The organism is Microbacterium sp. K35, assembly GCF_004794375.1.
GTDB classification, from domain to species: Bacteria; Actinomycetota; Actinomycetes; order Actinomycetales; family Microbacteriaceae; genus Microbacterium; species Microbacterium sufflavum.
The window spans coordinates 1-55,354 of record NZ_SSDM01000306.1; the positions used below are offsets into that span (position 1 = coordinate 1).

A 55,354-nucleotide genomic window follows, 5' to 3' on the forward strand; every position below is an offset into this window, starting at 1 on the left:
GCCCGGCGCGCTGGCGCAGATACGTCGCGCTGGGCGACTCGCTGACGGAGGGCCTGTGCGACCCGGGCGCGGATGGGGCGCTGCGGGGCTGGGCCGACCGACTGGCGCTGCTGCTCGCGGCGCGGGGCGGGTTGCACTACGCCAACCTCGCCATCCGGTCGAAGCGCGTGCAGGACGTCTGTGGGGAGCAGCTCGAGCGCGCGCTGGAGCTCCGACCCGACCTGGTCTCGATCCTCGTGGGCGCGAACGACCTCGTGAAGTACCGTGCCCCCGTGCCGACGCTCGCGGCACAGGTCGAGGGCGCGATCGTGCGACTGCGCGCCGGCGGCGCCGAGGTCGTGCTGGTGACGCCCTTCCTTCCCGGACGACGCGCGGCAGCCCTGTACGCGCGACGCTTCGCAGCTTTCGCGACCGCGCTCGCCGGGGTGGCCGCGCGGACCGGCGCCATCCTGATCGACACCGACCTGCATCCCGCGCTCGCGGAGCGACCGCACTGGGGGGAGGATCTCGTGCACCTCAGCAGTCGCGGGCACCGGTTCCTCGCCTATCGCGTCGGCGAGGTGCTCGGGGTGCCCCACGCCGAGGCCCTCGGCGCGCTCGACGCCGTGCTGCACGAGCACGAGTCGATCGGAGCCGGTGCGTGGTGGCGGCGGTACGCGCTGCCGTGGGTGTGGCGTCGCCTGCACGGGAGGGCCGCGGGTGACGGCCGCCGCGCCAAGCACGACGACTACGTCTACCTCGGTCGCTCGTCCGTCGAGCGCGGCGCACCGGTGGGCTGAGCGCGGGGGTGGCGCTCAGCGACGACCCATGCCGCGGTACGTCCAACCGGCCGCACGCCACGCCGCGGCGTCGAGGCAGTTGCGGCCGTCGACCACGACTCGTCCGCGCACGAGCGACCCCGCATGCGCGGGGGAGAGCGCCCGCCGGTACTCGTCCCACTCCGTCACGACCACCACGGCGTCGGCTCCGCGGAGGGCCTCGTCCCGGTCGCTCGTGTATCCCAGCTGCGGGTGCAGGGCCCTGGCGTTGTCGATCGCCGCGGGGTCGGTGACCACGACGTCGGCGCCGAGGCCGCGCAGGCGCACGGCGACATCGAGCGCAGGGGAGTCGCGCACGTCGTCGCTGAAGGGTTTGAACGCGGCACCGAGCACCGCGATCCGGCGGCCGAACACCCGTCCGGCGAGGGCGTCGACCACGAGCTGCACCGCGCGGTCTCTGCGGCGGAGGTTGATCGCGTCCACCTCGTGCAGGAAGCCCACGGCCTCGCGCCGACCGAGCTCCTCCGCGCGCGCCGCGAACGCCCGGATGTCCTTGGGCAGGCAGCCGCCGCCGAATCCGATGCCGGAGCCGAGGTAGCGTGGCCCGATGCGCGTGTCGTGGCCGAGCGCCTCCGCGAGCAGGGCGATGTCGGCGTCCGCGGCCTCGGCGATCTCGGCCATGGCATTGATGAACGAGATCTTGGTGGCGAGGAAGGCGTTGGCCGCTCCCTTCACCAGCTCGGCGGTGGCGAGGTCGGTCGCGAGGAAGGGGGTTCCCGCCTCGATCGCGGCACGGTACACGTCGCGCAGGACCGCGACGGCGCGCTCGCCCGCTGCCCCGCTGTCCGCCCCCACCACGATCCGATCGGGGGTCAGGGTGTCGTGCACGGCCCAGCCCTCCCGGAGGAACTCGGGGTTCCACGCCAGCGTCGCTCCGCGGTCGTGCACGAGTCCGGCGAGACGCGCGGCGGTGCCGACGGGAACCGTGGACTTGCCCGCCACCACGTCGCCGGGGCGCAGGTGAGGGAGCAGCGCGTCGACGGCGGCGTCCACGAAGCGCAGGTCAGCGGCCGGGCCGTGCGGCTGCTGCGGCGTGCCGACGGCGAGGAAGTGCACGGTCGCGCCTGCCGCGTCCTCGATGCGGGTGCCGAAGCGGAGGCGCCCTGCCGCCCGACCCGACGCGAGGAGGTCGTCCAACTGCGGCTCGAAGAACGGGGCCTGCCCGCGGGAGAGCGCAGCCACGCGGCCCTCGTCGACGTCGACGCCGATCACCTCGTGTCCGAGCGATGCCATGGCCGCGGCGTGCACGGCCCCGAGGTACCCGCATCCGATCACTGACATGCGCATGACCCCAGCAGAGCCGACGCCCTGGACGCACGGTCGACGGGAGGGTGAACACACCATGACCGGCGGGTGTCGACACTTTCGACGGCGAGAGCACGCGGGATCCGAGGACGTCGCTGGTAGGGTGGATCCGGTTGACTGCGGTCGACTGTACAACTTCACATCGACTCATGGAGCGATCGGCGGAGAAGCTGGTCCCCTGTGGTGGGTTCCTCGGCGCGGTCGTCGGGTGGCTTTCTACTGGTGGCCAGCGCAGGCGAGACTCGGGGAATCCCCGCGCGCCCGAACCCCACCGCATCCGCTCCTTCATGAACACCTCGCGCGTCACACGGGCCCGCGAGGCTAAACAAAGAAGGAGAGACCTCTTGGAAGGTCCTGAAATCACCGCCACCGAGGCCGTTCTCGACAACGGCCGCTTCGGCACCCGCACCATCCGCTTCGAGACCGGCCGCCTCGCGCAGCAGGCTCAGGGCGCTGTCGCCGCCTACCTCGACGGCGAGACCATGCTCCTCTCGGCCACCAGCGCGGGCAAGCACCCGCGCGAGGGCTTCGACTTCTTCCCGCTGACGGTCGACGTCGAGGAGCGGTCCTACGCCGCCGGCAAGATCCCCGGCTCGTTCTTCCGTCGTGAGGGTCGTCCCTCCACGGAGGCGATCCTGGTCTGCCGTCTGATCGACCGTCCGCTGCGTCCGTCGTTCGTCGACGGCCTGCGCAACGAGGTCCAGATCGTCATCACGGTCCTCTCGATCGCGCCGGGCGAGTTCTACGACGCGCTGGCGATCAACGCCGCGTCCGCGTCGACCCAGATCTCGGGCCTGCCGTTCTCCGGCCCCGTCGCCGGTGTGCGCCTCGCGTTCATCCCCGGCCACGGCGAGCACGCCGACCAGTGGGTCGCGTTCCCGACGGCCGAGCAGGTGTCGGAGGCCGTGTTTGACCTGATCGTTGCCGGTCGCGTTGTCACCAAGGCCGACGGCTCCGAAGACGTCGCGATCATGATGGTCGAGGCCGAGGCGACCGAGGGCAGCTGGAACCTGATCAAGGCGGGCGCCACCAAGCCCGACGAGAGCGTCGTGGCCCAGGGCCTCGAGGCCTCGAAGCCGTTCATCGCCCAGCTCGTGAAGGCACAGGCCGAGCTCGCCGCCACGGCGTCGAAGGAGCCGGGCGTCTACCCGGTCTTCCCGGCCTACAGCGATGAGGTCTACGACTTCGTGTCCGAGCGCGCGTTCGCCGAGCTGAGCGACGTCTACCAGATCGCCGACAAGACCGAGCGCCAGAACGCCGACGACGCCATCAAGGAGCGCGTCAAGGCCGAGCTCATCGAGGCCACCGAGGCGGGCTCGCTCCCGGCCGCGGCCCCGCTGGAGTTCTCCGCCGCGTACAAGTCGGTCACGAAGAAGATCGTCCGCGGGCGCATCCTCACCGAGGGCACCCGCATCGACGGCCGCGGGCTGGCGGACATCCGCCCGCTCGACGCCGAGGTGCAGGTCATCCCGCGCGTGCACGGCTCTGCGATCTTCCAGCGCGGCGAGACCCAGATCATGGGTGTCACCACGCTGAACATGCTCAAGATGGAGCAGCAGATCGACTCGCTGTCGCCCACGACCAGCAAGCGCTACATGCACCACTACAACTTCCCGCCCTACTCGACCGGTGAGACCGGCCGCGTGGGTTCGCCGAAGCGTCGCGAGATCGGGCACGGCTTCCTCGCCGAGCGCGCCCTCGTGCCGGTGCTGCCGAGCCGCGAGGAGTTCCCGTACGCGATCCGTCAGGTGTCCGAGGCGCTGAGCTCCAACGGCTCGACCTCGATGGGCTCCGTGTGCGCCTCGACCCTCTCGCTGCTGAACGCGGGTGTGCCGCTGCGCGCTCCCGTCGCCGGCATCGCGATGGGCCTGGTCTCCGACGAGGTGAACGGGGAGACCCGTTACGCCGCGCTGACCGACATCCTGGGTGCGGAGGACGCGCTCGGCGACATGGACTTCAAGGTCGCCGGTACGAGCGAGTTCGTCACCGCCATCCAGCTCGACACGAAGCTCGACGGCATCCCGTCGTCGGTGCTCGCCGGCGCGCTGACCCAGGCCAAGGACGCCCGTCTGACGATCCTCAACGTCCTGAACGCCGCGATCGACGCTCCCGACGAGATGGCGCCCACCGCGCCGCGCGTCATCAGCGTGCAGATCCCGGTCGACAAGATCGGTGAGCTGATCGGCCCGAAGGGCAAGACGATCAACGCGATCCAGGACGAGACCGGTGCGCAGATCTCCATCGAGGAGGACGGCACCGTCTACATCGGCGCGACCGACGGCCCCTCGGCCGAGGCCGCCCGTGCCCAGGTGAACGCGATCGCCAACCCCACCAACCCGGAGGTCGGCGAGCAGTTCCTCGGCACCGTCGTGAAGATCGCCACGTTCGGCGCCTTCATCTCGTTGCTGCCCGGCAAGGACGGCCTGCTGCACGTCACCGAGGTGCGCAAGCTCGCCGGTGGCAAGCGCGTGGAGAACGTCGAAGACGTCCTCTCGGTCGGTCAGAAGATCCTCGTCAAGATCACGAAGATCGACGACCGCGGCAAGCTCTCGCTGGAGCCCGTGCTCGACGACGCCCCGGCCGCTGAGCAGGCGCCGTCGGACGAGGCCGCGGCGGAGTAACTCCGTCCGTTCGTCTGGAGCCCGGCTCTCTCCGCGAGGAGGGGGCCGGGCTTCGTCGTCGGCGATGTGATCAAAACGTTATCGGAAGTTTCCGCGCCGTTCCCCGGATTGGTCGGGACGTCGGCTGCGGTCGCATACCCTCGAAGTACGCACCGGGGGGTGCTAGTCAGGCAGCGAGGCAGGTCGGCACGCACCGATCGATGCGGGGGTGAGAGTATGCGGTTGTTCAGCGTAGGCGCAGGAACAGCGGCTGATCGCGCCGCGCAGGAACACGAGGACCACCCGTCCGCCCCCATCCCCATCGTCGGCCCCGGCGTCGGCGAGGCCATCCGGCTCCCGCTCGGGGAGACCGGCTTCGAGACCTTCCCGCTCATGCTCGGCGCCGCCGAGTTCGGGTGGAACGTCGACCTGGAGACCAGCCACGGCATCCTGGACCGCTACGCCGAGATCGGCGGGAACGCCATCCACACGGCCGACGGCTTCTCCGGTGGTCGCAGCGAGCACATCCTCGGACAGTGGCTGCGGTCGCGAGACCAGCGGGACCGGGTCGTGTTGAGCGTCCGCATCGGCGCTCACGCGGACAACCCCGGACTCGGCTCGGTCAACCTCGTCCGCGCCGTCGAGGGATCGCTGACGCGGCTGGGCGTGGAGCGCATCGATGTGCTGTACCTCGACGCGACGCTCGATGCGACGACCAACCTGGAAGACACGCTCGCGACGGTCGAGTGGCTGATGGAGGCCGGCAAGATCGGCGCCGTCGGTGCCTACGGACTGAGCCCGGAGCGACTCGTGGAAGCGCGCATCCTGGCCTCGGCCGGATACCCCCGCATCACGGTCATCGACGCGCCGTACAACCTCGTGCGGCGTCAGCCGTTCGAGGGCGACCTGCGGCTGGTGGCCGGAGCGCAGAACCTCGCGGTCACACCCTCGCACGCTCTCGAGCACGGCTTCTTGTCGGGGCGTCACCGCAACAAGGCGCTCACCTCGCGCGGCGTGCGCGGGGAACAGCTGCGCGGCCACCTCAACCGGCGCGGCATCAAGATCCTCCGTGCACTCGACCAGGTGGCCGAGGAGCTCGGGGTGCCCGTGGCCGCGGTCTCGATCGCCTGGCTCCTGGCGCAGCGCACGGTGACCGCGCCGATCGTGAACACGTTCGCGGCCGAGCAGGTGGACGAGCTCATGCAGGGTGCGGGTGTGGCACTGTCACGGAGTCAGGTGGCCGAGCTCTCCCGCGCGGGCAACTGAACGTCGACCCACCCGTGACATAGGGTGGAGGAGAGGTCCGGCGGGAGCTGGCGATGAAGCGAGCGAGCGAGTTGTGACGCACTACATATATCTGGTCAGACACGGTGAACATCAGGATGCCGAGCACGGCCTCGCCGACGGACCCCTGTCGCCGCGCGGCCAGCGGCAGGCGGAGCTGATCGCCGACCGCCTGTCCGGGCTCCCGCTCGATGCGGTCTGGCACTCGCCGCTCCTGCGGGCGAACGAGACGGCGAGGGCGATCGCCGGACGTCTTCCGTCGGTCGATCCCGAGCCGACGGCGCTCCTGTTCGACTGCGTGCCCACGGGCATGACGGAGGAGACGCCCTCGGTGTTCGAGCCGTTCTTCGGCTCCGTCACGGAGGCGGAGATCGAAGCCGGCCGCGCGCAGATGTCCGATGCGGTCAACGAGTTCCTGGTCCGCAAGACCGGCGAGGTGCACGAGGTGCTCATCACGCACAACTTCGTGATCTCGTGGTTCGTGCGCGAGGTGCTGGCGGCGCCGGAGTGGCGCTGGATGACGTTGAACCAGTCGCACTGCGGTCTCACCGTGATCGCGCAGAAGCAGGGGCGTCCGTGGACGCTGCTCACTCACAACGACACCGGACACCTGCCCGTGGAGCTGCGCACCGGGATCCCCGACGCGCTCCTCGTGTGACGCCGCGCCTCAGCGCGCCGCGGCTGCGGTCGCTCGCCCGGCCATAGGCTGGACGCATGACCACGAAGGTAGCCCTCGTCGGCGGAACCGGAAAGCTCGGGACGATCATCGGCTCGGCGATCGCGGAGCTCGACGGCTTCGCGGTGACCCGGGTCCTCGGTTCATCGAGCGATCTGTCGGAGTTGCAGGGGGCCGACCTCGTGGTGGATGCCTCCACGCCGCAGATCAGCGTCGACGTGGTGCGCACCGCGGTGGAGCAGGGCAGCAACGTGCTGGTGGCGACGTCGGGCTGGTCGGCCGAGCGCATCGCTCTGGTGCGTCCGCTGGTCGACGCGGCGGGGACGGGTGCGGTCTTCATCCCGAACTTCTCGCTGGGATCCGTGCTCGGCTCGGCGCTGGCCGCCGCTGCGGCACCGTTCTTCGGATCGGCGGAGATCATCGAGGCGCACCGCGAGACGAAGATCGATTCGCCCAGCGGCACGGCGGTCCGCACGGCCGAGCTGATCGCCGCGGCGCGGGCAGAGCAGGGTCCGGTCAGTGCGCCGCACGCGGATCAGCGGGCCCGCGGCCAGCAGGTCGCGAGCGTCCCGATCCATTCCCTCCGCCGTCCCGGCGTGATCGCGAAGCAGGAGGTGATCCTGTCGGGCCCTGGCGAGTCGCTCACCTTGACGCACGACACCACCGACTCGGCCCTCGCGTACGCCCCGGGCATCCGGCTCGCCGTGCCGTATGCCGCGTCGGCGACCGGGGTGGTCGTCGGGCTGGAGAACATGATCGACCTCGGTCTGCGCTCGTGATGTCGCGGATCGGCGTCGGCCTGATGGCGGCGGCGCTCCTGGTCTACCTGGCGGTGGCGGTGTGGCTGGCGGTGATGTTCATCTCCGTCGGCACCCCGGTGTCGATCGGCATGGGCATCACGCTCCTCGTGCTCGCCCCGCTCGGAGCCTGGGCGCTGGTCAGGGAGATGCTGTTCGGGTTCGGGGCCGACCGGCTCGGTCGGATCCTCGATGCCGAGGGGGGCATGCCGCCCGTAGAGACCGAGCTCACGCCCAGCGGCCGCCTGGCCCGGGCGGACGCGGATCCTCTGATCGCCCGCTACACCGAGGCCGCGGCGGCCGCTCCGAGCGACTGGCGCGCCCGCTACCGTCTCGGCGTGGTGCAGGACGCCGCCGGACGACGCAAGGACGCGAGGGCGAGCATCCGCGAGGCGATCAGGCTCTTCCGCGCCTGAACCCGACGTCGGATGCCCGCCGCCTGGACGATCAGGCGAGAGTGGCCTCGAGGGTGATGTCGATCCCGGCCAGCGCCTGCGACACCGGGCAGCCGGTCTTGGCACCCTCGGCGATCTCCTGGAACGCGGCCGGGGTCAGGCCGGGCACCACGGCGTTCACGTTGAGGTGGCTGCCGGTGATGCCGACACCGGGCTTGAACGTGACGGAGGCACTGGTGTTGACGCGCTCCGGGGGCGTGCCGTTCTCGGCGAGTGCGTGCGACAGCGCCATGCTGAAGCACGAGGCGTGGGCTGCGGCGATCAGCTCCTCCGGAGTGGTGGTGGTGTCGCTGCCTTCGCTGCGGGCCTTCCAGTCGAGCGGGAAGGTGCCGAGGTGCGACGACGAGAACGCGACCGTCCCCGATCCCTCGGTGAGCGATCCGGTCCACGTGGCGGCGGCTTCACTGGTGACGGGCATGGGGGTCCTCCGGTTCTCGCGCTGCGGGGTGAGCAGCGGCGCTCGGGGCCAGCCTATCGAGCCGCCGGTCGCCGGGGAACCGGGTCAGGCGGGCCTCGTGTTCCGTCCGAGCAGGCCGGTGCGCTGGAGGACCAGGTAGAGCTGGCAGCCCAGGCAGAACGAGAACGCGGCGTTCAGGAACGCGGCGACGAAGGCCGCCGCGGTGGCGACCGGCAGCGCCCAGGGGACTCCCGTGAGGTGCAGGACGAGGCCGACACCGACCACGACCAGCCCGACCCCCTGCGCGAACCGTGGAGGTCGCGGGTCCTCCAGCTCGGAGGGTGGCGGGAGGCGCGGGCGGACGACGCTGCGGAACAGCGCACCCCATGGCGCGGTCCGCGGTGACACGACGCTCCAGAGGAAGAGCAGAGCGATCACGAGCGCGACCAGGAAGCCGGGGTCGGTCAGTCGCTCGAGGGGCGAGGCGGTGACGATCGCCCAGTCGCCCGCGGGCTCGGTCCGGTGGGTGGAGACGCCGGTCAGCGCCAGGAACGTGGCGATGAGCAGCAGGACGCTGGTGATCGTCGCGGCGAACCGTGGTCCTCGCGGGTCGATGCCGGCGGGAGCGGACATGAGACCTCCGGGTGTGGTCACGCCGCAGCGACGGCGTCAGTGAGGGCGTGCCGCTGCGGCACGCCGTGGAAACGGGCGACGACCTCGCCACTGCCGTCCACCACGAGGGTGGTCGGGGTCTGCAGCACGCGGTAGCGGCTGGCGAGGTCGGGACGCGTGGTGAGGTCGATCTCGACGTGGCGCAGTCCGTCCTGTTCCGCGGCGTAGCTGCCCAGGAGTCGACGGACCTGTGGGCACTTCGCGCACAGCTCGGTGCTGAACTGCACGAGTGTCGCGCGTTGCCCGAGTGGAGTCCCCGCGTCGGCAGGATCGAACCGGACGACTCCGGCGCGGCGCTGAGCGCCCTCGCGGTGGCGCAGCACGGCGCCCGCGACGACCGCGGCGCCGAGCAGCACCGCCACGACGGCGAGGGCGAGCACGGGCGACATGCGTCGAGACTAAGCGCGCGCGAGTCATGCGGGCCCGCATGTTTCCGCGGATGACGCCCCGGCGGCACAGCGCAGATCCGCCCTCGGGGCGAGCGGGCCGGGTATCCTGACTCCCATGAGCGCCCCCGTCCCGACCCCGTACGAAGACCTGCTCCGCGACGTCCTCGAGACGGGGACGCACAAGAGCGATCGCACCGGCACCGGGACCACCAGCGTCTTCGGCCGTCAGATCCGGTTCGACCTCTCCCAGGGCTTCCCGCTGATCACGACCAAGCGCGTGCACTTCAAGTCGATCGCCTACGAGTTGCTCTGGTTCCTCCGCGGCGACTCCAACGTCGGCTGGCTGCAGGAGAACGGCGTGACGATCTGGGACGAGTGGGCGGACGCGGAGGGTGACCTCGGACCCGTGTACGGCGTGCAATGGCGTTCGTGGCCCACCCCGGACGGGGGCAGCATCGACCAGCTGTCCGAGGTGATCGAGCAGATCCGTCGCACCCCGGACTCGCGACGCCTGATCGTGTCGGCGTGGAACCCCGCCGCCATCCCGGACATGGCTCTCGCGCCGTGTCACGCCCTGTTCCAGTTCTACGTGGCCGACGGCAAGCTCTCCTGCCAGCTGTACCAGCGCAGCGCCGACATGTTCCTCGGCGTGCCCTTCAACATCGCGTCCTATGCCCTGCTGACGATGATGATCGCGCAGCAGGTCGGGCTGGAACCGGGCGACTTCGTCTGGACGGGCGGCGACTGCCACGTGTACGACAACCACGTCGACCAGGTGCGCGAGCAGCTGACGAGGGAGCCCTTCCCGTATCCGACGCTGCGCTTCGCCCGCACCCCGGAATCGATCTTCGACTACCGCTACGAGGACTTCGTGGTGGAGGACTATCAGCACCACGCGCCGATCAGGGCGGCGGTGGCGGTATGACCTGGGTCGGGCTGATCTGGGCGCAGGCCCACGGCGGGGTGATCGGCGCCGAGGGCGGCATGCCGTGGCACGTTCCCGAAGATCTGGCGCACTTCAAGGAGATCACGCACGGAGCGCCCGTGATCATGGGGCGCAAGACCTGGGATTCGCTGCCCGAGCGGTTCCGGCCGCTCCCCGGGCGCGACAACCTCGTCGTCACGCGCCAGCAGGACTGGGCGGCGGACGGGGCCTCCCGTGCCGCGACCGTGGCCGAGGCCGTGCGCGGCCGCGACAGGGTGTGGATCATCGGAGGGGCGGAGATCTTCCGCCAGGTGATCGGCGACGCCGACAGGCTCGAGGTCACCGAGATCGACCTCGACGTCGACGGCGACGCGTTCGCGCCTCCGACGACGGGGTGGCGGCTCGTGGACGAGGGGGAGTGGCAGACCTCGCGCACGGGCGTGCGGTATCGCTTCCTGGGATACGAGCGCTGATGCCCACCGCACTCATCACGGGAGCCAGCGCCGGCCTCGGCGCGGAGTTCGCGCGTCAGCTCGCCCGACGTCGGGGAGACCTCATCCTGGTCGCCCGCTCGGCCGACGCGCTCGAGGCCCTCGCGGCGGAGCTGCGCAGCGAGTATGGCGTCGCGGTCGAGGTGCTCGTCGCCGACCTGTCGGAGGAGGAGGGCGTCTCGCGCGTCGCCGAGCGCCTGCGGGACACGTCCGATCCGGTCGATCTGCTCGTGAACAACGCCGGCTTCGGACTGCCGTTGCAGTTCGCGGACAACGACATCGACGACGAAGTGCGGCACCTGCGCGTCCACGTGGAGGCATCGATGCGCCTCATGCACGCCGCACTCCAGAGCATGCGCGGCCGCGGAGGACGCATCATCAACGTCGCGTCGGTCGCCGGGTTCATCTCCCGGTCGACATACTCGGCATGCAAGGCGTGGCTGATCGGCTTCAGCCGCTGGGCGAACGCGGAGTACGCGCGCGACGGCGTGACGGTCACGGCGCTCTGCCCCGGCTTCACGCACACGTCCTTCCACGAGCGCATGGGCCTCGCGGCGGGGCAGGAGGGGGTTCCGGGTCTCCTGTGGCTCGACGCCCCGTCGGTGGTGCGCACCGGTCTTCGCGATGCCGCCCGTGGGAAGCCCGTGTCGATCCCGTCCCTCCGCTACAAGGTCGTTGTCGCGGTCGCCCGCGTGCTCCCGCAGTCGCTGACCTCCGCCGTGGCGCGGCGCGGGCGCGTCTGACGGTCTCAGCCGAAGCGTCCGAGCCGGATGCCGGCCAGGGCGAGGGCGGCGATGGTCTCTCCATCGGTGATCCGTCCATCCGTGATCATCGCGAGGGCGTCGGCGAACGGCACCCACGAGACCGACTCGATGCCCTCCTCGGCCCGGGTGCCGGTCGCTTCGTCCACACGACGGATCGCGCGTGCCAGGAACACGTGCTCCGTCGCGACGGCGATCCCGTTGAGGGCGTTCATGGTGCCGAGCTCGGTCCAGTCGTCGGCCGTGTGACCGGTCTCCTCGAGGAACTCGCGGCGGGCGGCCACGAGCGGTTCTTCGCCGTCGGTGCCCCCCGCAGGGATCTCGAGCGACGGCCCCACGGTGTACCGGTCAAGAGTGACGAGGCAGACGCGGTCGTCGGCGTCGACCGCGACCACGAACACGGCGGGGTGCTGCATCTCGACGACGCCGTAGATCCCTCGGCCGCTCGGACCGGTGACCTGGTCCTCGCGTACGCGGATCCAGGGGTTCTCGTAGGCGAGGCGCGACGCGTGCGTGATCCATCCCATGGCGTGAGCCTAGGCGGCGCGGTCCGCGGCCGCGCCACGTGACCCGATACGCTGGTGTCATGACGCACTCGGGCAACCCTTTCGGACAGGTTCTCGTCGCGCTCGTCACTCCGATGACGGCCGACGGCGAAGTCGACTGGCCCGCCGTCGAGAAGCACATCGATGACGTGATCACCGCGGGAGCGGACGGCATCGTCGTGACGGGAACGACCGGCGAGACCTCGACCCTGACGGACCCCGAGAAGCTGAAGCTGGTCGAGGTCGGCAAGTCGGTCTCCGCCGGCCGCGCCAAGATCATCACCGGCGGTGGATCGAACGAGACCGCGCACGCGATCGAGCTCTACAAGGCCAGCGAGAAGGCCGGTGCCGACGGCATCATGATCGTCACGCCGTACTACAACAAGCCGACGCAGGCCGGTATCCTGACGCACTTCCGCCTCGTCGCGGACGCCACGGACCTTCCGGTCATCCTGTACGACATCCCCGGTCGTACGGGCGTTCCGATCAAGTACGAGACGATCCTCCGCCTCGCGAAGCACCCGAACATCCTCGCCGTGAAGGACGCCAAGGGAGACTTCTCCGAGGTGAGCCGCGTGCTCAACCAGACCGATCTGATGTACTTCTCGGGCGATGACGCGAACGTCCTGCCGCATCTCGCGATCGGTGCGACAGGGCTCATCGGGGTCACGGCCAACATCACGGCCACGCCCTACCGCACGATCGTGGATGCGGTGAACCGGGGCGACCTCGCCACCGCCACCGCCGAGCACAAGCGCCTCGAGCCTCTGGTGCGCGCCGTCATGACGCACGTCCCCGGCACGGTCGCGGCGAAGTACATCCTGCACGGGCTCGGTCGCATCTCGAGCCCGCGCGTCCGGCTGCCTCTGGTGGGCCCGGAGGAGTGGGAGGCCGCGCTGATCGAGGACGAGCTCGATCTGGTCGCCGGGGTTCCCGGTGCGGACTTCTCGAACTTCCGTCCCGACCGCAACGCGGCCGCGGGCGGCGCCCTGCCGAAGGTGCACGGCACGACGCGCTGAGTCGCGTCCCCATGAACGAACGGACGCGCGAAGTGTCCGACTGAGGAGACAGCATGTCCATTCCCCTGGCCGAACCGTACGCTCTCGACGAAGGAACGCTGCGGGTCATCCCGGTCGGCGGCCTCGGCGAGGTCGGCCGCAACATGACCGTGTTCGAGTACGACGGCAAGATCCTGATCGTCGATTGCGGCGTGCTGTTCCCCGAGGAGCACCAGCCCGGCGTCGACCTGATCCTGCCCGACTTCGAGCCCATCCGCGACCGTCTCGACGACATCGTCGGCGTGGTGCTCACGCACGGGCACGAGGACCACATCGGCGCCGTGCCGTACCTGCTGCGCCTGAAGAGCGACATCCCCCTGATCGGCTCCGGCCTGACGCTCGCGCTCGTCGAGGCGAAGCTCAAGGAGCACCGCATCAAGGCGTTCACCCTCACCGTCAAGGAGGGGCAGAAGGAGAGGGTCGGGCCGTTCGACCTCGAGTTCGTGGCCGTCAACCACTCCATCCCCGACGCACTCGCCGTCGCGATCCGCACGCCGGCGGGCATGGTGCTCGCGACGGGCGACTTCAAGATGGATCAGCTGCCGCTGGACGGCCGCATCACCGACCTGCGCGCGTTCTCGCGGCTGGGGGAGGAGGGCGTCGACCTCTTCCTCGTCGACTCCACGAACGCCGACGTCCCCGGGTTCACCCCGACCGAGCGCTCGATCGGGCCGGTCCTCGACCAGGTCATCGGCAAGGCCCCGCGCCGCGTCATCGTCGCCAGCTTTTCCAGCCACGTGCACCGCGTGCAGCAGGTGATCGACGCCGCGCACGCGCACGGACGGCGCGTCGCCTTCCTCGGTCGCAGCATGGTGCGCAACATGACCATCGCCGAGCAGCTCGGCTACCTCAAGGTGCCCGCGGGCGTGCTGATCGACTTCAAGAAGGCCCGCGACCTGCCCGACGAGCAGATCGTCTACATGTCGACGGGGTCGCAGGGCGAGCCGATGGCGGTGCTCAGCCGCATGGCGAACCTCGACCACGCGATCGAGGTGAGCGAGGGCGATACGGTCATCCTCGCCTCGAGCCTCATCCCTGGCAACGAGAACGCGGTCTACCGTGTGATCGACGGTCTCACGAAGCTCGGCGCGAACGTGGTCCACAAGGCGAACGCGCGGGTGCACGTGTCCGGCCACGCGGCGGCGGGCGAGCTGCTCTACTGCTACAACATCCTCAAGCCGAAGAACGTCCTCCCGGTGCACGGGGAGTACCGCCACCTGATCGCCAACGCCAAGCTCGCCCAGGACACGGGCATCCCGGAGGAGAACACGATCATCGCCTCCAACGGCACCGTGATCGACCTCAAGGACGGCGTGGCCCGCGTGAGCGGACAGCTCGATCTCGGGTTCGTGTATGTGGACGGCTCCACGGTGGGCGAGATCACCGACGCGGATCTGAAGGACCGGCGGATCCTGGGCGAGGAGGGGTTCATCTCGGTCATCGTCGTGGTGGACGCGGCGACCGGTCGCATCATCTCCGGCCCCGAGATCCACGCCCGCGGCGTGGCGGAGGACGACTCGGTCTTCGACGACGTCGCGCCGAAGATCGTCGCCGCGCTCAAGGAGGCTTCGGGCAACGGCGTGCGCGACACGCACGCCCTCTCCCAGGTCGTGCGCCGCACGATCGGCCGCTGGGTCAACCAGAAGCTCCGTCGCCGTCCGATGATCGTGCCCCTCGTCATCGAGGCCTGACCCCGGATAGCCGCGGAAAGCCGGGTCATTGCACGGAGATGTCGGCTGTTGGACGTAGCGTGGGAGCATGGCCAGGAGCACCACGAAGACCGAGCGCGCGTCGACGACCGCGTCGTCGCGCCCCAAGCGGCAGTCGGCTTCCAAGGCGGCGCCGGCACCCAAGAAGTACGTCGACGAAGCGGACAAGCCTCCGGTCGCCGTCCGCGCCTGGAACGGCCTGGCGCACGCGGTCGGCGGTCTCTTCCGTGCGTTCGGGCCGGAGACGCTCGAGAAGGACGACCGTCGCGACGGCTTCCCGTTCTTCCTGGTGATCCTGGCGGTGCTGGGCGCCGTCAACGAGTGGTTCTTCATCGGCAACGAGATCGCGGCGAACATCAGCGCCTATTCGGTCGGTCTGTTCGTCGGCCGGGTCGCGTTCATCATGCCGGTGCTGTTGCTCCTCCTGGCCGGCTGGCTCTTCCGGCACCCGTCCTCCGTGCACGACAACGGGCGCATCGGGATCGGCTTCGGCCTGTTCGTGCTGGCGCTGTCGGCGATCTTCCATGTGGCCGGACCGCGGCCCCATCCGAACCAGGGGATGCCGGCTCTGAGCGAATCGGGCGGTCTCCTCGGCTGGCTCCTCGGACAGCCGGTCTCCTACCTCACCGACATCCCCGCCTACGTGCTGCTGTCGCTGCTGGTCGTCCTCAGCATCCTGATCCTGACCAAGACTCCGCCGAACCGCATCGGTTCGCGTCTCGGCGACCTCTACGCGTGGATGTTCGACGCGGAGCGCCCGGAGAAGCCGACGAAGGACGCGGCGGCGATCGACGAGGCCGACAAGGTCGACGATCCCGACGTGCTGCCCTGGTGGCGCCGGAACAAGACGGGCCGCGAGGAGGATCCGGACGAGGGGACGCTCGGTTCCGACGACATCACGGCACTGCTCACCACGAACGAGCCGACGCCCGCGTACGACCAGGCGATCACGGTCGCCAATCCTTCGGAGGCAGCCACTGAGGTGCTCTCCGACGTCCGGTCCATCGCCGACTCCCTCGCTGAGCAGCAGACCACGGCCCTCCTCGACGACGAGTCCGACACGGGCGAGATGCCCGAGCTCCCTGGGCTCGACGGCTTCGGTACCGAAGGGCCGGGGGAGCGGGGGCCACAGGCTCCGGTCGCTCCGTACATCCTTCCGTCGCCCGGCGTGCTCTCCGAGGGGCCGCCCTCGGTCGCGCGTTCCGACGCGAACGACCGCATCGTCGAGCAGATCACCAGCGTCCTCGACCAGTTCAAGGTCGACGCGAAGGTCACCGGCTTCTCGCGCGGCCCGACGGTCACGCAGTACGAGGTCGAGGTCGGTCACGGCGTCAAGGTCGAGAAGATCCTGCAGCTCAGCAACAACTTCGCCTACGCCGTCGCCTCGAACGACGTCCGCATCCTCTCTCCGATCCCTGGCAAGAGCGCGATCGGCATCGAGATCCCGAACACCGACCGGGAGACGGTGGCCCTCGGCGACGTGCTACGTTCCGCCGCAGCGCAGAAGAGCACTCACCCGCTCACGATCGGCGTCGGCAAAGACGTCGGTGGCAACTTCGTCGTCGCGAACCTCGCCAAGATGCCGCACCTCCTCGTCGCCGGCTCCACCGGCTCGGGTAAATCGAGCTTCGTGAACTCGATGATCACGAGTCTGCTGATGCGCGCTCGCCCGGCGGATGTGCGCATGGTGCTGATCGACCCGAAGCGCGTGGAGCTCACGAGCTATGCCGGGGTGCCGCACCTGATCACGCCCATCATCACGAACCCGAAGAAGGCGGCCGAGGCGCTGCAGTGGGTCGTGAAGGAGATGGACATGCGGTACGACGACCTCGCGTCGTTCGGCTTCCGTCACATCGACGACTTCAACCGTGCCGTCCGCGCCGGTGAGGTCGAGGTGCCGGTCGGCAGCGAGCGGGTTCTCAAGCCGTACCCGTACCTGCTGGTCGTCGTTGACGAGCTCGCCGACCTCATGATGGTCGCCCCTCGTGACGTCGAGGACTCGATCGTGCGCATCACGCAGCTCGCTCGCGCGTCCGGCATCCACCTGGTGCTCGCCACGCAGCGTCCGAGCGTCGACGTCGTCACCGGTCTCATCAAGGCCAACGTGCCGTCCCGGCTCGCGTTCGCGGTCACGAGCGTCACCGACAGCCGCGTGATCCTCGACAGCCCCGGCGCCGACAAGCTGATCGGTCAGGGAGACGCGCTCTTCTCGCCGATGGGCTCGTCGAAGCCCTTCCGCCTGCAGGGTGCCTGGGTGGACGAGAAGGAGATCGACGCCGTCGTCAAGCACGTCACGCGTCAGGCTCGACCGGAGTACCGCGCCGATGTGCAGGAGGCGATGGAGCCGAGCAAGAAGAAAGAGGTCGACGAGGACATCGGCGACGACCTCGAGCTCCTCCTCGCCGCGGCCGAGCTCATCATCTCGTCGCAGTTCGGATCGACGTCGATGCTGCAGCGCAAGCTCCGCGTCGGGTTCGCGAAGGCCGGTCGGCTCATGGATTTGCTCGAGTCGCGTGAGGTCGTCGGCCCGTCGGAGGGGTCGAAGGCCCGCGACGTGCTGGCCACCCCGGAACAGCTGCCGCAGGTCATGGCCCGCCTTCGCGGTGAGGACGTGCCCGCGTCCGCTCCGAGCGCCGGCGCACCGGCCGCCGCACCTCCGTCGCCCGAGCGCGACCCGATCGCGGGGCAGTACGACGGGCTTCCGGTCGTGGAGGCGGAAGGCGATGAAGACGCCTGGGGCCTGACGGGACGCGACTGATGGCCATTTCCCGGCAGCTCCCCAACGCGATCACGGTGGCGCGGATCCCGCTCGCGGTGGTCTTCTTCGTTCTCCTGCTCCTCGGTGGCACCTATGGAATCCCGGATCCGGTGGTGCGTTGGATCGCCGGCATCCTCTTCATCGTGGCCATCTCGACCGACTGGGTCGACGGGTATCTCGCGCGTCGCTACGACATTGTGAGCGACTTCGGGAAGCTGTGGGATCCGATCGCCGACAAGCTCCTCACGGGGGCCGGCTTCATCGGGCTGGCCATTCTGGGCGAGGTCAACTGGTGGATCGTGATAGTGATCCTCGTCCGCGAGTGGGGTATCACGATTCATCGTCTGGTGGTCGCGAGCGAGCATGTCGTCGCTGCCGCCTGGATGGGCAAGATCAAGACCGCGTTCCAGGGCGTGGCCCTCGGCTGGGCGTTGTTGCCGCTTCACGTGTGGATCGGTCTCGGTCCGTGGACGACCATCACCTTCGTGCTCATGCTGATCGTGCTCGTCCTCACGGTGGTCAGCGGAATCGACTACATCGTGGCGCAGGTACGCGGTTCGCGACAGCGGTCATGACGTCGTTCACCCCTGAGATGGTCGTGGGCGCCCTGCGCGCGCGCGGCTGGACGCTCGGGGTCGCCGAGTCGCTGACCGGCGGCGCGGTCTGCGCGGCGCTGGTCGCCGTTCCCGGAGCCTCCGTCGTTCTCCTCGGCGGCGTGGTCGCGTATGCGACGCCGGTCAAGCATTCGCTGCTCGGGGTGGACGCCGAGCTGCTCGCGACACAGGGACCCGTCCATCCCGAGGTGGCGCGGCAGATGGCCGAGGGGGTTCGCCACGCCGTCGCCGTCGACGGACGGTCGGCGGACGTCGGTATCTCCACCACCGGGATCGCCGGGCCGCAGTCGCCGGACGGTCAGCCGGTCGGGACCGTCCATCTGGGCGTCGTCACTCCGGAGGGCACTCGCACGGAGGCGTTCGTCTTCGACGGCGACCGAGCGGCGGTACGCGCGCAGTCGGTGGCGATGCTGGTGCGAATGCTGGCTGAGGCGGTCGGGGAATACGAGCCGTCAGCCGAAGGTTGATACCGATGTGCTCACATTCAAACCACAGAGTGCAAGGGTAGATTCTGTGCAGGCCAGGAGGGCTAGACTGGCTGTCTCTTCGAGGGGAACCTCGATCGAACACATGGGGAGGAGGTTCCGATGATTCTTGTACGACAGGAAATCGGCGATGTGCTGAGGGACTTCCGCTTGCAGAAGGGGCGCACCCTCCGGCAGGTCGCAAGCAAGGCGTCCGTCGCGCTCGGCTACCTGAGCGAGGTCGAACGCGGACAGAAGGAGGCGTCGAGCGAGATCCTCGCCTCGGTCGCGGAGGCCCTCGACGTTCCCATCTCCACCATCATGCGCGAGGTCGGGGATCGCATCTCCGTCCTCGAGGGCATCCAGGTCTTCCCCGACGTCGTTCCCGACGATCTGGTCGCCTCGGTCGAGCCCGAGCTCTCGCTGCACTGACCACTCGGCCGGGTGACGATGCGACGTAGCGAATTCCTTCGCGCCGTCGACGCGGAGTTCCAGGCGCGAGGGCCGTCACTGGTGAACGACCTCAGTCTGACGGCGGTCAACGGCCGTACCGCGAGCGAAGCGCTGGCGGACGGCGTGCCGCCCCGGGAGATCTGGCTCGCTCTGTGCGAGGAGATGGATGTTCCGCTGTCTCGGCGGCACGGCGTCGGACGGCTGGAGCCGCGGAGCCGCTGAGTTGCTGCTCTCGTTCTCCGGGGTGTGCGGAACTCCGACACGCCGCGTTGCGCTGCTGTCGAAAATCTGTTCGAACCGGGCGTAGTCTTCTGCACAAGTGGTTTCGATGCCTGGATCATCACAGACCTCGGGTGGGCCGATGCAATGTCGGTGGCTCGTCCTAGCGTGAGGACCAGGCTGAAGAAGCCACACGCCTTGTCGGAGAGTTCCTTCCAGCCGGAAGAGCCGCGACAGCCTACAGGCGGCATCACACGCGCAGAAGGAGCACACCATGCCATCACCCGCCGACCGCGAGAAGTCCCTCGAGACCGCCCTCGCGCAGATCGACCGTCAGTTCGGAAAGGGCTCGGTCATGCGGCTGGGCAGCGATGAGCGCGCCCCCGTGGCAGTCATCCCCACCGGCTCCATCGCCCTCGACGTCGCCCTCGGGGTCGGAGGCCTGCCGCGTGGCCGCATCGTGGAGATCTACGGCCCGGAGTCCTCGGGTAAGACCACACTCACCCTGCACGCCATCGCCAATGCGCAGCGCGCGGGTGGTATCGCGGCGTTCATCGACGCGGAGCACGCGCTCGACCCCGACTACGCCGCGAAGCTGGGCGTCGACATCGATTCCCTGCTGGTGTCGCAGCCGGACACCGGTGAGCAGGCGCTGGAGATCGCCGACATGCTCGTGCGGTCCGGTGCCATCGATCTCATCGTCGTCGACTCGGTCGCGGCCCTCGTGCCGCGAGCCGAGATCGAGGGTGAGATGGGCGACTCCCACGTGGGTTTGCAGGCCCGGCTCATGTCGCAGGCGCTGCGCAAGCTGACGGGTGGGCTCAACCAGACCAACACCACGATGATCTTCATCAACCAGCTGCGCGAGAAGATCGGCGTCTTCTTCGGATCGCCCGAGACCACCGCCGGTGGAAAGGCGCTCAAGTTCTACGCCTCCGTGCGCATGGACATCCGACGGATCGAGACCCTCAAAGACGGAACCGACGCCGTCGGCAACCGTACGCGGGTCAAGATCGTCAAGAACAAGATGGCCCCGCCGTTCAAGCAGGCGGAGTTTGACATCCTCTACGGCGTGGGGATCTCTCGCGAGGGCAGCCTGATCGATTTCGGCGTGGAGCACGGGATCGTCAAGAAGTCTGGCTCGTGGTACACCTACGACGGCGACCAGCTGGGGCAGGGCAAGGAGAACGCGCGCACGTTCCTTCTCAACAACCCCGACATCGCCCTCGCCATCGAGACGCAGATCAAGCAGAAGCTCGGCATCGGTGCGCAGCCCGCGCCCGCGTCTGCGGACGAGCTCGCTGAGCGTCGCCCGGCCTGATGAACGAGCAGCGTGGGGGCGATCCGGAACGGATCGCCCCCATCATCCCTCTCTTCGGAGGGGCGCCTTCTCGGCAGCCCTCACGACGGCCTACCCCGCCCGATCATTCGGGGGTGGACGCGCCGGCATCGACTGACGGCGCCGCGTCGTGGCGCTCGACCTGGCATCAGGCGCCGTCCGACTTCCCGCAGGAACCCGACGCGGGCACGCCGAGCGAACGGCATCCCGCACGCGGTCGACGCGGGCGATCGACAGCGGGCACCCCGGTCCCTCGGCTGCGCGCGATCGACGAGGGGACGCTCGGCGGGGCGGATGCCGAGCGGGGAGACGAGGACGGTCCCACCACGGAGGAGGTCCGTGTCGCGGCCGAAGAATCTCTGCTCCGCAAGCTTCGCACCCGCTCGTTGTCCGTCTCCGAAGCGCGCCTGGTCTTGAGAGGCCACGGGGTGGAGGCGAACGACGTCGACGACCTGATCGAGGATTTCTGCCGTCGCGGTTACCTCGACGACGCGGTGCTCGCCGAGATGCTCGTGACCTCGGGCGCCGAACGAAAGGGGCAGGGGCGTGTCGCGCTGTCCCGTGCGCTCGCCCAGCGCGGGATCCCGCGAGAGGTGATCCATGCGGCGCTGGAGGAACTCCCTGACGACGATGCGGAGCGGGCGCTGGAGTTCGCTCGCACCAAGGCGCGGTCTCTCAGCCGGCTCGACGCCGATACGGCGCTTCGTCGCCTCACGGGTCAGCTGGCGCGGCGCGGTTATGCCGGATCGGTCGCGATGACCGCCGCCAAGACGGCGCTGCGCGAGGCGTCGTCCGGTGGTTCCGGGTCCGGCGTGCGCTTCGTGGATTCCGACTGAGGGCGCCGCCCTGAGCGCGGTGACGGGGCTCGTACAATGGACAGATCATGACTATCCCCCGCAGTGAACCGACGATTATCAGCGCCTCATCGGCGGCCGTCGACGACGACGACGGGCGACAGCGATCGTATGAGGTGCGTACCTTCGGGTGCCAGATGAACGTGCACGACTCCGAGCGGCTGTCCGGTTCGCTCGAGAGCGCGGGCTACGTCCCTGCGCCCGCGGGCAGTGAAGCCGACGTCGTCATCATCAACACCTGCGCCGTGCGCGACAATGCGGCGGGCAAGTTGTACGGCACTCTCGGACACCTCGCCGCGGTGAAGCGTCGGAAGGCGGGCATGCAGATCGCCGTCGGTGGCTGTCTCGCACAGATGGACAAGCAGGCGGTGCTCGACAAGGCGCCGTGGGTCGATGTCGTCTTCGGAACGCACAACATGGGCTCCCTGCCCGGCCTCCTCGAGCGCGCCCGCCACAACGGAGACGCGGAGCTGGAGATCCTCGAGTCGCTCGAGGTGTTCCCGTCCACGCTTCCCACCAAGCGCGACTCCGCCCACAGCGGTTGGGTGTCGATCTCGGTCGGCTGCAACAACACCTGCACGTTCTGCATCGTTCCGAGCCTTCGTGGCAAGGAGAAGGACCGCCGCCCGGGCGACATCCTCAACGAGATCCGGCTGCTGGTCGAGGACGGCGCGATCGAGGTCACCCTGCTCGGCCAGAACGTCAACTCGTATGGTGTGGAGTTCGGAGACCGCCAGGCCTTCGGCAAGCTGCTGCGCGCGGCCGGGCAGATCGAGGGCCTGGAGCGGATCCGATTCACGAGTCCGCATCCGGCCGCCTTCACCGACGACGTGATCGACGCGATGGCCGAGACACCGAGCGTGATGCCGCAGCTGCACATGCCGCTCCAGTCGGGCAGCGACCGCATCCTCAAGGCCATGCGGCGTTCGTACCGCAGCGAGCGTTTCCTGGGCATCCTCGATCGGGTGCGGGCACGCATCCCGCACGCGGCCATCACGACCGACATCATCGTCGGGTTCCCGGGCGAGACCGAGGAGGACTTCGAAGACACGATGCGGGTGGTCGAGCAGGCACGCTTCTCCGGAGCCTTCACGTTCCAGTACTCGATCCGGGAGGGCACACCGGCGGCGACGATGGCGGATCAGGTTCCGAAGGCCGTGGTGCAGGCCCGCTACGATCGCTTGATCGCACTGCAGGAGCGCATCTCGCTGGAAGAGAACCAGAAGCAGGTCGGCCGCGAGATCGAGGTGCTCGTGTCGACCGGGGAGGGCAAGAAGGACGCCGAGACCCACCGCCTGACGGGCCGAGGCGAGGACAACCGTCTCGTGCACTTCGAGGTCCCGCCGGGGTCGGAGCTTCCGCGCCCGGGTGACGTCGTCACGGTGACGGTCACGCACGCCGCGCCGTTCCACCTGCTGGCCGATGACCCCACCGGCGCGCCTCTGCGCATCCGCCGGACACGGGGCGGAGATGCCTGGGACCGCTCGCAGGCGGAGTCGTGCGCGGTGCCGTCACCGAGTGCGAGCGGGTCGAGCGCCGTGTCGCTCGGGCTTCCGACGCTGCGCGTCGGCGTGTGACCGCGCCGCGACTCTGGGCGATCGTCGGTGCCACGGGCACGGGCAAGAGCGACCTCGCCCTGGACCTGGCCGAAGCGCTGCGGCGTCAGGGTAACCCGGCCGAGATCATCAACGCCGACGCGATGCAGGTGTATCGCGGCATGGACATCGGCACGGCGAAGTTGCCGACCGCCGACCGTCGTGGCATTCCCCATCATCTCCTCGACGTGCGAGAGGTCACGCAGGATGCTGCTGCCGCTTGGTATCAGCCGCTGGCGCGTGCCGCGGTGCGCGACATCCAGGAGCGCGGCGGAGACGCCATCCTGGTCGGCGGCTCGGGTCTGTACGTCTCCAGCGTGATCTTCGACTTCGACTTCCCGCCGCGAGACCCGGCGGTGCGGAGGCGGCTGGAGCTCGAGTTCGAGGCCGAGGGGATCACGCCGTTGCTCGAGCGACTGCGGCTGCTCGATCCGACCACGGCGGAGCGCGTGGACCCCAGGAACAGCCGACGGGTCATCCGTGCGCTCGAAGTGGTGGAACAGGGGAGTGCTACGCACGGGGCAGCGCTTCCCGATGCGCCGACGCTGTGGATGCCGCAGACGCGGATCATCGGCCTGCGCCTGGACCGCGAGCCGCTCGTGCGCCGGCTGAACGACCGGGTCGACCGCATGTGGGCGCAGGGGCTGGTGGCGGAGGCCGAGAGTCTCCGTGGGCGTGGCCTGGAGGGCGGCACCACGGCTTCCCGCGCGATCGGCTACGCCCAGGCGCTGGGACAGTTGGACGGCCGGCTCACGGAGGCGGAGGCGATCGCGGAGACGCAGGCCCTCACCCGCCGGTACGCCCGCCGTCAGGTGTCGTGGTTCAAGCGTTACCCGCAGCTCGAGTGGCACGACGTGCCGACCTCCGCGGAGCAGCTTCTCGCCGACTGACGAGTGTCGGTGCCCGGTGCAAGACTGCGCGCATGGCCACTCACTTCTACACCGCCTCCAGTCTCGATGGGTTCATCGCCACGCTCGACCATTCACTCGACTGGCTGCTGAGCCAGGACATCGATCTGGAGGGGCCGATGGCGTACCCGTCGTTCGAGAAGAATGTCGGCGCCCTCGTGATGGGGGCGTCCACCTACGAGTGGGTGATGCGGCACGAGGAGGGACGGTGGGGGTACACCCAGCCGACGTGGGTGCTCACGCACCGCGACCTCGAGCTGCCCGCGGGGGCGGCCGTCGAACTCACCAGCGACGCCGTGAGCGAGGTGCACGCCCGCGCGGTGGCGGCGGCGGAAGGTCGCGATGTCTGGATCGTCGGCGGGGGAGACGTCGCCGGGCAGTTCGCCGATGCCGGGCTTCTCGACGAGGTCTGGGTGCAATACGCCCCGGTCACCCTCGGGTCAGGTGCACCGCTTCTTCCTCGTCGACTCGATCTGGAGTTGCTCGAGGTCGCGCGCAACCGCAGCTTCCTGTGCGGGCGCTATCGCGTCGTCCGCGACGAGGGGGGAACGAACCGTCCCTAGACTGGGAGCATGGTCGCATTCACCAAGGGGCACGGCACCGGCAACGACTTCATCATCATCGCCGACCCCGATGGGCAGCTGCCTCTGTCACAGGAGCAGGTGGCTGTGCTCTGCGACCGCCACTTCGGCATCGGCGCAGACGGGGTCCTGCGGGTCGTCCGCTCTGCGTCCCTTCCGGAGGGCGCTGCGGCGCTGGCGGAAGAGCCCGCCGCGGAGTGGTTCATGGACTATCGCAACGCCGACGGCTCGGTCGCGGAGATGTGCGGCAACGGGATCCGCGTGTTCGTGCACTATCTGGTGCGTTCCGGTCTCGCGAGTATCGAGCAGGGCGCGACGCTGCCGATCGGTACCAGGGCCGGAGTGCGCGACGTGACCCGCAGCGCGAACGGCTACCAGGTCGACCTCGGGGCGTGGCGCCTGTCGGGCGACGACCCACTCGTCCGTGCGGATGGGCTCACCGTGACCCGCCCCGGCCTCGGCATCGATCTGGGCAACCCGCACGTCGTAGTCGCGCTGGCATCCGAGGCCGAACTCGCGCTGCTCGAGCTCACGCGTGCACCCGAGCTCGAACCCGCCCTTCCTGCGGGCGCCAACGTCGAGTTCGTCGTCCCGGGTGAACCCCTGGTCCGCGACGGCATCGGCCATGTGCGCATGCGGGTCTCCGAGCGCGGCGTCGGCGAGACGCTCAGCTGCGGAACCGGTGTCGCGGCGACGGCCCTCGCCGTGCGGTACTGGGCGGGTGCGCAGGCGCCGAACAACTGGCAGGTCGAGGTGCCCGGTGGCACACTGGCCGTGCGGATGTTCCCGGCGGAGGACGGCGAGCACGTCGCGCTCTCCGGGCCTGCGCAGCTGGTCTTCCAGGGTGAGATCGACCTGCTCTGAGGCGCGGATCAGACCAGCGCGATCGGCTCCGTCGGTGGCGTGCCGTGCTTGCGCACCTTCAGGATGCGGTAGCCCTTGCCGGTCGCGGTGCGGAAGACGCTGAAGCCGGGGTGGAACGTGCTGGCGATCCACCGCTGCAGGGAGTCGGCACCCAGATTGCGCTGCACCACGAGCCAGGCATCGCTGCGCTCGTCGAGCCGGGGGATCCACCGTTCGAGAAGCCCGTGGAGCTCGTTCTTCCCCACGCGGATCGGCGGGTTGGAGCGGATGGTGCGGAAGGTCACGTCGTCGGGAACATCTCCGGGCAGCGCGGCGTTGACATTGGTGAGGCCGAGCGCGGAAGCATTGCGACGCACGAGGTCGAGCGCACGTTCATTCACGTCCACCGCCCAGACGGTGGCGTGCGGTGAAGCCAGAGCCATCGACAGGGCGATGGGTCCCCAGCCGCTGCCGAGGTCGAGAAGATGGCCGCCGGGTGGAACGGGCGGAGTGTTGGCGAGAAGGACCGCGGTTCCGGCATCGAGCCGATCCGGGCTGAAGACCCCACCGGCGGTGGTCATCTCCAGCTCGCGCCCTGCCAGGGATACACGGATCGTGCGCAGGTTCTCGGGGCTTGCCGGGGCCGCAGTGAAGTAGTGGTCGGACCCCATACGGTGAGCGTACCGGACGGTGCGGGCTAAGGTTAAGGCTCGCGAGGAAACCAGAGACAGGAACGGATGACGGAGACGAAGATCCCCTCCACCGACGACCAGACGGTCGACCGAGTGCTTTCGAACGCGGAGAAGCGATCGGAGGTCCGCGTCTTCGGCGCCGCCCAGGCCCTGCAGGACGAGGCCACGGCCGCGCACTCGCAGACCGACGGTCAGCAGTGGGACCTCGAAGATCGGCATGCGCTGCGTCGCGTGGCCGGACTCTCGACCGAACTGGAAGACGTCACCGAGGTCGAGTACCGACAGCTACGGCTCGAGAACGTCGTGCTGGTGGGCGTGTACCCGCAGGGGGCGCAGGAAGACGCGGAGAACTCGCTGCGCGAGCTGGCCGCGCTGGCCGAGACGGCGGGTGCCGTGGTCCTGGACGGCGTGCTGCAGCGGAGGCCCCACCCTGACGCCGCGACCTACCTCGGACGAGGCAAGGCGCAGGAGCTGAAGGACATCGTGGCCGCGGTCGGGGCGGACACCGTCATCGCGGATACCGAACTGGCGCCCAGCCAGCGTCGCGCCCTCGAAGACGTCGTCAAGGTCAAGGTGATCGACCGCACGACCGTGATCCTCGACATCTTCAGCCAGCACGCGAAGAGCCGCGAGGGCAAGGCCCAGGTCGAGCTCGCGCAGCTCGAGTACCTCCTTCCGCGGCTGCGCGGATGGGGTGAGTCCATGAGCCGCCAGGCCGGTGGGCAGGTCGGCGCAGGCGGCGCGGGGATGGGATCGCGCGGCCCGGGTGAGACGAAGATCGAGCTGGATCGTCGTCGCATCCGCACGAAGATGGCGCTGCTGCGCAAGCAGATCCGCGACTTCGCGCCGGCTCGCGAGGCCAAGCGGGCCGAGCGCAAGCGCAACACGATTCCCTCCGTCGCGATCGCGGGCTATACCAACGCCGGCAAGTCCAGCCTTCTGAACGCCCTGACGAGCGCCGGCGTGCTCGTCGAGAACGCCCTCTTCGCCACCCTCGACGCGACCGTGCGCCGATCGGCGACCGAGGACGGCCGTGTCTACACCCTCACCGACACGGTGGGCTTCGTGCGGAACCTGCCGCACCAGCTGGTCGAGGCTTTCCGCTCCACGCTGGAAGAGGTCGGCGACGCCGATGTCGTGTTGCACGTCGTCGACGGGTCGCACCCCGACCCGGCCGGCCAGCTGCAGACGGTTCGCGACGTGATGGGCGACGTCGGGGTGCGCGACCTGCCGGAGATCGTGGTCTTCAACAAGGCCGACCTGATCCCCGAGGATGAGCGTCTCGTGCTGCGCGGCCTGGAGCCGCACGCGCACTTCGTGTCGTCGCGCTCGGGGGAGGGCATCGACGAGCTGCGGTCCGCGATCGAGGCGGCGCTGCCCCAGCCCGCGGTCGAGATTCGTGCGGTGGTCCCGTACGACCGGGGCGACCTCGTCGCCGCGATCCACGAGACGGGCATGCTGCTCTCCGTCGAGCATCAGGAGCAGGGAACCGCCGTGCACGCCCGGGTGTCCGAGCGTCTGGCGGCCGAGCTGGCGCCGTTCGTCGCGGAGGGGTGAGCTCCGCGCTCAGCGGGCGAGGAAACGCGCCTCGACGGTTGCCGAGATGACGATCTCCTCCGGCTCGTACTGCATGGAGGGTGCGGCGTCGCCGGCGAACGCGACCGCTCCGCGAGCCTTCATCAGGGGCGTACCGGGGCCGGGGTGGCCGGGGGCGATCAGCCCGACGTCGGCCAGTTCGACGGGCGAGACCTGATGGAGGCCGACGGCACCCGCGTACGCCTCGGCGCGCAGCACGGCGGCCTCCACGGCGCGGGCCGCGACCTCGCGTTCGACACGGGTGCGGGTCTCGGGGGTGAGGTGCCAGTCCACCCAACCGACCTCGACTCCCTCCCGCGCTGACACCTCGGTGACCCACAGGGAGAGCTCGCCGTCCTCCGCGAACGTCGCGGTGAAGTCGACGCCGGCCATGTAGACGGGCGCGAGGCGCGAGCCATCGCTGCTCCACGGGCGCTCCGCCCGGACGCTGAGGTTCGCGCTGCTCCAGTCGAGCGCTGACCCGGTCTTCGTGCGCTCGGCGAGGTCTTCGCGCACGGGCTCGGAGAGGCGCAGGGCTTCGTCGACCACGGGGCCGCGCTCCGGCCCCTCGGCACGGACGGAGACACGGACGGTGGCACGCTCGGGGCGGGCCCGCACTTCGTGCTCACCACGGACGGTGACGATGACCTCGCTCATGCGCCGACTCTACGCGAGCCGGTCGGGGCAGGGGCGGAATGGCGAAGGGCCTCCGAACGTTGTAACCTGTGATGCTCGGGTGCATGTCGCCCGGCCTGGTAATTCCACAGTGTGACAGCGGCTCCTTCGCGAGAAGGACCACGGGGCTGATCGGTTTCGACAGCGCCTGTGAATCCACGAGAAGCGGGCCGAGGATGCAGAGTTATCTCGTAAACGCTCTCTGCAAAACAATAGTTGCCGAATCCAAGCGCAACGACTTCGCCCTCGCTGCCTAAGCGAGCCCGATAGTCCGTCAGACCGTATGTGATTCCGATACGGATCCTGGCGTCATCTAGGAATCTTGCTGCGTGACGGCGTCTGGACGTCACGTGGGACTCTTCCCAGGCTGGGCTCGTCGACTTAGGTGTCTGTGACAAAGGTCGGAGCCGAGCAGAACGCTTCCACAGACTGCGCCCGGAGAAGGCGTGGAGACTCAGCGTTGGACGGGGGTTCGATTCCCCCCAGCTCCACCAGGTCGCTGTCACAGACGAAGCCCCCGTGTTCCTCATGAACACGGGGGCTTCGTCGTTCCGAGACCGGCTAGTCGGCGTCGGTGCCGTCGTGAGCCTCCACGTCGTCGTCGCCGGTGGGTGGCACCGTGGGCGGTTCGCCCTTGTTGTCCTCGGCGCCGAGGTTGTCGTTCTCGTCGGGCCCGGGGGAGGATTCGGTGCTGATGTCGTTGCGGTGGCTGTCGCTGCTCATGCGCGTTCCTTTCTGGGTGACTTCCTCCACCCTCTCCTCCCGGAGGATCGGGGGCCAGACGGTTGACAATGCGACCACGCGCGGCCCAGGGAGCAGACGCGGAGGAGGGCATGCCGCAGGAGACGCCGGCGCAGCCTATATTGAGGCCGTGACGATGACCCCGCCCACGCCCGCCGACGGACTCACGCGCGCCCAGGTGGCGGAACGCGTCTCGACGGGCCGAACGAACGCGTTCACGGCCGATACGAGCCGGAGCGCCTGGAGCATCGTCCGCGCGAACGTGTTCACCATCTTCAACGGGATCGTGTTCGCGTGCTTCTTCGTGCTGTTCGCGATCGGGCGGTGGCAGGATGCCCTTTTCGGTCTCGCCGCGTTCTCCAACGCGATCATCGGCTGCGTGCAGGAGTTCCGAGCGAAAGCGGCCCTCGATCGCCTCGCCCTGATGAACGCCCCGCGTGCGCTCGTCCGACGGGACGGAGCCGAGACGGAGGTGGTCCCCGGCGATGTGGTGCTCGACGACGTGCTCGTGCTGCGTGCCGGCGAACAGGTCCCGGCCGACGCCACGGTCACGCAGTCCCGCGGGCTGCAGATCGACGAGTCGATGCTCACCGGCGAGTCGGACCCGGTCGAGAAGCACCCGGGCGATGAGGCGCTGTCGGGGGCGGTCGTCGTCGCCGGCGAAGGGCTCGCCGTCACCACCCGGGTCGGGGCGGACTCATACGCGAACCGGTTCGCGGGTGAGGCGCGGCGGTTCTCGCTGGTGGCGAGCGAGCTCCGGTCGTCGATCGATCGCGTCCTCACCTGGGTGGGCTGGATCATCGGTCCCGTCGGGCTCCTCGTGCTGAACGCGCAGATCATCGTGACCGGCGGCTATGCGACGGCGTTCAGCTCAGGCTCGTGGCAGCAGGCGGTCGTCAACACGATCGCCGCGTTGACCGCGATGATTCCGCTCGGCCTCGTCTTGATGACCAGCATCGCGTTCGCGGTCGGAGCGTCGCGGCTCGCGCGTCGACAGGTGCTGGTGAACGAGCTGCCGGCGGTCGAGGGGCTCGCTCGTGTCGACGTCGTGTGCCTCGACAAGACCGGCACGCTCACGGTGGGCGACATCGTCTTCGACGCCGAGCACACGATCGGCGGCGCGACTCCGTCCCGTGCAGACGAGGTGGCCGCCGTGCTGGCCTGGTATGCGGCAGCTCCGGACGCGAACTCGACGGCCCGTTCCCTGCGCGCCGACCACCCGGTGCGCGCACCGCTGCACGTCCGCGGAGACATCCCGTTCTCCTCGGCGCGCAAATGGAGCGCCACGGTGTTCGAGGAGGTCGACGGCACCTGGGTGATGGGGGCACCGGAGATGATCTTCGGCGACGAGGCCACCTCGAGCAGCACCGAGCTCGGCCGCACGGTCACGAGGCTCGCGGAGAGCGGGCGCCGCACGCTGGTCCTCGCGCGGGCAGAACAGCCGCTGTCCGAGTCGGAGATCGCCGAGGAGCGCCTGCCCGCCGGACTGGCCCCCGTCCGCGTCCTCACCTTCCGCGAACAGGTGCGTCCTGACGCCGCGCAGACGCTGGAGTACTTCCGCCGCCAGGAGGTGGCCATCCGCATCATCTCCGGAGACAACCCGCGGACCGTGGCGGCGATCGCGCGCGAGGTCGGACTCGACGTGGAGGAGGGGTTCGACGCGCGGGAGCTCCCCGACGACGATGCCGAGCTCGCCCGGCTCCTCGACAGCCAGCAGGTGTTCGGGCGGGTGACGCCGGAGCAGAAGAAGCGCATGGTGACCGCGCTGCAGAGCCACGGACACACCGTCGCCATGACCGGAGACGGGGTCAACGACGCCCTGGCGATCAAGACGGCCGACATCGGGATCGCCATGAACTCCGGCTCGCCGGCGACGAAGGCCGTCGCGCGCCTCGTCCTGCTCGACGGGCAGTTCTCCCACCTGCCCGACGTCGTGGCCGAGGGGCGGCAGGTCATCGCGAACATCGAACGCGTCTCGATGCTGTTCCTCACCAAGACGGCGTATGCGACGACCCTCGCCGTCGTGTTCGGTGCGCTGATCCTGGCCTTCCCGTTCCTCCCGCGCCAGCTGTCGATCACCGACGGCCTCACCATCGGGATCCCCGCGTTCTTCCTGGCGCTCATGCCGAACGCCTCGCGCTACCTCCCCGGCTTCCTGCGGCGATCCCTCAGCTTCGCGATCCCGGCCGGCGTCGTCGTGGCGGGCGGCCTCACCTGGTACGACGCTGTCGCGCGCGGTCTCGGCGTCTCCGAGGAGCAGCTGCGTACCGGCGCGACCGTGATCCTCGCGATCGTCGGCATCTGGGTGCTGGCGGTGCTGGCGCGGCCCCTCAATCGCTTCAAGGTCCTCGTGGTGGGCGCCATGTTCGTGCTGCTCGTCGGCATCTTCAGCCTGCCGCCGGCGCGCAGCTTCTTCGCCCTGGTCGATCCGGGGGAGGAGCTCGCGCTGGCCCTCACCGGGATCGTCGCGGTGATGATCGCCGCGATCGAGATCATCCGGTTCGTCCATCGCCGCGTCGTCGTCGATCGTGTTCGCCCGAGCGGCGACCGCACCGGCGAAACCGAGCGCGCCGCTCAGGCTGCCCGCGGCAGCACCGTGGCGCGGGTCCTCACGAATGGGGTCGCAGCCCTCGCCTATGTCTTCGGCCTGCTCGCCACGGCGTTCGGTGTGCTGGTGTTCCTCTCGCGCTACGAGGGGACGGTGGGACGGACGGCGTTCTCGCTCCTCGGCGCATCGATCGCCCTGTTCGGGCTCCTGGTGCTCGCGATCGCGGCGGGCGTGCGGCGGGGCAGCGGGTTGTCGCGCCTGTTGCTCACGATCGTGCTGACGCTCGCCATCGCGGTCAGCGTCGCGGTGCTGCTCGCGGGGGATCGCTGGGACTGGGGTGCCGGGATCACGGGGCTGGTCGCGGGCGTGCTCGTGACCCTGCTGTGGACGCCGCCGACGACGCACCGGTTCGGGCGCATCCGCGACAGCTCGATGGGGCGCGGTCGCCCCTGAGCGGCCGCGGTGCCCTCAGTCCGCCCAGTCGACGAGCAGCAGGCTCTGGCGGGTGTCGGCGAACTTCACCCAGCCGTCGCCGAAGAGGTAGGTCATGCCGTAGCCGTCCTCATCGGTTCCCATCGAGAACTCCGGGTCCTCCGTGACGTACACGCCCTCTTCCGACTCCTCGCGCTGCCACCCCTCGGCGAGCAGCCCGGCCTGCGCCTCCGCCGCGTCCGCGGCGCTGACGCGGGCCCATCCGTACAGCTGACCGTGGTCCGAGGGCACCGAGAAGTCGGCCCAGAAGCAGAGCAGTCCCTCGGTGAACTCCACGCCTCCGGCCCGGAACTCCTTGCCCTGCGCACTCCAGCCGGCCGACGTCAGCGCGGCGACCGTGCCGTCGGAGATCATCGACTCGCACGTGAGCTCCTCGCCCGTGGGTTCGGGCGCCGGAACGGGGGCGGGGGAGGACGTCTCGACCGTGGTGTCGGCCGTGGCAGGAGGAGAGCGGGTGGGCTCGGCGTGCGGAGCCCCGCTGCAGCCCGCCAGCAGCAGCACCAGCAGCGCGCCGGTGGCGGCGGGAAGGCTGCGGGCGGTCATGGGGGTCCTCGGGATCGCGGTGGCGGTCAGTCGTCGTGCAGGAGCGCGAGGAGGTCCTGGTGAAGGACTCCGTTGGTGGCGAGTGTCGAGCGGGCGGAGATCGTCTCGCTGCCTTCGAAGGACGTCATCCGGCCGCCGGCTTCGCGCACGATCGCCACGGCGGCCGCGATGTCATACTCCTTCACATCGAACTCGGCCACCATGTCGAGGCGGCCCTCGGCCAGCAGCATGTAGGCGTACACGTCGCCGTAGGCGCGGTCCCGCCAGACCCGGTCCGACAGTCGCAGGAGGGCGTCGAGGTGCCCGGCGTCCCGCCACTGAGCGATGCTCTGGAAGCTCACGCTCGCGTCATCCAGGGAGGACACGGCGGAGACCGTCAGTCGTCGTTCCTCGCCGTCCACGGCGGTCCACGCGCCGTCGCCGGCGGCCGCCCACCAGCGTCGTCCCAGCGCGGGCATGCTCACCACCCCGACCTGGGGCACCCCGTCGACCGCCAGAGCGATCATGGTGCCCCACAGCGGCACGCCGCGCAGGAAATTCGCCGTCCCGTCGATCGGGTCGATGATCCACTGTCGGTCCGTGGTCCCCTGTGCGCCGAACTCCTCGCCGAAGATGCCGTCATCGGGCCGCTCGCTCTCGAGGATGCTGCGCACCGCACGCTCGGTCGCCAGGTCGGCGTCGGTGACATGCGACCGGTCGGCCTTGGTGGAGATCTCCAGATCCGCGGCGTCGAAGCGCGGCAGAGATTGGGCGTCCGCCGCGTCGGCGAGCCGGAGGGCGAGGGCGAGGTCGGCGCGCAGGTCGGTCGCGGCAGGGGGCTGAGTCACGCTCCCAGGATAGTGGCGGTGACCTGCGGCCCTGAGTGACCATCGGCCACCGTGGCTGCGTCCCGAGGTGTACGCGTGTGCTTGGCGCGCCCGGGCGGCACACGATTTCGTCGGCGGCTGATCGGCTGGTAATGTAATTCCTCGGTCGGGGTTATCCCGGGCCACGCACCTCTAGCTCAATCGGCAGAGCAACTGACTCTTAATCAGTGGGTTCAGGGTTCAAGTCCCTGGGGGTGCACCACGCAGAAGCCCTCGATCCGTGCTCCACGGTCGAGGGCTTCTCTCGTACGGTGCTCGTCCGGTCGACGGCGTGCGGTCAGGCGCGCCGGACGGACAGCATCTGCCAGCCCTCCGGAACCTTGGCCTCGAGCGACGCCATGTCCTCCGCCTCGATCTGCTCGACGCCGTCGACCCGGCGGAACGTTCCCGTGGCCTCCATCTTCGCCTCGCCCTTCAGCATCCGCACCGGTGCGGATGCCAGGTCGAACCCGGGCTGCGCGTGGGCGGCCAGCTGTGTGCGCACATCCTCGAGGGACGTGCCGACGACGTCGGCGGTGGCGGTGCCGAGGGGGCGGATGAGGGCGATGAGCATCCTCCCAGCTTAGGAGGCGCGCGACGCGTCAGAGGTCCCAGTCGAGGGCGGATCGCAGATCGACGGGAGGAGGCGCATCCGTGGTGCTCCGCCGCAGGTAGACCGCCACGCGAGAGTGCGCCGTGATCAGCACACTCGTCAGACTGTCGCCGGTGGCGAGATCGACGAAGGTCGGCTCGGAACGTGCCGCAGCCTCGATGCGCGTCATGAGGTCAGCCACGTCGGTGCTGGACGGGAGCGCGAAGTCGTGCCCATCGATCTCGATGTGCGTCGTGGTCGTCTCGGAGTTCCCCATGCGGTCCACGGTAGGCAGGGCTCACCGAGGCGGCAAGAGGGGTTGAACCAGCCTGCGCATCGTGTTACGGGCGGTCACGCCGGGGCGAGGACCGCTTCGCGATCCGTCGGTGCCTGCTCTGCGGGCTCGGACACCAGGTACAGCCCGGTGGGGGCGTTGGCCGTGAACGCGAGTGCGTCGACCCAGGCCCGGTTGACGGCCGGCTGGCGGCTGCCGCTGTACTTGAAGACGAGCGAGCTGCCCGCGTGCACCCATACCGTGGTGCGTCCGCCGCCGATGCTGGCGTCTTCCCGCCAGGTGAAGCCGAACGGCTCCCCGCGGCGGAGCTTCGCGGTCATGACGAGCTGGACGTGTGTGAGCGCCCGATCCTCGATCTCGACCTTCACGCTGTTCTCGTACACGAAACGACCCATGACCTGCTTCCTGTTCCGCCACAGAAACCTGTGCCAAGAGGCGCAACCAAGATGATCACTGGTGTGGTGTTCCTCTACGGTCTCACACATTCGAGGAACCGGATACCCCGGCCGGCGACAGGGGCGTCTCAGGCGACGGGATCGAGGAGGGTGGGGTCGGACGGGTCGAGCGTGCGGGTGTTGCTGACCTTGCGGTCCACGATGCGTCCGCGGATCGTGGCGGCGACATCCGCCGAGCTATGGTCCAGCATCGCCAGCGCGTCGAGCTTCGCCTGCCCGGTCAGCTTGTCCGGGCTGAGCCAGGTGTCCCACGTGTCCGGCGTCAGGAAGGCCGGCATGCGGTCGTGGACCTCGCCGCTCGCGTCCCTGGCCTCCCTGGTGACCACGACGAAGCATCGCACCCGCTCTCCCTCGTGCTCCATGGACCACGTCAGTCCCGCGGCGGCGAGCAGGCCGTCGGCGTGCAGGAAGTGCGGGGTCTTCCGCCCCCTCTCGCCGGTCCACTCGAAGTAGCCGCGCATCGGGACGATGCACCGGGCCGCGGAGAACGCGGGTGCCCAGAACCCGGCCGCCAGCTTCTCCATCCTGGCGTTGATGAGCGGCGCGCGCTGGGGGCGGTTGGGCGGGCTCTGCCAGTCCCAGCGGACGAGCTCGAGGATGCGGCCCTCACCGCGGTCGCGGACGATCGGTGCGTTCTCGGTGGGGGCGATCGAGTAGGCGCCGTGCCACGACTTCCACCAGTCCTCGGGACGGCCGCCCTCGGCGACGAACTCGCGGATCAGCTCGTCGGTGGTCGCATCGTTCGCGAATCGTCCGCACATGTCTCACCCTCGCAGATCCGTGTCCGCCGATGCCCCGCGCACCGGACTCGATCGTCCCATCATGCTGCACGGGGTGCGCGGGTGCACGGCCCTGGATGCACGGAGCCCGGATCAGGCTCCGGCGACGTCGATCACGGTGCCGTGCGTGAGCTGCTCCAGTTCGGCGAAGGTGAGGGGCATCACCGTGTGCGGGTGCCCTGCGGCAGCCCAGATCTCCGGGAACGCCGTGAGTGCGCGGTCGAGGTAGGTCGGCAGCGGTGCCGGGTGCCCGACCGGTGCCACGCCGCCGATCGCCTGACCTGTCGCCTCCCGCACGACGGACGCCGGCGCCATCGAGACGTCCGTGGCGCCGATGCTGCGCGCCAGGACGCCGAGGTCGACCCGGTGTCCGCCGCTCGTCATCACGAGCACCGGGTCACCGTCGGCGAGGAACACCAGGCTGTTGGCGATCGCGGCGACCTCGCAGCCGATGGCGGCCGCGGCCTCCGTCGCGGTTCGAGCGGAGTCGGGGAGGACGCGGATCTCCGCATCGACACCCGACTCGACGAGGTGCTGATGCACCAGGCGGCTGCGTTCGGGAAGCGAGGGCGCGTCGGTCATGGCACCACGGTAGTGGAGGGGCTCAGGCCGCGTCGCCGACGACGATGGCCTGGGCGTCCTCCGCCGCGGGGTCAGCGGGCTCGTCGTCGATGTGCGCGAGGGCACGACGGCCGAGGAACACGGTGAGCGCGGCGAGGAGCACCGCGACCGCCGCGAACAGGTACGGAACGGTCGCGCTGAACAGGTGCCACAGGAGTGCCGCGATCGGCGGAGCCATCGCGCCACCGAGGAAGCGGACGGCCGAGTAGGCGGACGATGCGACCGAGCGGGGCAGATCGGTGGCCTCCATCACGGCCTCGGTCAGCACCGTGTTCATGATGCCGAGCAGCAGGCCGCCCACGATGATGCACGCCACGAGCGCGGCGGCGCTGTCGACGACGAGTCCGGCGACCACGAGGTCGATCGCCAGCAGGGGCAGCACGACCAGGATGATCCGGGTGCGGGGCATGCGCCGCATCAGCACGGGTGCGACCCACACGCTGGTCACCGCGAGCGCGACACCCCAGCCGAAGAAGGTGAAGCCGATGCCCATCGCGCCGAAGCCCAGGGGGAACGGCGAGAACGCCAGCAGCACGAAGAAGCCGATGTTGTAGAACAGCGCGGCGACGGCGAGGATCGCGAGCGCGGGACGACGGAGTGCCGTGAACGGCGCGGAGAACGGAACGGGCGTGCGCTTCTCGCTCGGGCCGCGCAGCAGCAGGGACACCGCGATGAACGCGATCGCCATGAGCACGACGACACCGAAGAAGGGGCCGCGCCAGCTCTGCTCGCCGAGGATGCCGCCGAGCAGCGGACCCACGGCGATGCCCAGACCCAGCGCTGCCTCGTACAGCACGATCGCCGCGCCGCTGCCGCCCGAGGCTGCCCCGACGATGGTCGCGAGAGCCGTGGAGATGAACAGCGCGTTGCCGAGGCCCCAGCCCGCCCGGAACCCGATCACCGCGTCGACGCTGCCGCTCAGGGCGCAGAGGAGAGCGAACACCACGATCAGCGCGAGACCGACGAGGAGCGTCGCTTTGGCGCCGATACGGCTGGAGACCCAGCTGGTGACGAGCATCGCGAGGCCGGTGACGAGGAGGTAGCTGGTGAACAGCAGCTCGGTCTCGACCGGTGACGCCTCGAGCGACTCGGCGATGGCGGGCAGGATGGGGTCGACCAGCCCGATGCCCATGAACGCGACGACGCAGGCGAACGCGACCGCCCACACCTGCGCGGGCTGCCTCCAGACGGACGGGGTCGATGCGGCGGTGGTCTGGGTCACTGGTGGTCTCCTGCTCTGTCGGCGGTGGTGCGCTCGGCGAGGATCCGGGCCGCGCGGGTGAGGGCGGCCCAGTCGTCGTCGTCGAGGTCTGCGAATCGCGGGGCGATGGTGGAGCGGAACTCCGCCCTCCACTCGTCCACGGCTGCCGTCCCGGCCTCCGTGATGGCGACCGTGATCGCCCGGGAGTCGTCGGGATCGGGGGAGCGGTGCACGAGCCCCTCGCGTTCGAGGGTGCCGATCAGCCGCGTCATGCCGGGCTGGGTCGTGCGCGCCGCCGCGGCCAGCTCGCCCACGCGACGGGGCCCCGTCTGGGTGAGCAGGCTGAGGACGCGCCACTGTGCCGCCGGGGCGTCGTTCCCCGCGTCCTGAGCGGCGATCCGGCCGAGCGCGTACCCGGAGAGCACGAGCGACGGGATGACATCCACGCGATTCATACCAGCGAGTATATATCGCTTGGTATGTATACGCGTCAGCGGCGGGCGTTCGCGATCCGCGCCGAGAGCTGATGGGCGTGCGCCAGCAGGATGCGGCCAAGCTCGGCCTGGCGATCCGGTCCGAACCGGAAGGCCACACCGGTCAGGCTCAGCGCCCATTCCGGGCGCCCCGCGCGATCGAACACGGCGGCGCCCAGGCCCCAGCTGCCCTCCACGATGAGACCGGGGTTCACGGCGTACCCGCGCTCCTTGGTCTCCGCCAGTCGCGCACGCAGGGGAGCCCGCCCGTGGGCGCGACCCCAGTGGGTCTCCAGGTCGGGGTGCCGTTCGATATAGGCATCCACATCGTGGTCCGGCAGGAAGGACAGGATCGCCAGGCCGGCGCTCGCGACACCGAGGGGGAAGCGCACCCCCTCGCTCAGGACGAAGGAGCGGATCGGGAACGAGCCCTCCTCGCGCAGCAGGCAGACGGTCTCGTCGGCACGGCGCACCGAGAAGAACGCGCTCTCCTCGGTCGTGACGGCGAGCGAGCGCACGATGTCGCGCGCGAGGCCGGTCACGTCGTAGCGCGCCGCCGCCACGGATCCCATCAGGAACAGCTCCGGCCCCGGCATCCAGCGCGCGCTGTCCGTGTCACGGTCGACCAGGCCCTCCACGCGGAGGGCGGTGAGCAGCCGATGCGCCGTGGAGCGCGACAGCCCCGAGGCGCGAGCGAGCTCCTGCAGCGTCGCGCCCTCCGCCCCGGACGCGGTGACCAGGCGCAGGAGCCCGGCCGCCCTCGCGATCGCCTGGGCCCCGGGCACGCTTCGAGACATCGATTCCACATTGTGGACGGTAGTCGGCCTGCGGGCCACATCACAAGACCGTGCTGGCGTGGTCGCACCCGCCGGGCGGATCCTGGAGGAGAGCACGGAACCGAAGGAGCAGACGTGATCGACAAACACTGGGAGTCCGCCGCCGCGGCCGTCGCGGACATCCCCGACGGCGCCTCTCTCGCGGTCGGCGGGTTCGGCCTCTCCGGCAATCCGATCGCCCTGATCGAGGCTCTCCTCGCCCAGGGCACGACCGACCTGAGCATCGTCAGCAACAACTGCGGCGTCGACGACTGGGGGCTCGGCATCCTCCTCGCGGCGCAGCGCATCCGGAAGATGATCTCGTCGTACGTGGGGGAGAACAGGGAGTTCGAGCGCCAGTTCCTCAGCGGCGAGCTCGAGCTCGAGCTGACGCCCCAGGGCACGCTCGCGGAGAAGCTGCGCGCCGGCGGTGCGGGTATCGCGGCGTTCTTCACACAGACGGGCGTGGGCACACAGGTCGCGGAGGGCGGCCTGCCGCGCCGCTACCACCCGGACGGCTCCATCGCGGTCGCATCGCCGGCGAAGGACGTGCGCACCTTCGACGTGGGCGGGGAGCCGAGGGAGTTCGTGCTGGAGGAGGCCATCACCACCGACTTCGCCCTCGTGCACGCCGCCCTGGGCGACCGTCACGGCAACCTCGTCTTCACCAAGGCGGCGCGCAACTTCAACCCGCTCGCGGCCATGGCCGGACGCATCTGCATCGCGCAGGTGGAGCGGCTCGTGGAGCCCGGCGACCTGGACCCCGACGCGGTGCACCTGCCCGGGGTGTTCGTGCACCGCATCGTGGAGGTCGGCACCGACATCCCCAAGCGCATCGAGCGACGCACCGTCGCGGCGGAAGGAGCCTGACATGGCGCTCACGCGAGACCAGATGGCAGCCCGCGCCGCCGCCGAGCTGCAGGACGGCTCCTACGTGAACCTGGGGATCGGGCTGCCCACGCTCGTGCCCAACCACGTGCCGCCCGGCGTGACCGTGGTGCTGCAGTCCGAGAACGGGATCCTGGGGGTCGGGCCTTACCCGCGCGAGGAGGAGGTCGACCCCGACCTCATCAACGCGGGCAAGGAGACCGTGACGACGCTCCCCGGAGCGGCTTTCTTCGACTCCGCCCTCAGCTTCGGCATGATCCGTGGCGGGAAGATCGACGCCGCGATCCTCGGTGCCATGCAGGTGTCGGCCGCGGGCGACCTGGCGAACTGGATGATCCCGGGCAACATGGTCAAGGGTCCGGGCGGCGCCATGGACCTCGTGCACGGCGCGGGCAGGGTCATCGTGCTGATGGAGCATGTGGCGAAGGACGGGTCGGCGAAGATCGTCGACGACTGCTCCCTCCCGCTCACCGGCCGCGGAGTGGTCGACCGCATCATCACCGACCTGGCCGTGATCGACGTGACGCCCGACGGCCTGGTGCTCGTCGAACTCGCCCCCGGTGTCACGATCGACGAGGTCGCCGCCGCCACGGAACCGCCCCTCAGCCTCTCCCCGGAACTGCAGAACGGAAGGACCCCCACCCATGACTGACAACCACATGGTGACGGACGACGACGTGGTCATCGTCGCCGCCGCGCGCACCCCACAGGGTCGGCTCAAGGGTCAGCTCGCCGCGTTCACCGCGCCGCAGCTGGGCTCGTTCGCGATCCGCGGCGCTCTGGAGCAGGCACACGTCGACCCCGGCGACGTGGATGCCGTGATCGTCGGACAGGTGCTCGCCGCCGGCTCGGGACAGAACGCGGCCAGGCAGGCGGCGATCGGCGCGGGGATCGGCTGGGACGTGCCGGCGCACTCCGTGAACAAGGTGTGCCTGTCCGGGCTGACGGCCGTGATCGACGCCGCCCGCATGATCCGCACCGGCGACGCCGAGGTCGTGGTGGCTGCCGGCATGGAGTCCATGACCAGGGCCCCGCATCTGCTGATGGGGTCGCGCGACGGCTGGGCGTACGGCACCGTCGAGGTGCTCGACCACCTGGCCTACGACGGCCTGACCGACGCGTACGACCGCGAGAGCATGGGGGCGTCCACCGAGCGGCACAACGAGCGCTTCGGCCTCACGCGCGAGGCTCAGGACGCGGTCGCCGCGCTCTCGCACCAGCGGGCCGCCGCGGCGCAGGAGTCTGGCGTGCTCGACGCGGAGATCGTGCCGGTCGAGGTGCCGCAGCGACGCGGTGAGCCGCTGCGCGTCACGAGGGACGAGGGCGTGCGCCCCGACACCACCGTGGAGTCGCTGGCCGGGCTGCGTGCCGCGTTCGCGGAGGGCGGCAGCATCACCGCGGGAAACTCCTCGCAGATCTCCGACGGCGCCTCGGCCGTCGTCGTGGCGACGCGGCGCATCGCGGAGGCGAAGGGCTGGCCCGTGCTGGCGACCGTCGGCGCGAGCGGGCAGACCGCTGGGCCGGACAACTCGCTGCAGGCGCAGCCCGCACGGGCGATCGAGCGCGCGTGCGAGAAGCAGGGCATCACGCCGGCGGATCTGGACATCGTGGAGATCAACGAGGCGTTCGGTGCGGTCGTCGCCCGGTCGCAGACCGAACTGGGTCTCGACAGCGACATCGTCAACGTGCACGGGGGCGGGATCGCGATCGGCCACCCGATCGGAGCGTCAGGGAACCGCCTGGTCGTGCACGCGGCTCACGAGCTCGTGCGACGCGGGGGCGGCACGGCCGCGGTCGGGCTGTGCGGCGGCGGCGGGCAGGGCGAGGCGCTGATCCTCACCCGGTGAACGACCGCGGGCCGTGGGGGCGCGTCAGGACCGCTTGTCCTGGGCGTGCCCCTGCGCGTCGGCGAGGGCCTTCTGCGACCGGAACTGCAGCCGCTGCGCCTTCTTCGACTTCTTGACGGACTGCGGGGAGTCGGCGTCGACCGGGACGCCGTGGCGCTCGCGACGCATGTCGACCACGGCGCCCACCGCGAGTGCCATCGTGATGCCCCAGCTCACCCACGACAGGAGCGAGCGCCAGGTGATGGGTTCGTTGCGGGTGCCGCGCAGCAGCGAGATCCCTGCCGAGATCGCGGCGACGAGTCCGGTGCTGAAGAGGTAGCGCATGCCCCTACGCTACCCGCCGCCCTCCGTCCCTCGCCCTGCCTTGACAACGCGAGGGCGGTGCTGGCAGGGCGCCCATGCAGGCGGGGTCGTTATCATGGGGGAGTCGCGGGTCACCCGCGGCCGCACACACCGTGTATCTACCGGCCGCCGGCCTCTCCGGCGGACAGCGGCGGCACCCGATATCGCGTCATCGACGCGCGAGAGCCATGACACACGTCACCGTCACCCCTCCTGCCCGCGCCCACGAGCCGAGCCTCTTCCGCCTCGCCGGCCTGCCCTACTTCCTGATCGCGTTCATCGCGCGACTGCCGTTCGCCATGATGGTCGTCGGCGTGCTCACCGTGGTGGTCTCGGCCCGCGGCTCCCTCGCCCTCGGCGGACTCACCTCCGCTGCGGTCGGACTGGGGACCGCCTGCTTCGGGCCGCTCCTGGGCGCCGCGGCCGATCGGTTCGGTCAGCGCGCTGTGCTTCTCGTGCTCGCGGTCGGCAACGCCGCCATGCTGCTGCTGTTCACCGCGGTCGTGTACGGCGAGGCCGCCGATGGGTTCGTCCTGCTCGCCGCGGTCGGCATCGGGGCGACGGCGCCCCAGGTGGCCCCGCTGTCCCGCTCGCGCCTGGTCACGCTGATCGTGGAGCGGATGCCGGAGGAGCGCCGCACCAGGACCGTGTCCGGAACGATGGCGTACGAGTCGGCGGCCGACGAGACCGTGTTCGTGTTCGGGCCGTTCCTGGTCGGCATCCTCGCGTCCGCTCTCGCGCCCTGGGCCCCGCTGGTGGGTGCGGCGGTCCTGACGCTGGTCTTCGTGGGAGCCTTCGCCCTGCACCCCAGCGGTCGCCAGGTGTCGCAGGACCGCGACGCGGACGGCCGTGCTCCCTCGGCCGTGTCCGAGCTGTTCCGCGCGCGACTGCTGATCGTGGTGCTCGGCATCCTGGGCGTCGGACTGTTCTTCGGCGCGATGCTCACCTCGCTCACGTCGTTCATGGCCGACCGCGGTGCGCCGGAGCAGGCCGGGCTGCTGTACGGCGTGATGGGCGTGGGATCGGCGGCGCTCGCCCTGGGCGTCGCGTGGCTCCCCGCCCGCTTCACGCTGCGGGCGCGGTGGCTCGTGTTCTCCGCGATCCTGCTCGCGGGCACGCTGCTCCTCGGGGTGGTCGACAGCCCCGCGGCCATGATGATCGCGCTGGCCGTGATGGGCATCGGCATCGGCCCCACCCTGGTCACGCAGTACAGCTTCGGCGCGGCACGCAGCCCACGCGGTCGGTCCGCGACGGTCATGACGATGCTCGGATCCGGTGTCGTCGTGGGTCAGTCCATCGGCGCGGCCGTGGCGGGCGAGCTCGCGGAGAGCGCGGGAACCGAGGCCGCGCTGGTGCTGCCCATGGTCGCCGCGGCCATCGCGTTCGGCGCGGGTATCGCGAACTGGGCCCTCAGCGGCGTGACGCATCGACGCGCGCCCGTCAAGCCCTGAGCGCAGATCGGCGAGCGCCGCGGTTCCTCGATAGCCTGGATGAAACCCCCAAGGAGCTCTCCGTGACCGCTGCTGACTTCGTCGTCGTCGCCAACCGCCTACCCGTCGACCGGGTGGTGGGCCCCGACGGCGAAGAGACCTGGCGCACCTCGCCGGGCGGTCTCGTGGCCGCCCTCGAGCCCATGATGCGCCGTGTGCACGGCGCCTGGGTCGGCTGGCCGGGGCAGCCCGACGTCGCGCTGGACCCGTTCGAGGCGGACGGCATCGATCTGATCCCCGTCGCTCTGAGCGCGGAGGAGGTCGCCGACTACTACGAGGGCTTCGCGAACGACACCATCTGGCCGCTCTACCACGACGTGATCGCGCCACCCCAGTACCACCGCGAGTGGTGGGAGGCGTACGTGACGGTGAACCGGCGCTTCGCGGAGGCGGCCGCGGCAGCCGTGGCGGAGGACGGCACCGTCTGGGTGCACGACTACCAGCTGCAGCTCGTACCGCAGATGGTGCGCGAGCTGCGACCCGACGTGACCATCGGCTACTTCCACCACATCCCGTTCCCCGCGCACGGCCTCTATGCGCAGTTGCCCTGGCGCGACCAGGTGCTGCGCGGCCTGCTCGGGGCGGACGTCATCGGCTTCCAGCGGGCTCAGGACGCGACCTACTTCCTCACGGCGGTGCGGCGTCGGCTGCGCTATGAGGTCAAGGGAGCCAACGTCGCCGTGCCCGAGGGCGGCGAGACCAGGACCGCGCTCGCCAAGGCGTTCCCGATCTCCATCGACACGGCGCCGTACCTGGAGCTCGCCGCGCGACCGGACGTCCGGGCGAGGGCGGCCGAGATCCGCGCGAGTCTCGGCAACCCCAAACGGATCCTGCTCGGGGTCGACCGCCTCGACTACACCAAGGGCATCGGTCACCGGATCAAGGCCTACGGCGAGCTCCTCGAGGACGGGCGCCTGGCCGTCGAAGACGTCACGCTCATCCAGGTCGCCAGCCCGAGCCGCGAGCGCGTGGACGCCTACGCCCACCTGCGCGACGAGATCGAGCTCGCGGTCGCCCGCATCAACGGCGACCACGACACGGTCGGACACTCCGCCATCCGCTACCTGCACCAGGGCTATCCCCGCGAGGAGATGGTGGCGCTCTACCTCGCGGCCGACGTGATGCTCGTGACCGCGCTCCGCGACGGCATGAACCTCGTGGCCAAGGAGTACATCGCGACGCGGACCGACAACCACGGCGTGCTGGTGCTGAGCGAGTTCACGGGTGCCGCCGACGAGCTGCGCCAGGCCGTCCGGGTCAACCCGCACGACATCGCCGGGCTCAAGGACGCCATCATGGAGGCCGTCGAGATGTCGCCCGCCGAGCAGGCGCGCCGCATGAGGTCGCTGCGGCGCCGCGTGCTCGACAACGACGTGAACGCCTGGTCGACCTCCTTCCTCGAGGCCCTCGCCGCGGTACGCGGTCGCTGAGCCCGCCCGATACCCGCACCTCGAACGGAGAACCCGTGACGCGCCCCTGGACCCCCGGAACCGCCGACGCCGACCTGACCGCGCTGGCCGCGACCCCCCGGCTCGTGGTGGCCCTCGACTTCGACGGCACGGCCTCGCCGCTCGTCGTCGACCCGATGGCCGCCAGGGCACATCCCGCGGTCGCCACCCAGATCGCCCGGCTCGCCGCGATGCGCGACACCGTCGTGGCCTTCGTCTCCGGCCGCAGCATGCACGACCTGCGTGAGATCACCGAGCACACGGACGACTCGGTGATCGCGCTCGCGGGGTCGCACGGCGCACAGTACTGGTTCCCCGGCGAAGGCGCGGCGGATGCGCCGGGTGCCCCCACGGCGGACGGTGCGCGCGAGGAGCTGTGGGCGGCCGCCCAGCCGATCATCGACCGCTACGAGGGGGCGGAGCTGGAGCCGAAGACGTTCGGCATGGGGGTGCACACGCGCCGCGCCGACCGCGAGACCGAGGAGCGCGTGTTCGCGGAGATCGACGCGCTGGTCGCCGAGCGGTTCCCGCACTGGCGTCGCCGCGCGGGCCATCGGGTGCTGGAGTTCTCGTCCCGGGCGGAGGGGAAGGATGCGGCGATGGCCGCGCTGCGGGAGCGCTTCGACGCGACGGGCATCCTCTTCGCGGGCGACGACGTGACCGATGAGGACGCCATGCGCGTGCTCGGGGAGGGCGACCTCGGCGTGCGCGTCGGCCCGGGGGAGAGCGCCGCGGCCCTGCGGGTGGATTCCCCGGAGCAGGTGGGCGCCCTGCTGGAGACGCTCGCCGACGAGCGGCAGGTCGCTCTCGGGGGCTGACCCTCCGGCTCCCGCTGCACGCGTGTGGACACCCCACAACAGATCGCCGCGCTTCTGGAGCCCGCGTGCGGACGAACGGGTGCTCGCGCAGGAATAGACTCTCGTCATGTCCTCGCATGATCCCTCCTCCAGCGCGCCCATCGACATCAAGCCCCGCAGCCGCGTCGTCACCGACGGCATCGAGGCCACGACCTCCCGCGGCATGCTCCGTGCCGTCGGCATGGGCGACGAGGACTGGGACAAGCCCCAGATCGGCATCGCGTCCAGCTGGAACGAGATCACGCCGTGCAACCTGAGCCTCGACCGTCTGGCACAGGGCGCGAAGGAGGGCGTGCACTCCGGCGGCGGCTACCCGCTGCAGTTCGGGACGATCTCGGTGTCGGACGGCATCTCGATGGGCCACGAGGGCATGCACTTCTCGCTCGTCTCGCGCGAGGTCATCGCCGATTCGGTCGAGACCGTGATGATGGCCGAGCGCCTCGACGGCTCCGTGCTCCTCGCGGGCTGCGACAAGTCGATCCCCGGCATGCTCATGGCCAGCGCCCGCCTCGATCTCTCCAGCGTGTTCCTCTACGCTGGATCGATCGCGCCGGGGTGGGTCAAGCTCTCGGACGGCACCGAGAAGGACGTCACGATCATCGACTCGTTCGAGGCGGTCGGCGCGTGCCGGGCCGGTCTCATGAGCGAGGAGGACCTCAAGCGCATCGAGTGCGCGATCGCTCCCGGTGAGGGGGCGTGCGGCGGCATGTACACCGCCAACACGATGGCGTCGGTCGCCGAGGCGCTCGGCCTCAGCCTTCCCGGCTCGGCTGCTCCGCCCGCGGCCGACCGCCGTCGCGACTACTTCGCGCACCGCTCCGGCGAGGCCGTGGTGAACCTGCTCCGCCAGGGCATCACGACCCGCGACATCCTCACGAAGGAGGCGTTCGAGAACGCGATCGCGCTCGCGATGGCCCTCGGCGGCTCCACGAACGTGGTGCTCCACCTGCTCGCGATCGCCCGCGAGGCCGAGGTCGAGCTGAGCCTCCACGACTTCAACCGCATCGGCGACCGCGTGCCGCACGTGGCCGACATGAAGCCGTTCGGCAAGTACGTGATGAACGACGTCGACCGTCACGGCGGCATCCCCGTCATCATGAAGGCCATGCTCGACGAGGGCCTGCTGCACGGCGACGCGCTCACCGTGACGGGCAAGACGCTCGCCGAGAACCTCGCCGACCTCGACCCGCAGCCGATCGACGGCGAGGTCATCCACACCTTCGACAACCCCATCCACGCGACGGGCGGCCTCACGATCCTCCACGGCTCGCTCGCCCCGGAGGGTGCCGTGGTCAAGACCGCCGGATTCGACGCGGCCGTGTTCGAGGGACCGGCGCGTGTGTTCGAGCGCGAGCGTGCGGCGATGGACGCGGTCGCCGAGGGCTCGATCGAGCCGGGCAGTGTCATCGTCATCCGTTACGAGGGCCCCAAGGGCGGACCGGGCATGCGGGAGATGCTCGCTATCACCGCGGCCATCAAGGGCGCTGGGCTCGGAAAAGATGTACTACTCTTGACGGACGGACGATTCTCAGGCGGCACAACCGGCCTGTGCATCGGCCACATAGCACCCGAAGCGGTGGACGCTGGTCCCATCGCCTTCGTGCGCGATGGTGATCTGATACGGGTCGATATCGCAGCTCGCTCTCTCGACCTACTCGTCGACGAGGCGGAGCTCGCCTCCCGCCGCTCTGGCTGGGAGCCGCTTCCCCCGCGCTACACCCGAGGCGTTCTTGCCAAGTACTCGCGCCTCGTGCGGTCCGCCGCCGAGGGAGCGACCACCGGCTGACCCGGATGCATCGGCATCCGGCGTCCTCCACAGTTCACCAGAAGGAAAGTCATGACTGCTGACACCGTCTCGGCCGTGCCGAGGCCGCCCGCCCGTTCATCCGCCCCGGAGATCACCGGTGCCGAGGCCGTCGTGCGCTCGCTCGAGCTGCTCGGCGTCACCGACGTCTTCGGTCTCCCCGGTGGCGCGATCCTGCCGGTGTACGACCCGCTCATGGACGCGTCGCAGCTGCGCCACATCCTGGTGCGCCACGAGCAGGGCGCCGGTCATGCGGCCGAGGGGTACGCGTCCGCGTCGGGCAAGGTCGGCGTGTGCATCGCCACCTCCGGTCCCGGCGCGACGAACCTCGTCACCGCGATCGCCGACGCCTACATGGACTCGGTGCCGCTGCTGGCGATCACCGGCCAGGTGTTCTCGACCCTGATGGGGACGGACGCGTTCCAGGAGGCCGACATCGTGGGCATCACGATGCCGATCACGAAGCACTCGTTCCTGGTGAAGGACGCGGCGGACATCCCCGGCGCGATCGCGGCCGCCTACGAGATCGCCGGCACCGGTCGTCCCGGTCCCGTGCTCGTGGACATCACGAAGGATGCGCAGCAGGCGGTCGCCCCGTTCGTGTGGCCGCCCAAGATCGACCTGCCCGGCTACCGCCCGGTCACCAAGGCGCACGGCAAGCAGATCCAGGCCGCGGCCGCCCTGCTCGCCGAGGCCAAGAAGCCGGTGCTGTACGTCGGCGGCGGCGTCGTGCGCGGTCGTGCGGCCGCCGAGCTGCTGGAGCTCGCGGAGTCCACGGGCGCCCCCGTGGTGACCACGCTGATGGCTCGCGGCGCCTTCCCCGACTCCCACGCGCAGCACCTGGGCATGCCCGGCATGCACGGCACCGTTCCGGCGGTGCTGGCGCTGCAGGAGGCCGACCTCATCGTGTCGCTCGGCGCGCGCTTCGACGACCGCGTGACGGGCAAGGCGGCGCTGTTCGCTCCGCACGCCAAGGTCGTGCACGTGGACATCGACCCCGCGGAGATCTCGAAGATCCGCACGGCCGATGTGCCGATCGTGGGCGACGTGCGTGACGTGCTGACCGACCTCGATGCCGCATTCCGCGGTGCGACGGGTGGCGCGAAGCCCGACATCGAGGAGTGGTGGTCGTACCTCGACGGCCTCCGCAACGAGTTCCCGCTCGGCTACGCGCCGACGACCGACGGGCTGCTGGCGCCGCAGTACGTGATCCAGCGCATCGGCGAGCTCACCGGACCGGAGGGCATCTTCGCCTCGGGCGTGGGGCAGCACCAGATGTGGGCCGCGCAGTTCATCAAGTACGAGCGTCCGAACGCGTGGCTCAACTCCGGGGGAGCCGGCACCATGGGCTACTCGGTCCCCGCGGCGATGGGGGCCAAGGTCGCCGAGCCGGAACGCCAGGTCTGGGCGATCGACGGCGACGGCTGCTTCCAGATGACCAACCAGGAGCTCGCGACCTGCGCGATCAACAACATCCCGATCAAGGTCGCCATCATCAACAACTCCTCGCTGGGCATGGTGCGGCAGTGGCAGACGCTGTTCTACGACGGCCGCCACTCCAACACCGACCTGAACACCGGGCACGGCACGGTCCGCATCCCCGACTTCGTCAAGCTCGCAGAGGCGTACGGCTGCCTCGCGATCCGTGTGGAGAAGGAGGAGGAGGTCGACGCGGCCATCCAGCTCGCTCTCGACACGAACGACCGCCCCGTGGTGATCGACTTCGTGGTGAGCGCCGACTCCATGGTGTGGCCGATGGTGCCGCAGGGCGTCAGCAACAGCTATGTCCAGTACGCGCGCGACCACGCGCCCGCCTTCGACGAGGAGGACTGAGCCATGTCGACCCACGTGCTGAGCCTGCTGGTGGAGAACACCCCCGGCCTGCTGACCCGCGTCGCGGGGCTCTTCGCCCGCCGCGGCTTCAACATCGACTCCCTCGCGGTCGGCGTGACGGAGGTGCCGGGGATCTCCCGCATCACGGTCGTCGTCGACGTCGAGGAGCTTCCGCTCGAGCAGGTCACCAAGCAGCTGAACAAGCTGATCAACGTGATCAAGATCGTCGAGCTCGACCCGACCACCTCGGTGCAGCGCGAGCACATGCTCGTGAAGGTGCGCACCGACAACGCCACCCGGTCGAACGTGATCGAGGTCGTGAATCTGTTCCGCGCGTCGGTCGTCGACTACGCCTCCGACGCCCTGGTGATCGAGGTCACCGGCGACAAGGGCAAGGTCGAGGCGCTGCTGCGTGCGCTGGAGCCCTTCGGCATCAAGGAGATCGCCCAGTCCGGTCTCCTGGCCATCGGCCGCGGCGGCAAGAGCATCACCGAGCGCGTCCTGCGCGGCTGACCATTCCCACTCTTCCGAACCACAATCAAGGAGAAACACACCGTGAGCACCGAGATCTTCTACGACGACGACGCCGACCTGTCCCTGATCCAGAGCAAGAAGGTCGCGATCGTCGGCTACGGCTCGCAGGGTCACGCCCACGCGCAGAACCTGCGCGACTCGGGCGTCGAGGTCGCGATCGCCCTCAAGGAGGGCTCCAAGTCCGCCGCGAAGGCGGAGGAGGCCGGCTTCCCGGTCAAGACCGTCGCCGATGCGACCGAGTGGGCCGACGTCATCATGATCCTCGCGCCGGACCAGCACCAGCGCACGATCTACAGCGAGTCGATCGCCCCGAACCTGACCGCGGGCAAGACCCTCGCGTTCGCGCACGGGTTCAACATCCGCTTCGGCTACATCGACGCCCCCGAGGGTGTCGACGTGATCCTGGTCGCCCCGAAGGCGCCCGGTCACACGGTGCGCCGCGAGTTCGTCGCCGGTCGCGGCATCCCGGACATCATCGCGGTCGAGCGCGATGCGTCCGGCAAGGCGTGGGACCTCGCGCTGTCGTACGCCAAGGCGATCGGCGGCACCCGGGCCGGCGTCATCAAGACCACGTTCACCGAGGAGACCGAGACCGACCTCTTCGGTGAGCAGGCCGTGCTCTGCGGTGGCATGAGCCACCTGGTGCAGGCGGGCTTCGAGACGCTCGTCGAGGCCGGGTACCAGCCGCAGATCGCCTACTTCGAGGTGCTGCACGAGCTGAAGCTCATCGTCGACCTGATGTGGGAGGGCGGCATCGCCAAGCAGCGCTGGTCGATCTCCGACACGGCTGAGTTCGGCGACTACGTCTCCGGACCGCGCGTGATCGACGAGCGCGTCAAGGAGAGCATGAAGGGCGTGCTGTCCGACATCCAGTCCGGCGCGTTCGCGAAGCGCTTCATCGAGGACCAGGACAACGGCGCCGAGGAGTTCCTCGCGCTGCGTGCCAAGGAGGAGCAGCACCCGATCGAGGCCACCGGCAAGGAGCTGCGGTCACTGTTCGCCTGGAAGCAGCAGGATGAGGACTACGTGGACGGCAGCGCCGCGCGCTGAGTCGATCGTCGAAGGAACGGGCGTCCCCTCGGGGGCGCCCGTTTCGCGTTTCCCGACCTCATTCGTCCGTCAAACATCCGATGTCTATGCCAGGATGGGAGGCATGCGACAGGAATGGTTTGATCACGCCCGCTTCGGGATGTTCGTGCACTTCGGGCTGTACAGCGGCGCGGCGCGGCACGAGTGGGTGCAGAACTATGAACGCCTCACCGACGAGGACTACCGCCCGTACTTCGAGAACTTCGACCCCGATCTGTTCGATGCGGCCGCCCTGGCCAGGACGGCCAAGGAGAGCGGGATGGGCTACGTCGTGCTCACGACCAAGCACCACGACGGCTTCTGCCTGTGGGACTCCGCGCTCACGGATTTCACGTCGGTGTCGGCCGTCGGGCGCGACCTCGTGCGCGAGTACGTCGACGCGCTGCGCGCCGAGGGGCTCAAGGTGGGGCTGTACCACTCGGTGATCGACTGGCACCACCCGGACTTCACGGTGGACTGGAACCACCCCCGCCGCGACGACGAGAACGCGCACGCGCTCAACGAAGGTCGCGACATGTCGCGGTACCGCGCGTATCTGCACGGGCAGGTGCGCGAGCTGCTGACCGCGTACGGCGACATCGACTACCTGTTCTTCGACTTCACCTACCCCGAGGAGAAGGACGGCTGGGCCGGCAAGGGGCCCGGGGACTGGGACGCCGAGGCGCTGCTCGCTCTGTGCCGCGAGCTGCAGCCGGAGATGCTGGTGAACGACCGCCTGGGCATCCCCGCCGACTTCGTCACCCCGGAGCAGTACCAGCCGACCGCGCCACTCCTGCGCGACGGCGAGCCCCTGGTGTGGGAGGCCTGCCAGACCCTCAACGGATCGTGGGGATACCACCGCGACAACACCGATCAGAAGTCGCCGACGCTGCTGGTGCAGATGCTGGTCGACTCGGTCTCGATGGGGGGCAACATGCTGCTCAACATCGGTCCGGACGGCCGCGGGGCGATCGCGCCGCGGGATGCCGGGACACTCGCGGAGATCGGGGAGTGGATGCGGCTGCACGAGCGCGCGGTCATCGGCGCAGGGCACGCCCCGTTCACCCCGCCGCGCGAGGGCGTGTACACGCTGCGGGGCGACCGCCTCTACCTCAGCCTGTTCAGCTGGCCGCTCGGGTTCGTGCACCTTCCCGGGCTCGCCGACCGCGTGACGTACGCGCGCCTGCTGAACGACGGCTCGTGGCTGCCCACCTCGGTGTCCGACCCCGAGCAGCAGGCGGATCTGATGACCCCCGCCGGCGAGGCCGAGGGGACGCTCACGGTGCATCTGCCCGTGCGTCGTCCCGACGTGCTGGTGCCGGTGATCGAGCTGCGCCTGCGCGCGGAGTGAGCGGGCGGTGGCGGCGGCTCAGGCCGTCGCCACCGGGATCTCCACGCCTTCGAGCGCCAGCCGCGCGGCGCCGTACAGGATCGCGTCCGCGCCCGTGGTCGCCGCCTCGATGCGCAGGCGCTGCGTGGCCAGGGGGTGGCAGGCCTCGTAGACCCGGCTGCGGACGGCCGCGATGAACGGCTCCGAGGCGCTCATGCTGCCCGTCAGGAACACGGCGTGCGGGTTGAAGAAGTTCACGACACCGGAGAGCGCCTGACCCAGGTGCGTGCCCGCCGTGCGGACGAGCGTGGTCGCGACGGGATCGGCGTCGCGCGCGAGCGTGAGCACGTCGGCGGTCGTGGCGACGGCGGTGTTGCCGCGCTCGTGCATCTGTCGCACGAGGCTGGCACCGCTGGCCACGGTCTCCAGGCATCCGGTGTTGCCGCACGAGCAGGGGATGTCGCCGCTGCCGTCGATGCGGGTGTGGGTGATGTCGCCCGCCGCGGCCGTCGCGCCGCGGTGCACGTGACCGTCGACGATGATGCCGCTGCCGATCGCGGTCCCCGCCTTCACGGTGATGCTGTGCTGTCCGTGACCGAGCTGCTCCCGATGCTCGCCGAGCGCCGCGAGGTTCGCGTCGTTGTCGACGACGACGGGAACGCCGTAGCGTTCGGCGAGGTGCTCGCCTACGCGGAAGCCCGGCCATCCCGGCATGCGCGAGGGCTGGTCGACGGATCCCGTGGCGATGTCGACCGGGCCGGGGAGACTGACCCCGATCGCGTGCACCCTGGTGTCTGCCACGAGGCGGTCGAACACCTCGGCGACCCGCGCGAGCGTGGCCTCCGGGCCGTCGGCGACGTCGATCGCGATCGTCTCGCTGTCGAGCAGCGCACCGCTCAGGTCGTGCCGTCCCACGCGGGCGTGCTTTCCGCCCAGGTCGGCGGAGAGCACGAGGCCGTCGGAGGCGATCTGCAGCACGCGGGGCCGGCGACCGCCGCGCGAGGTGCCGGCTCCGGCCTCCTGCAGCACGCCGGCGTCGAGCAGCGCCTGCACGCGGAGTCCGACCGTGGACGCGGCGACGCCCATCGTCGCCGCCAGCTCCGAGCGGGAGCGGGCCTGACCGCGCGCGACGAGGTCGAGGATGCGCCGCGTGTGCGGGTCGTCGACGGGGGTGTCGGCGGGGTTCGTCATGGGAGCCCTTCGTCTCGGAGCATCGTCAGCGTAGCGGGGGAGTGTCGTGTTTCGGGGAGGTGACGCCGTATCACCGTCCGATAAACATCGGATGTTCAGCTTGCGGCACTCCCCGAACTATGAAAGCCTCACTTCATACGAAATCCTATTAGGTTAATTCGACCCGCGAAATAACCTTTCCCTTCTCAGGAGGCATTCAATGAAGAAGTTGCGTGTGGGGGCTGTCGCCGCTGTCACGGGCGTCGCCGTGGCGATGACCGGTTGTGCCAGCACGGGCGGCTCCGGAGGCTCCGCCGACGGCGACACCATCGTCGTCGACATGTGGGCGGGCAGCGAGTCCGACGTCGATGCGCTCGAGGCGCAGATCGAGTTCGCGCAGAAGCAGAACCCCGACATCACCATCAAGCTGCAGACGTCGCCCTGGAGCGACTTCTTCACGAAGCTGACGACCAACATGGCCAGCGGCAACATGGCGTGCATCACGGGGATGAGCGGCGCGCAGCTCGGCGGTTACACGGGCGGCTTCCGCGAGCTGAGCGAGAAGGACCTCGAGACGGCCGGGATCGACTGGTCGGAGTTCAACCCGAGCGCCGACGGCATCCTCAGCTTCGAGGGCAAGGTCTACGGCGTGCCGTTCGACGTGGCCACCATGCTCGTCTACTACAACCAGGACATGCTGACCGCCGCCGGTGCCGCCACGCCGGAGATCGGCTGGACGTTCGACGACTTCTCCGCGATCGCCGCCGACGCCACGAAGGACGGCAAGTACGGCTTCGGCATGGGCATGGGCGGCTACCAGTGGATGTCGATGCCCATCGCGTACTCCGCCACGCAGCCGGCCTCCGAGGACGGCACGCTGCACATCGACGACGACGCGTTCGTCGACGCGGCCACCTGGTACGCCGGGCTGGTCACCGAGCAGAAGGTCGCGGCGCCCGTCGCCTCGGCCTCCGACACGGGCTGGGGCGAGAACCAGTACACCGGCGCCAACGCGGCCATGGCCGTCGACGGCACCTGGAACGCGGTCAGCTACCTCAACAACGAGTCCGGCTTCGCCGCCGGCATGGTGCCGCTGCCCGCGGGCGTCGACGGCAACCCCGGACCGATCCTCGGCTCGGGCTACGGCATCGCCGCCAACTGCAAGAACCCGGAGGCCGCGCTGAAGGTCCTCGGCTCGCTGGTGGGTGAGGACGCGCAGGACTACATCGCGTCGTCCGGCCGCTCGTACCCCGCGCGCACCTCCTCGCAGCCGCTGTACTTCGAGTCGATCGACGAGCAGTACCGCGACCAGGTGCAGTCGGTGTTCGAGGCCGCGTTCGCCGACACCGTGCCGCTGTACATGACCAAGAGCTGGCAGAAGCTCGACAGCTACATCCAGCCCAACCTCGTCAGCGTCTACAACGGCCAGATGACGATGGAGGAGCTGCTGTCGAACGCCCAGGCGCAGTTCGGCGAGTGACCCGGCTCCGGCCGCCGCAGCAGTAACAGAGAAAGACAAGAGATGACGATCACGACGACACGTCGAGGATCGCTCGCCAAGGTCGAGGGCCGCCAGGCGCTGGGTTTCGCAAGCCCGGCCCTGGTGGGCCTCGCCCTGTTCACGATCGTGCCCGTCGGGCTGTCGATCGTGATGAGCGTCTTCGACTGGCCGACCTTCGGCGAGCGGACCTTCAACGGGGTGGACAACTACGTCAAGCTGTTCACCAGCAGCCCCGACTTCTGGCCGGCGCTGCGGAACTCGGCGGTGTACACGCTGCTGTACGTGCCGCTGAGCGTCGCCCTCTCGCTCGTGCTCGCTCTCGGACTCGGACCGCGGATCCGCGGTCGCGGCGCCCTGCGCGTGCTCTTCTTCATCCCGGTCGTGACGCCG

General features: G+C 69.8%; 57 protein-coding genes, 1 tRNA gene and 1 other RNA gene (1 of these 59 cut by a window edge). 39 read left to right on the forward strand and 20 right to left on the reverse strand.

Annotated elements, in window-relative coordinates; translation table 11 throughout:
- Positions 1-779: SGNH/GDSL hydrolase family protein (locus tag DW299_RS11885; RefSeq protein WP_136036711.1), on the forward strand; the 779-nt coding region annotated here is incomplete at its 5' end.
- 15 nt (positions 780-794) lie between these two features.
- Here the strand turns inward: DW299_RS11885 and DW299_RS11890 are convergent.
- Complete coding sequence (locus tag DW299_RS11890) at positions 795-2,105, reverse strand: UDP-glucose dehydrogenase family protein (RefSeq protein ID WP_136035045.1); 1,311 nt, start codon at positions 2,103-2,105, stop codon at positions 795-797.
- Positions 2,106-2,467: 362 nt separating this feature from the next.
- Here DW299_RS11890 and DW299_RS11895 point away from each other — a divergent pair, with 362 nt between their 5' ends.
- The 5 genes from DW299_RS11895 to DW299_RS11915 all read left to right on the forward strand — a co-directional run bounded on the left by DW299_RS11895 (position 2,468) and on the right by DW299_RS11915 (position 7,896).
- Positions 2,468-4,744, forward strand: a complete 2,277-nt coding sequence (locus DW299_RS11895; protein ID WP_136036712.1) for a polyribonucleotide nucleotidyltransferase — start codon at positions 2,468-2,470, stop codon at positions 4,742-4,744.
- A 216-nt stretch (positions 4,745-4,960) separates the two neighbouring features.
- Positions 4,961-5,989, forward strand: a complete 1,029-nt coding sequence (locus DW299_RS11900; RefSeq protein WP_136035041.1) for an aldo/keto reductase — start codon at positions 4,961-4,963, stop codon at positions 5,987-5,989.
- Positions 5,990-6,062: 73 nt separating this feature from the next.
- Positions 6,063-6,665, forward strand: a complete 603-nt coding sequence (locus DW299_RS11905) for a histidine phosphatase family protein (protein WP_136035039.1) — start codon at positions 6,063-6,065, stop codon at positions 6,663-6,665.
- Positions 6,666-6,721: 56 nt separating this feature from the next.
- Positions 6,722-7,462 carry a 4-hydroxy-tetrahydrodipicolinate reductase gene (gene dapB / locus DW299_RS11910; protein WP_136036713.1) on the forward strand — a complete coding sequence of 247 codons (741 nt, stop codon included), beginning with the start codon at positions 6,722-6,724 and terminating at the stop codon, positions 7,460-7,462.
- Complete coding sequence (locus DW299_RS11915; RefSeq protein WP_136035035.1) at positions 7,462-7,896, forward strand: hypothetical protein; 435 nt, start codon at positions 7,462-7,464, stop codon at positions 7,894-7,896. The genes dapB and DW299_RS11915 overlap by 1 nt, the downstream gene beginning before the upstream one ends.
- Before the next feature lie 31 nt (positions 7,897-7,927).
- On the opposite strand, the gene DW299_RS11920 is transcribed toward DW299_RS11915, so the two are convergent.
- The 3 genes from DW299_RS11920 to DW299_RS11930 all read right to left on the reverse strand — a co-directional run bounded on the left by DW299_RS11920 (position 7,928) and on the right by DW299_RS11930 (position 9,393).
- The gene (locus DW299_RS11920) at positions 7,928-8,353 is read right to left on the reverse strand and encodes an OsmC family peroxiredoxin (RefSeq protein ID WP_136035033.1); all 426 of its coding nucleotides are present in this window, start codon (positions 8,351-8,353) and stop codon (positions 7,928-7,930) included.
- Between the two features lie 84 nt (positions 8,354-8,437).
- On the reverse strand, positions 8,438-8,965 hold the full coding sequence (locus tag DW299_RS11925) for a DUF4395 domain-containing protein (protein ID WP_136036714.1): 528 nt from the start codon (positions 8,963-8,965) through the stop codon (positions 8,438-8,440).
- 17 nt (positions 8,966-8,982) lie between these two features.
- On the reverse strand, positions 8,983-9,393 hold the full coding sequence (locus DW299_RS11930; protein ID WP_136036715.1) for a thioredoxin family protein: 411 nt from the start codon (positions 9,391-9,393) through the stop codon (positions 8,983-8,985).
- Positions 9,394-9,508: 115 nt separating this feature from the next.
- On the opposite strand from DW299_RS11930, the gene DW299_RS11935 reads away from it, so the two are divergent.
- From DW299_RS11935 to DW299_RS11945, 3 genes are read left to right on the forward strand one after another with little or no spacing between them, the layout of a single operon-like run.
- Positions 9,509-10,318 carry a thymidylate synthase gene (locus DW299_RS11935; RefSeq protein ID WP_136036716.1) on the forward strand — a complete coding sequence of 270 codons (810 nt, stop codon included), beginning with the start codon at positions 9,509-9,511 and terminating at the stop codon, positions 10,316-10,318.
- Positions 10,315-10,791, forward strand: coding sequence for a dihydrofolate reductase (locus DW299_RS11940; RefSeq protein WP_136036717.1), 477 nt, complete (start codon positions 10,315-10,317; stop codon positions 10,789-10,791). The genes DW299_RS11935 and DW299_RS11940 overlap by 4 nt, the downstream gene beginning before the upstream one ends.
- The gene (locus DW299_RS11945; protein WP_136036718.1) at positions 10,791-11,552 is read left to right on the forward strand and encodes an SDR family NAD(P)-dependent oxidoreductase; all 762 of its coding nucleotides are present in this window, start codon (positions 10,791-10,793) and stop codon (positions 11,550-11,552) included. Before DW299_RS11940 ends, DW299_RS11945 begins: the two co-directional genes overlap by 1 nt.
- Positions 11,553-11,557: 5 nt before the next feature.
- Here the strand turns inward: DW299_RS11945 and DW299_RS11950 are convergent, their stop codons facing one another.
- On the reverse strand, positions 11,558-12,097 hold the full coding sequence (locus tag DW299_RS11950) for an NUDIX domain-containing protein (protein WP_136036719.1): 540 nt from the start codon (positions 12,095-12,097) through the stop codon (positions 11,558-11,560).
- Between the two features lie 59 nt (positions 12,098-12,156).
- On the opposite strand from DW299_RS11950, the gene dapA reads away from it, so the two are divergent.
- From dapA to dapF, 13 genes are all read left to right on the forward strand, one after another.
- Entirely contained in the window at positions 12,157-13,134 is a 978-nt protein-coding gene (gene dapA / locus DW299_RS11955) for a 4-hydroxy-tetrahydrodipicolinate synthase (RefSeq protein ID WP_136035020.1), read from the forward strand.
- Positions 13,135-13,187: 53 nt separating this feature from the next.
- Positions 13,188-14,864 (forward strand): ribonuclease J, encoded by a 1,677-nt coding sequence (locus DW299_RS11960; protein ID WP_136036720.1) that lies wholly within the window; start codon positions 13,188-13,190, stop codon positions 14,862-14,864.
- A gap of 67 nt (positions 14,865-14,931) precedes the next feature.
- On the forward strand, positions 14,932-17,640 hold the full coding sequence (locus DW299_RS11965) for a DNA translocase FtsK (RefSeq protein WP_136036721.1): 2,709 nt from the start codon (positions 14,932-14,934) through the stop codon (positions 17,638-17,640).
- Positions 17,640-18,215, forward strand: a complete 576-nt coding sequence (pgsA, locus tag DW299_RS11970) for a CDP-diacylglycerol--glycerol-3-phosphate 3-phosphatidyltransferase (protein WP_136036722.1) — start codon at positions 17,640-17,642, stop codon at positions 18,213-18,215. Before DW299_RS11965 ends, pgsA begins: the two co-directional genes overlap by 1 nt.
- Positions 18,212-18,721: a CinA family protein gene (locus DW299_RS11975; RefSeq protein ID WP_136036723.1), complete on the forward strand. Its 510-nt coding sequence runs from the start codon at positions 18,212-18,214 to the stop codon at positions 18,719-18,721. The genes pgsA and DW299_RS11975 overlap by 4 nt, the downstream gene beginning before the upstream one ends.
- A 120-nt stretch (positions 18,722-18,841) precedes the next feature.
- Complete coding sequence (locus DW299_RS11980; protein ID WP_136036724.1) at positions 18,842-19,150, forward strand: helix-turn-helix domain-containing protein; 309 nt, start codon at positions 18,842-18,844, stop codon at positions 19,148-19,150.
- Positions 19,151-19,168: 18 nt separating this feature from the next.
- Positions 19,169-19,393, forward strand: a complete 225-nt coding sequence (locus DW299_RS11985) for a DUF3046 domain-containing protein (RefSeq protein WP_136035009.1) — start codon at positions 19,169-19,171, stop codon at positions 19,391-19,393.
- 271 nt (positions 19,394-19,664) lie between these two features.
- Positions 19,665-20,711 (forward strand): recombinase RecA, encoded by a 1,047-nt coding sequence (recA, locus tag DW299_RS11990; protein ID WP_136035007.1) that lies wholly within the window; start codon positions 19,665-19,667, stop codon positions 20,709-20,711.
- Between the two features lie 113 nt (positions 20,712-20,824).
- A complete protein-coding gene (locus DW299_RS11995; protein WP_240745394.1) occupies positions 20,825-21,565 on the forward strand; it encodes a regulatory protein RecX in 741 nt (246 codons plus the stop codon).
- A gap of 47 nt (positions 21,566-21,612) precedes the next feature.
- A complete protein-coding gene (gene miaB, locus DW299_RS12000) occupies positions 21,613-23,160 on the forward strand; it encodes a tRNA (N6-isopentenyl adenosine(37)-C2)-methylthiotransferase MiaB (RefSeq protein ID WP_136036726.1) in 1,548 nt (515 codons plus the stop codon).
- Positions 23,157-24,068, forward strand: coding sequence for a tRNA (adenosine(37)-N6)-dimethylallyltransferase MiaA (gene miaA / locus DW299_RS12005; protein WP_136036727.1), 912 nt, complete (start codon positions 23,157-23,159; stop codon positions 24,066-24,068). Before miaB ends, miaA begins: the two co-directional genes overlap by 4 nt.
- Before the next feature lie 32 nt (positions 24,069-24,100).
- Complete coding sequence (locus tag DW299_RS12010; RefSeq protein WP_136036728.1) at positions 24,101-24,649, forward strand: dihydrofolate reductase family protein; 549 nt, start codon at positions 24,101-24,103, stop codon at positions 24,647-24,649.
- A gap of 9 nt (positions 24,650-24,658) precedes the next feature.
- Positions 24,659-25,531, forward strand: coding sequence for a diaminopimelate epimerase (gene dapF / locus DW299_RS12015; protein WP_136034996.1), 873 nt, complete (start codon positions 24,659-24,661; stop codon positions 25,529-25,531).
- Positions 25,532-25,539: 8 nt separating this feature from the next.
- Here the strand turns inward: dapF and DW299_RS12020 are convergent, their stop codons facing one another.
- Positions 25,540-26,181: a class I SAM-dependent methyltransferase gene (locus DW299_RS12020; protein WP_136034994.1), complete on the reverse strand. Its 642-nt coding sequence runs from the start codon at positions 26,179-26,181 to the stop codon at positions 25,540-25,542.
- A gap of 66 nt (positions 26,182-26,247) precedes the next feature.
- Between DW299_RS12020 and hflX the strand changes: the two genes are divergently transcribed.
- Complete coding sequence (gene hflX / locus DW299_RS12025; protein ID WP_136036729.1) at positions 26,248-27,759, forward strand: GTPase HflX; 1,512 nt, start codon at positions 26,248-26,250, stop codon at positions 27,757-27,759.
- 9 nt (positions 27,760-27,768) lie between these two features.
- Here hflX and DW299_RS12030 read toward each other — a convergent pair whose 3' ends face one another.
- Positions 27,769-28,434: an SIMPL domain-containing protein gene (locus DW299_RS12030; RefSeq protein WP_136036730.1), complete on the reverse strand. Its 666-nt coding sequence runs from the start codon at positions 28,432-28,434 to the stop codon at positions 27,769-27,771.
- 142 nt (positions 28,435-28,576) lie between these two features.
- Here DW299_RS12030 and ssrA point away from each other — a divergent pair.
- Positions 28,577-28,946, forward strand: a transfer-messenger RNA (tmRNA) gene (gene ssrA, locus DW299_RS12035).
- A gap of 67 nt (positions 28,947-29,013) precedes the next feature.
- Here ssrA and DW299_RS19135 read toward each other — a convergent pair.
- A complete protein-coding gene (locus DW299_RS19135; RefSeq protein ID WP_168387320.1) occupies positions 29,014-29,175 on the reverse strand; it encodes a hypothetical protein in 162 nt (53 codons plus the stop codon).
- A gap of 154 nt (positions 29,176-29,329) precedes the next feature.
- Between DW299_RS19135 and DW299_RS12040 the strand changes: the two genes are divergently transcribed.
- Positions 29,330-32,194: an HAD-IC family P-type ATPase gene (locus tag DW299_RS12040; protein ID WP_136036746.1), complete on the forward strand. Its 2,865-nt coding sequence runs from the start codon at positions 29,330-29,332 to the stop codon at positions 32,192-32,194.
- 15 nt (positions 32,195-32,209) lie between these two features.
- On the opposite strand, the gene DW299_RS12045 is transcribed toward DW299_RS12040, so the two are convergent.
- Entirely contained in the window at positions 32,210-32,776 is a 567-nt protein-coding gene (locus DW299_RS12045) for a hypothetical protein (protein ID WP_136034988.1), read from the reverse strand.
- Between the two features lie 26 nt (positions 32,777-32,802).
- Entirely contained in the window at positions 32,803-33,603 is an 801-nt protein-coding gene (locus DW299_RS12050) for an inositol monophosphatase family protein (RefSeq protein ID WP_136036731.1), read from the reverse strand.
- Positions 33,604-33,768: 165 nt separating this feature from the next.
- Between DW299_RS12050 and DW299_RS12055 the strand changes: the two genes are divergently transcribed.
- A tRNA-Lys gene (locus DW299_RS12055) sits at positions 33,769-33,844 on the forward strand.
- A gap of 75 nt (positions 33,845-33,919) precedes the next feature.
- On the opposite strand, the gene DW299_RS12060 is transcribed toward DW299_RS12055, so the two are convergent.
- From DW299_RS12060 to DW299_RS12095, 8 genes are all read right to left on the reverse strand, one after another.
- Positions 33,920-34,195 carry a hypothetical protein gene (locus DW299_RS12060; RefSeq protein ID WP_136034984.1) on the reverse strand — a complete coding sequence of 92 codons (276 nt, stop codon included), beginning with the start codon at positions 34,193-34,195 and terminating at the stop codon, positions 33,920-33,922.
- Positions 34,196-34,223: 28 nt separating this feature from the next.
- The gene (locus DW299_RS12065) at positions 34,224-34,490 is read right to left on the reverse strand and encodes a hypothetical protein (RefSeq protein WP_136036732.1); all 267 of its coding nucleotides are present in this window, start codon (positions 34,488-34,490) and stop codon (positions 34,224-34,226) included.
- Between the two features lie 74 nt (positions 34,491-34,564).
- On the reverse strand, positions 34,565-34,903 hold the full coding sequence (locus DW299_RS12070; protein ID WP_136036733.1) for a DUF7882 family protein: 339 nt from the start codon (positions 34,901-34,903) through the stop codon (positions 34,565-34,567).
- Positions 34,904-35,031: 128 nt separating this feature from the next.
- Positions 35,032-35,724, reverse strand: a complete 693-nt coding sequence (locus DW299_RS12075) for an SOS response-associated peptidase (protein ID WP_136036734.1) — start codon at positions 35,722-35,724, stop codon at positions 35,032-35,034.
- A gap of 111 nt (positions 35,725-35,835) precedes the next feature.
- Positions 35,836-36,324, reverse strand: a complete 489-nt coding sequence (locus DW299_RS12080) for a YbaK/EbsC family protein (RefSeq protein WP_136036735.1) — start codon at positions 36,322-36,324, stop codon at positions 35,836-35,838.
- 22 nt (positions 36,325-36,346) lie between these two features.
- Positions 36,347-37,585 (reverse strand): MFS transporter, encoded by a 1,239-nt coding sequence (locus DW299_RS12085; RefSeq protein WP_136036736.1) that lies wholly within the window; start codon positions 37,583-37,585, stop codon positions 36,347-36,349.
- The gene (locus DW299_RS12090) at positions 37,582-38,019 is read right to left on the reverse strand and encodes a MarR family winged helix-turn-helix transcriptional regulator (protein ID WP_136034971.1); all 438 of its coding nucleotides are present in this window, start codon (positions 38,017-38,019) and stop codon (positions 37,582-37,584) included. Before DW299_RS12090 ends, DW299_RS12085 begins: the two co-directional genes overlap by 4 nt.
- A 35-nt stretch (positions 38,020-38,054) precedes the next feature.
- The gene (locus DW299_RS12095) at positions 38,055-38,834 is read right to left on the reverse strand and encodes an IclR family transcriptional regulator (RefSeq protein WP_446724798.1); all 780 of its coding nucleotides are present in this window, start codon (positions 38,832-38,834) and stop codon (positions 38,055-38,057) included.
- Positions 38,835-38,948: 114 nt separating this feature from the next.
- Between DW299_RS12095 and DW299_RS12100 the strand changes: the two genes are divergently transcribed.
- Genes DW299_RS12100 through DW299_RS12110 form a run of 3 tightly spaced genes read left to right on the forward strand, consistent with a single transcriptional unit; the run spans position 38,949 to position 41,587 of the window.
- A complete protein-coding gene (locus DW299_RS12100) occupies positions 38,949-39,722 on the forward strand; it encodes a CoA transferase subunit A (protein ID WP_136036738.1) in 774 nt (257 codons plus the stop codon).
- Position 39,723: 1 nt separating this feature from the next.
- On the forward strand, positions 39,724-40,392 hold the full coding sequence (locus tag DW299_RS12105) for a CoA transferase subunit B (RefSeq protein ID WP_205814388.1): 669 nt from the start codon (positions 39,724-39,726) through the stop codon (positions 40,390-40,392).
- Positions 40,385-41,587, forward strand: a complete 1,203-nt coding sequence (locus DW299_RS12110; protein ID WP_240744681.1) for an acetyl-CoA C-acetyltransferase — start codon at positions 40,385-40,387, stop codon at positions 41,585-41,587. The genes DW299_RS12105 and DW299_RS12110 overlap by 8 nt, the downstream gene beginning before the upstream one ends.
- A gap of 24 nt (positions 41,588-41,611) precedes the next feature.
- Here DW299_RS12110 and DW299_RS12115 read toward each other — a convergent pair whose 3' ends face one another.
- Complete coding sequence (locus DW299_RS12115) at positions 41,612-41,911, reverse strand: hypothetical protein (protein WP_025103262.1); 300 nt, start codon at positions 41,909-41,911, stop codon at positions 41,612-41,614.
- Positions 41,912-42,117: 206 nt separating this feature from the next.
- Between DW299_RS12115 and DW299_RS12120 the strand changes: the two genes are divergently transcribed.
- The 8 genes from DW299_RS12120 to DW299_RS12155 all read left to right on the forward strand — a co-directional run bounded on the left by DW299_RS12120 (position 42,118) and on the right by DW299_RS12155 (position 52,314).
- Positions 42,118-43,380 carry an MFS transporter gene (locus DW299_RS12120; protein ID WP_136036739.1) on the forward strand — a complete coding sequence of 421 codons (1,263 nt, stop codon included), beginning with the start codon at positions 42,118-42,120 and terminating at the stop codon, positions 43,378-43,380.
- Between the two features lie 62 nt (positions 43,381-43,442).
- Positions 43,443-44,849, forward strand: coding sequence for an alpha,alpha-trehalose-phosphate synthase (UDP-forming) (locus DW299_RS12125; RefSeq protein ID WP_136036740.1), 1,407 nt, complete (start codon positions 43,443-43,445; stop codon positions 44,847-44,849).
- A 35-nt stretch (positions 44,850-44,884) separates the two neighbouring features.
- Positions 44,885-45,685 (forward strand): trehalose-phosphatase, encoded by an 801-nt coding sequence (gene otsB, locus DW299_RS12130; protein ID WP_136034961.1) that lies wholly within the window; start codon positions 44,885-44,887, stop codon positions 45,683-45,685.
- A gap of 106 nt (positions 45,686-45,791) precedes the next feature.
- Positions 45,792-47,510 (forward strand): dihydroxy-acid dehydratase, encoded by a 1,719-nt coding sequence (gene ilvD, locus DW299_RS12135; protein ID WP_136036741.1) that lies wholly within the window; start codon positions 45,792-45,794, stop codon positions 47,508-47,510.
- A gap of 51 nt (positions 47,511-47,561) precedes the next feature.
- Positions 47,562-49,361 (forward strand): acetolactate synthase large subunit, encoded by a 1,800-nt coding sequence (locus DW299_RS12140; protein ID WP_136034957.1) that lies wholly within the window; start codon positions 47,562-47,564, stop codon positions 49,359-49,361.
- A 3-nt stretch (positions 49,362-49,364) separates the two neighbouring features.
- A complete protein-coding gene (gene ilvN, locus DW299_RS12145; protein ID WP_136036742.1) occupies positions 49,365-49,874 on the forward strand; it encodes an acetolactate synthase small subunit in 510 nt (169 codons plus the stop codon).
- Positions 49,875-49,898: 24 nt separating this feature from the next.
- Positions 49,899-50,945: a ketol-acid reductoisomerase gene (ilvC, locus tag DW299_RS12150; RefSeq protein ID WP_342589035.1), complete on the forward strand. Its 1,047-nt coding sequence runs from the start codon at positions 49,899-49,901 to the stop codon at positions 50,943-50,945.
- A 94-nt stretch (positions 50,946-51,039) separates the two neighbouring features.
- Entirely contained in the window at positions 51,040-52,314 is a 1,275-nt protein-coding gene (locus DW299_RS12155) for an alpha-L-fucosidase (RefSeq protein ID WP_446724799.1), read from the forward strand.
- A gap of 18 nt (positions 52,315-52,332) precedes the next feature.
- On the opposite strand, the gene DW299_RS12160 is transcribed toward DW299_RS12155, so the two are convergent.
- The gene (locus DW299_RS12160; protein ID WP_136034949.1) at positions 52,333-53,484 is read right to left on the reverse strand and encodes an ROK family transcriptional regulator; all 1,152 of its coding nucleotides are present in this window, start codon (positions 53,482-53,484) and stop codon (positions 52,333-52,335) included.
- Positions 53,485-53,683: 199 nt separating this feature from the next.
- Between DW299_RS12160 and DW299_RS12165 the strand changes: the two genes are divergently transcribed.
- Both DW299_RS12165 and DW299_RS12170 read left to right on the forward strand, forming a co-directional pair.
- The gene (locus tag DW299_RS12165; protein WP_136036744.1) at positions 53,684-54,943 is read left to right on the forward strand and encodes an ABC transporter substrate-binding protein; all 1,260 of its coding nucleotides are present in this window, start codon (positions 53,684-53,686) and stop codon (positions 54,941-54,943) included.
- 42 nt (positions 54,944-54,985) lie between these two features.
- Positions 54,986-55,354, forward strand: partial view of a carbohydrate ABC transporter permease gene (locus DW299_RS12170; protein ID WP_136034945.1) — the beginning only. It continues 537 nt past the right edge of the window; only the first 369 of its 906 coding nucleotides appear in the window; its start codon is at positions 54,986-54,988; the stop codon falls past the right edge of the window.

Excerpts from the sequence above, each read along its gene's own strand:
- DW299_RS12010 (WP_136036728.1), top strand. The coding sequence starts at position 24,101 with ATGGCCACTCACTTCTACACCGCCTCCAGTCTCGATGGGTTCATCGCC.
- DW299_RS12160 (WP_136034949.1), bottom strand. The coding sequence starts at position 53,484 with ATGACGAACCCCGCCGACACCCCCGTCGACGACCCGCACACGCGGCGC.
- DW299_RS11915 (WP_136035035.1), top strand. The coding sequence starts at position 7,462 with ATGTCGCGGATCGGCGTCGGCCTGATGGCGGCGGCGCTCCTGGTCTAC.
- DW299_RS11920 (WP_136035033.1), bottom strand. The coding sequence starts at position 8,353 with ATGCCCGTCACCAGTGAAGCCGCCGCCACGTGGACCGGATCGCTCACC.
- hflX (WP_136036729.1), top strand. The coding sequence starts at position 26,248 with ATGACGGAGACGAAGATCCCCTCCACCGACGACCAGACGGTCGACCGA.
- DW299_RS12040 (WP_136036746.1), top strand. The coding sequence starts at position 29,330 with ATGACCCCGCCCACGCCCGCCGACGGACTCACGCGCGCCCAGGTGGCG.
- DW299_RS12105 (WP_205814388.1), top strand. The coding sequence starts at position 39,724 with ATGGCGCTCACGCGAGACCAGATGGCAGCCCGCGCCGCCGCCGAGCTG.
- DW299_RS11940 (WP_136036717.1), top strand. The coding sequence starts at position 10,315 with ATGACCTGGGTCGGGCTGATCTGGGCGCAGGCCCACGGCGGGGTGATC.
- DW299_RS11890 (WP_136035045.1), bottom strand. The coding sequence starts at position 2,105 with ATGCGCATGTCAGTGATCGGATGCGGGTACCTCGGGGCCGTGCACGCC.
- DW299_RS11945 (WP_136036718.1), top strand. The coding sequence starts at position 10,791 with ATGCCCACCGCACTCATCACGGGAGCCAGCGCCGGCCTCGGCGCGGAG.
- DW299_RS11950 (WP_136036719.1), bottom strand. The coding sequence starts at position 12,097 with ATGGGATGGATCACGCACGCGTCGCGCCTCGCCTACGAGAACCCCTGG.
- DW299_RS11925 (WP_136036714.1), bottom strand. The coding sequence starts at position 8,965 with ATGTCCGCTCCCGCCGGCATCGACCCGCGAGGACCACGGTTCGCCGCG.
- DW299_RS11935 (WP_136036716.1), top strand. The coding sequence starts at position 9,509 with ATGAGCGCCCCCGTCCCGACCCCGTACGAAGACCTGCTCCGCGACGTC.
- miaB (WP_136036726.1), top strand. The coding sequence starts at position 21,613 with ATGACTATCCCCCGCAGTGAACCGACGATTATCAGCGCCTCATCGGCG.
- DW299_RS11900 (WP_136035041.1), top strand. The coding sequence starts at position 4,961 with ATGCGGTTGTTCAGCGTAGGCGCAGGAACAGCGGCTGATCGCGCCGCG.
- DW299_RS12115 (WP_025103262.1), bottom strand. The coding sequence starts at position 41,911 with ATGCGCTACCTCTTCAGCACCGGACTCGTCGCCGCGATCTCGGCAGGG.
- DW299_RS12045 (WP_136034988.1), bottom strand. The coding sequence starts at position 32,776 with ATGACCGCCCGCAGCCTTCCCGCCGCCACCGGCGCGCTGCTGGTGCTG.
- DW299_RS12075 (WP_136036734.1), bottom strand. The coding sequence starts at position 35,724 with ATGTGCGGACGATTCGCGAACGATGCGACCACCGACGAGCTGATCCGC.
- dapA (WP_136035020.1), top strand. The coding sequence starts at position 12,157 with ATGACGCACTCGGGCAACCCTTTCGGACAGGTTCTCGTCGCGCTCGTC.
- DW299_RS11980 (WP_136036724.1), top strand. The coding sequence starts at position 18,842 with ATGATTCTTGTACGACAGGAAATCGGCGATGTGCTGAGGGACTTCCGC.
- ilvN (WP_136036742.1), top strand. The coding sequence starts at position 49,365 with ATGTCGACCCACGTGCTGAGCCTGCTGGTGGAGAACACCCCCGGCCTG.
- DW299_RS12110 (WP_240744681.1), top strand. The coding sequence starts at position 40,385 with ATGACTGACAACCACATGGTGACGGACGACGACGTGGTCATCGTCGCC.
- DW299_RS12070 (WP_136036733.1), bottom strand. The coding sequence starts at position 34,903 with ATGGGTCGTTTCGTGTACGAGAACAGCGTGAAGGTCGAGATCGAGGAT.
- DW299_RS12090 (WP_136034971.1), bottom strand. The coding sequence starts at position 38,019 with ATGAATCGCGTGGATGTCATCCCGTCGCTCGTGCTCTCCGGGTACGCG.
- DW299_RS11965 (WP_136036721.1), top strand. The coding sequence starts at position 14,932 with ATGGCCAGGAGCACCACGAAGACCGAGCGCGCGTCGACGACCGCGTCG.
- DW299_RS12165 (WP_136036744.1), top strand. The coding sequence starts at position 53,684 with ATGAAGAAGTTGCGTGTGGGGGCTGTCGCCGCTGTCACGGGCGTCGCC.
- DW299_RS11985 (WP_136035009.1), top strand. The coding sequence starts at position 19,169 with ATGCGACGTAGCGAATTCCTTCGCGCCGTCGACGCGGAGTTCCAGGCG.
- DW299_RS11975 (WP_136036723.1), top strand. The coding sequence starts at position 18,212 with ATGACGTCGTTCACCCCTGAGATGGTCGTGGGCGCCCTGCGCGCGCGC.
- DW299_RS12065 (WP_136036732.1), bottom strand. The coding sequence starts at position 34,490 with ATGGGGAACTCCGAGACGACCACGACGCACATCGAGATCGATGGGCAC.
- dapB (WP_136036713.1), top strand. The coding sequence starts at position 6,722 with ATGACCACGAAGGTAGCCCTCGTCGGCGGAACCGGAAAGCTCGGGACG.
- DW299_RS12030 (WP_136036730.1), bottom strand. The coding sequence starts at position 28,434 with ATGAGCGAGGTCATCGTCACCGTCCGTGGTGAGCACGAAGTGCGGGCC.
- DW299_RS12140 (WP_136034957.1), top strand. The coding sequence starts at position 47,562 with ATGACTGCTGACACCGTCTCGGCCGTGCCGAGGCCGCCCGCCCGTTCA.
- DW299_RS12095 (WP_446724798.1), bottom strand. The coding sequence starts at position 38,834 with ATGTCTCGAAGCGTGCCCGGGGCCCAGGCGATCGCGAGGGCGGCCGGG.
- DW299_RS12120 (WP_136036739.1), top strand. The coding sequence starts at position 42,118 with ATGACACACGTCACCGTCACCCCTCCTGCCCGCGCCCACGAGCCGAGC.
- DW299_RS19135 (WP_168387320.1), bottom strand. The coding sequence starts at position 29,175 with ATGAGCAGCGACAGCCACCGCAACGACATCAGCACCGAATCCTCCCCC.
- ilvD (WP_136036741.1), top strand. The coding sequence starts at position 45,792 with ATGTCCTCGCATGATCCCTCCTCCAGCGCGCCCATCGACATCAAGCCC.
- DW299_RS12020 (WP_136034994.1), bottom strand. The coding sequence starts at position 26,181 with ATGGGGTCCGACCACTACTTCACTGCGGCCCCGGCAAGCCCCGAGAAC.
- DW299_RS11960 (WP_136036720.1), top strand. The coding sequence starts at position 13,188 with ATGTCCATTCCCCTGGCCGAACCGTACGCTCTCGACGAAGGAACGCTG.
- DW299_RS12080 (WP_136036735.1), bottom strand. The coding sequence starts at position 36,324 with ATGACCGACGCGCCCTCGCTTCCCGAACGCAGCCGCCTGGTGCATCAG.
- DW299_RS12060 (WP_136034984.1), bottom strand. The coding sequence starts at position 34,195 with ATGCTCATCGCCCTCATCCGCCCCCTCGGCACCGCCACCGCCGACGTC.
- DW299_RS11930 (WP_136036715.1), bottom strand. The coding sequence starts at position 9,393 with ATGTCGCCCGTGCTCGCCCTCGCCGTCGTGGCGGTGCTGCTCGGCGCC.
- pgsA (WP_136036722.1), top strand. The coding sequence starts at position 17,640 with ATGGCCATTTCCCGGCAGCTCCCCAACGCGATCACGGTGGCGCGGATC.
- recA (WP_136035007.1), top strand. The coding sequence starts at position 19,665 with ATGCCATCACCCGCCGACCGCGAGAAGTCCCTCGAGACCGCCCTCGCG.
- DW299_RS12155 (WP_446724799.1), top strand. The coding sequence starts at position 51,040 with ATGGGAGGCATGCGACAGGAATGGTTTGATCACGCCCGCTTCGGGATG.
- dapF (WP_136034996.1), top strand. The coding sequence starts at position 24,659 with ATGGTCGCATTCACCAAGGGGCACGGCACCGGCAACGACTTCATCATC.